Annotated in this window: 40 protein-coding genes and 1 pseudogene; 23 read left to right on the top strand and 18 right to left on the bottom strand. The window is 70.0% G+C overall.

The features are described from left to right. Window positions 1–245, top strand: a pseudogene (locus tag ACK5KK_RS06825) (TrkA family potassium uptake protein); the annotation flags it as partial. 34 nt (window positions 246–279) lie between these two features. Here ACK5KK_RS06825 and ACK5KK_RS06820 read toward each other — a convergent pair. From ACK5KK_RS06820 to proC, 3 genes are all read right to left on the bottom strand, one after another. Beyond that, window positions 280–975, bottom strand: a complete 696-nt coding sequence (locus ACK5KK_RS06820) for a potassium channel family protein (protein ID WP_416889336.1) — start codon at window positions 973–975, stop codon at window positions 280–282. Beyond that, the gene (locus ACK5KK_RS06815; RefSeq protein WP_416889335.1) at window positions 968–2,332 is read right to left on the bottom strand and encodes a TrkH family potassium uptake protein; all 1,365 of its coding nucleotides are present in this window, start codon (window positions 2,330–2,332) and stop codon (window positions 968–970) included. Before ACK5KK_RS06815 ends, ACK5KK_RS06820 begins: the two co-directional genes overlap by 8 nt. Window positions 2,333–2,397: 65 nt before the next feature. After that, entirely contained in the window at window positions 2,398–3,228 is an 831-nt protein-coding gene (proC, locus tag ACK5KK_RS06810; protein WP_416889334.1) for a pyrroline-5-carboxylate reductase, read from the bottom strand. Between the two features lie 141 nt (window positions 3,229–3,369). On the opposite strand from proC, the gene ACK5KK_RS06805 reads away from it, so the two are divergent. Then, complete coding sequence (locus ACK5KK_RS06805; protein ID WP_416889333.1) at window positions 3,370–4,482, top strand: alpha/beta hydrolase; 1,113 nt, start codon at window positions 3,370–3,372, stop codon at window positions 4,480–4,482. Window positions 4,483–4,494: 12 nt separating this feature from the next. Here the strand turns inward: ACK5KK_RS06805 and ACK5KK_RS06800 are convergent, their stop codons facing one another. Further along, the gene (locus tag ACK5KK_RS06800; protein ID WP_416889332.1) at window positions 4,495–5,412 is read right to left on the bottom strand and encodes a DUF808 domain-containing protein; all 918 of its coding nucleotides are present in this window, start codon (window positions 5,410–5,412) and stop codon (window positions 4,495–4,497) included. A gap of 46 nt (window positions 5,413–5,458) precedes the next feature. Then, on the bottom strand, window positions 5,459–5,929 hold the full coding sequence (locus ACK5KK_RS06795) for a nucleoside deaminase (protein ID WP_416889338.1): 471 nt from the start codon (window positions 5,927–5,929) through the stop codon (window positions 5,459–5,461). A 35-nt stretch (window positions 5,930–5,964) separates the two neighbouring features. Between ACK5KK_RS06795 and upp the strand changes: the two genes are divergently transcribed. After that, window positions 5,965–6,597, top strand: coding sequence for a uracil phosphoribosyltransferase (gene upp / locus ACK5KK_RS06790; protein WP_416889331.1), 633 nt, complete (start codon window positions 5,965–5,967; stop codon window positions 6,595–6,597). Window positions 6,598–6,623: 26 nt separating this feature from the next. Here the strand turns inward: upp and ACK5KK_RS06785 are convergent, their stop codons facing one another. After that, window positions 6,624–10,091, bottom strand: a complete 3,468-nt coding sequence (locus ACK5KK_RS06785; RefSeq protein WP_416889330.1) for a TM0106 family RecB-like putative nuclease — start codon at window positions 10,089–10,091, stop codon at window positions 6,624–6,626. A 56-nt stretch (window positions 10,092–10,147) separates the two neighbouring features. On the opposite strand from ACK5KK_RS06785, the gene ACK5KK_RS06780 reads away from it, so the two are divergent. Further along, window positions 10,148–12,220, top strand: a complete 2,073-nt coding sequence (locus tag ACK5KK_RS06780) for an NAD(+) synthase (RefSeq protein ID WP_416889329.1) — start codon at window positions 10,148–10,150, stop codon at window positions 12,218–12,220. 12 nt (window positions 12,221–12,232) lie between these two features. Here the strand turns inward: ACK5KK_RS06780 and ACK5KK_RS06775 are convergent, their stop codons facing one another. After that, window positions 12,233–12,817 carry a hypothetical protein gene (locus ACK5KK_RS06775; protein ID WP_416889328.1) on the bottom strand — a complete coding sequence of 195 codons (585 nt, stop codon included), beginning with the start codon at window positions 12,815–12,817 and terminating at the stop codon, window positions 12,233–12,235. 87 nt (window positions 12,818–12,904) lie between these two features. Between ACK5KK_RS06775 and ACK5KK_RS06770 the strand changes: the two genes are divergently transcribed. Beyond that, complete coding sequence (locus ACK5KK_RS06770; RefSeq protein ID WP_416889327.1) at window positions 12,905–13,465, top strand: nucleoside phosphorylase; 561 nt, start codon at window positions 12,905–12,907, stop codon at window positions 13,463–13,465. Between the two features lie 64 nt (window positions 13,466–13,529). Here ACK5KK_RS06770 and ACK5KK_RS06765 read toward each other — a convergent pair whose 3' ends face one another. Both ACK5KK_RS06765 and ACK5KK_RS06760 read right to left on the bottom strand, forming a co-directional pair. Beyond that, window positions 13,530–13,931, bottom strand: coding sequence for a hypothetical protein (locus tag ACK5KK_RS06765; protein ID WP_416889326.1), 402 nt, complete (start codon window positions 13,929–13,931; stop codon window positions 13,530–13,532). Between the two features lie 135 nt (window positions 13,932–14,066). Then, entirely contained in the window at window positions 14,067–15,173 is a 1,107-nt protein-coding gene (locus ACK5KK_RS06760) for a hypothetical protein (RefSeq protein ID WP_416889325.1), read from the bottom strand. Window positions 15,174–15,262: 89 nt separating this feature from the next. On the opposite strand from ACK5KK_RS06760, the gene ACK5KK_RS06755 reads away from it, so the two are divergent. The 3 genes from ACK5KK_RS06755 to ACK5KK_RS06745 all read left to right on the top strand — a co-directional run bounded on the left by ACK5KK_RS06755 (window position 15,263) and on the right by ACK5KK_RS06745 (window position 18,596). Further along, a complete protein-coding gene (locus tag ACK5KK_RS06755) occupies window positions 15,263–16,747 on the top strand; it encodes a sensor histidine kinase (RefSeq protein ID WP_416889324.1) in 1,485 nt (494 codons plus the stop codon). A 4-nt stretch (window positions 16,748–16,751) separates the two neighbouring features. Further along, window positions 16,752–17,414 (top strand): response regulator transcription factor, encoded by a 663-nt coding sequence (locus ACK5KK_RS06750; protein WP_416889323.1) that lies wholly within the window; start codon window positions 16,752–16,754, stop codon window positions 17,412–17,414. Between the two features lie 120 nt (window positions 17,415–17,534). After that, window positions 17,535–18,596: an alpha/beta hydrolase family esterase gene (locus ACK5KK_RS06745; protein ID WP_416889322.1), complete on the top strand. Its 1,062-nt coding sequence runs from the start codon at window positions 17,535–17,537 to the stop codon at window positions 18,594–18,596. A gap of 76 nt (window positions 18,597–18,672) precedes the next feature. On the opposite strand, the gene ACK5KK_RS06740 is transcribed toward ACK5KK_RS06745, so the two are convergent. Both ACK5KK_RS06740 and ACK5KK_RS06735 read right to left on the bottom strand, forming a co-directional pair. After that, window positions 18,673–21,660 (bottom strand): AAA family ATPase, encoded by a 2,988-nt coding sequence (locus tag ACK5KK_RS06740; protein ID WP_416889321.1) that lies wholly within the window; start codon window positions 21,658–21,660, stop codon window positions 18,673–18,675. Next, window positions 21,657–22,805 carry a metallophosphoesterase family protein gene (locus ACK5KK_RS06735; RefSeq protein WP_416889320.1) on the bottom strand — a complete coding sequence of 383 codons (1,149 nt, stop codon included), beginning with the start codon at window positions 22,803–22,805 and terminating at the stop codon, window positions 21,657–21,659. Before ACK5KK_RS06735 ends, ACK5KK_RS06740 begins: the two co-directional genes overlap by 4 nt. A 170-nt stretch (window positions 22,806–22,975) precedes the next feature. On the opposite strand from ACK5KK_RS06735, the gene ACK5KK_RS06730 reads away from it, so the two are divergent. From ACK5KK_RS06730 to ACK5KK_RS06720, 3 genes are read left to right on the top strand one after another with little or no spacing between them, the layout of a single operon-like run. After that, window positions 22,976–23,401: a hypothetical protein gene (locus ACK5KK_RS06730; protein WP_416889319.1), complete on the top strand. Its 426-nt coding sequence runs from the start codon at window positions 22,976–22,978 to the stop codon at window positions 23,399–23,401. Beyond that, the gene (locus ACK5KK_RS06725; protein ID WP_416889318.1) at window positions 23,398–24,618 is read left to right on the top strand and encodes a sensor histidine kinase; all 1,221 of its coding nucleotides are present in this window, start codon (window positions 23,398–23,400) and stop codon (window positions 24,616–24,618) included. The genes ACK5KK_RS06730 and ACK5KK_RS06725 overlap by 4 nt, the downstream gene beginning before the upstream one ends. Further along, window positions 24,615–25,313 carry a response regulator gene (locus ACK5KK_RS06720; RefSeq protein WP_416889317.1) on the top strand — a complete coding sequence of 233 codons (699 nt, stop codon included), beginning with the start codon at window positions 24,615–24,617 and terminating at the stop codon, window positions 25,311–25,313. The genes ACK5KK_RS06725 and ACK5KK_RS06720 overlap by 4 nt, the downstream gene beginning before the upstream one ends. Before the next feature lie 760 nt (window positions 25,314–26,073). On the opposite strand, the gene ACK5KK_RS06715 is transcribed toward ACK5KK_RS06720, so the two are convergent. Both ACK5KK_RS06715 and ACK5KK_RS06710 read right to left on the bottom strand, forming a co-directional pair. Then, window positions 26,074–26,460 carry a (deoxy)nucleoside triphosphate pyrophosphohydrolase gene (locus ACK5KK_RS06715; protein ID WP_416889316.1) on the bottom strand — a complete coding sequence of 129 codons (387 nt, stop codon included), beginning with the start codon at window positions 26,458–26,460 and terminating at the stop codon, window positions 26,074–26,076. A 14-nt stretch (window positions 26,461–26,474) separates the two neighbouring features. Then, the gene (locus tag ACK5KK_RS06710) at window positions 26,475–26,774 is read right to left on the bottom strand and encodes a GNAT family N-acetyltransferase (protein ID WP_416889315.1); all 300 of its coding nucleotides are present in this window, start codon (window positions 26,772–26,774) and stop codon (window positions 26,475–26,477) included. A gap of 401 nt (window positions 26,775–27,175) precedes the next feature. On the opposite strand from ACK5KK_RS06710, the gene ACK5KK_RS06705 reads away from it, so the two are divergent. From ACK5KK_RS06705 to ACK5KK_RS06690, 4 genes are all read left to right on the top strand, one after another. Next, window positions 27,176–27,871 (top strand): winged helix-turn-helix domain-containing protein, encoded by a 696-nt coding sequence (locus tag ACK5KK_RS06705; protein WP_416889314.1) that lies wholly within the window; start codon window positions 27,176–27,178, stop codon window positions 27,869–27,871. Window positions 27,872–28,034: 163 nt separating this feature from the next. Next, window positions 28,035–28,955 carry a DNA-3-methyladenine glycosylase family protein gene (locus tag ACK5KK_RS06700; RefSeq protein ID WP_416889337.1) on the top strand — a complete coding sequence of 307 codons (921 nt, stop codon included), beginning with the start codon at window positions 28,035–28,037 and terminating at the stop codon, window positions 28,953–28,955. Window positions 28,956–28,993: 38 nt separating this feature from the next. Then, a complete protein-coding gene (locus ACK5KK_RS06695; RefSeq protein WP_416889313.1) occupies window positions 28,994–29,407 on the top strand; it encodes a VOC family protein in 414 nt (137 codons plus the stop codon). A 35-nt stretch (window positions 29,408–29,442) separates the two neighbouring features. Further along, entirely contained in the window at window positions 29,443–29,667 is a 225-nt protein-coding gene (locus ACK5KK_RS06690) for a hypothetical protein (RefSeq protein WP_416889312.1), read from the top strand. Between the two features lie 16 nt (window positions 29,668–29,683). On the opposite strand, the gene ACK5KK_RS06685 is transcribed toward ACK5KK_RS06690, so the two are convergent. From ACK5KK_RS06685 to ACK5KK_RS06670, 4 genes are read right to left on the bottom strand one after another with little or no spacing between them, the layout of a single operon-like run. After that, window positions 29,684–30,439: an ABC transporter ATP-binding protein gene (locus ACK5KK_RS06685; RefSeq protein ID WP_416889311.1), complete on the bottom strand. Its 756-nt coding sequence runs from the start codon at window positions 30,437–30,439 to the stop codon at window positions 29,684–29,686. Beyond that, the gene (locus ACK5KK_RS06680) at window positions 30,436–31,455 is read right to left on the bottom strand and encodes an iron chelate uptake ABC transporter family permease subunit (RefSeq protein ID WP_416889310.1); all 1,020 of its coding nucleotides are present in this window, start codon (window positions 31,453–31,455) and stop codon (window positions 30,436–30,438) included. Before ACK5KK_RS06680 ends, ACK5KK_RS06685 begins: the two co-directional genes overlap by 4 nt. After that, entirely contained in the window at window positions 31,448–32,449 is a 1,002-nt protein-coding gene (locus tag ACK5KK_RS06675) for an ABC transporter permease (RefSeq protein WP_416889309.1), read from the bottom strand. The genes ACK5KK_RS06680 and ACK5KK_RS06675 overlap by 8 nt, the downstream gene beginning before the upstream one ends. 44 nt (window positions 32,450–32,493) lie before the next feature. Continuing rightward, window positions 32,494–33,483, bottom strand: coding sequence for a siderophore ABC transporter substrate-binding protein (locus ACK5KK_RS06670; protein ID WP_416889308.1), 990 nt, complete (start codon window positions 33,481–33,483; stop codon window positions 32,494–32,496). A 183-nt stretch (window positions 33,484–33,666) separates the two neighbouring features. Between ACK5KK_RS06670 and ACK5KK_RS06665 the strand changes: the two genes are divergently transcribed. Genes ACK5KK_RS06665 through ACK5KK_RS06655 form a run of 3 tightly spaced genes read left to right on the top strand, consistent with a single transcriptional unit; the run spans window position 33,667 to window position 36,445 of the window. After that, entirely contained in the window at window positions 33,667–34,911 is a 1,245-nt protein-coding gene (locus tag ACK5KK_RS06665; RefSeq protein ID WP_416889307.1) for a sensor histidine kinase, read from the top strand. Further along, complete coding sequence (locus tag ACK5KK_RS06660; RefSeq protein ID WP_416889306.1) at window positions 34,899–35,576, top strand: response regulator; 678 nt, start codon at window positions 34,899–34,901, stop codon at window positions 35,574–35,576. The genes ACK5KK_RS06665 and ACK5KK_RS06660 overlap by 13 nt, the downstream gene beginning before the upstream one ends. Further along, entirely contained in the window at window positions 35,573–36,445 is an 873-nt protein-coding gene (locus ACK5KK_RS06655) for a hypothetical protein (RefSeq protein ID WP_416889305.1), read from the top strand. The genes ACK5KK_RS06660 and ACK5KK_RS06655 overlap by 4 nt, the downstream gene beginning before the upstream one ends. A 12-nt stretch (window positions 36,446–36,457) precedes the next feature. Here ACK5KK_RS06655 and ACK5KK_RS06650 read toward each other — a convergent pair whose 3' ends face one another. Continuing rightward, window positions 36,458–37,807, bottom strand: coding sequence for a right-handed parallel beta-helix repeat-containing protein (locus ACK5KK_RS06650; RefSeq protein ID WP_416889304.1), 1,350 nt, complete (start codon window positions 37,805–37,807; stop codon window positions 36,458–36,460). Window positions 37,808–38,034: 227 nt separating this feature from the next. Between ACK5KK_RS06650 and ACK5KK_RS06645 the strand changes: the two genes are divergently transcribed. The 5 genes from ACK5KK_RS06645 to ACK5KK_RS06625 form a co-directional block, all read left to right on the top strand. After that, window positions 38,035–38,955 (top strand): 2-dehydropantoate 2-reductase N-terminal domain-containing protein, encoded by a 921-nt coding sequence (locus ACK5KK_RS06645; RefSeq protein WP_416889303.1) that lies wholly within the window; start codon window positions 38,035–38,037, stop codon window positions 38,953–38,955. Then, entirely contained in the window at window positions 38,952–40,322 is a 1,371-nt protein-coding gene (locus ACK5KK_RS06640) for a glycosyltransferase family 2 protein (protein ID WP_416889302.1), read from the top strand. The genes ACK5KK_RS06645 and ACK5KK_RS06640 overlap by 4 nt, the downstream gene beginning before the upstream one ends. A gap of 29 nt (window positions 40,323–40,351) precedes the next feature. Then, window positions 40,352–41,542, top strand: coding sequence for an MFS transporter (locus tag ACK5KK_RS06635; RefSeq protein WP_416889301.1), 1,191 nt, complete (start codon window positions 40,352–40,354; stop codon window positions 41,540–41,542). Window positions 41,543–41,784: 242 nt separating this feature from the next. After that, window positions 41,785–43,464, top strand: a complete 1,680-nt coding sequence (pgi, locus tag ACK5KK_RS06630; protein WP_416889300.1) for a glucose-6-phosphate isomerase — start codon at window positions 41,785–41,787, stop codon at window positions 43,462–43,464. Between the two features lie 174 nt (window positions 43,465–43,638). After that, window positions 43,639–44,516 (top strand): lytic transglycosylase domain-containing protein (locus ACK5KK_RS06625; protein WP_416889299.1); only part of this gene is annotated, 878 nt, incomplete at its 3' end.

The following is a 44,516-nucleotide window of genomic DNA, read 5'->3' as shown; positions in this document are numbered from 1 at the left end:
TGGATTTCATCCGCTTCGACGACGACTTCGTGCTCGCCAAGATGTATCCGCCGAAGTTCATCCGCGGCGTGGGCCTGAACGAATCGGGTGTGCGCACGAAGTACAACGTGACGGTCGTGGGCGTGAAAAGTCCCGGCAAGCCGTTCCGCTACGCCGAGGCCGACACGATCGTCACCAACCACGACCTCATCATCGCCTCGGGCACGAACTCCGATATCGAGCGGTTCGCGGCCCTCGACCGCTGAGCCGGCCGCGGCACCGGGCGGCCGGGCGGGCGCGTCACAGCAGCTGCGCGAACCTCTCCACGCGCGCGGTGGTTCCGAGGATCAGGATGCGGTCACCCTCGTGCAGAACCGTCTCGTTGTCGGCGTTCTGCCACAGCCCCACGCTCGGCTTGAACGCGGCGATCGTGATGCCGTGGTCGCTGCGCAGGCTGGTGTCGCCGAGGCGCTTGCCCCACAGGTGCGACGGCGCGACGATCTTGGCGAGCGAATACCCATGCTCGACCTCGAGGTAGTCCATCGCCGCCCCCCGCACCAGGTGCGCCACCCGGCGCCCCATCTCGCGTTCCGGGTAGATGACGTGATGCACACCGAGCTGCTCCAGGATGAGGCCGTGCTGTTGATTCACCGCCTTGGCCCAGATGACGCGGACCTTCAGCTGCAGCAGGAGCGAGGCGGTGAGGATGGATGCCTGCACGTCGTCGCCAATGGCGATCACGACACGGTCGAACTCGTGCACGGACAGCTGACGGAGCACCTCCTCCCGCGTCGAGTCCGCGCGCACCACCTGCGTGAGCACGCCGTTGAACGACTGCACGAGCTCTTCGTCGCGGTCGATGCCGAGCACTTCGGTGCCGGAGGCCATGAGTTCCTCAGCCAGCGCTGCTCCGAATCGGCCGAGCCCGACGACCACAGCGGAGTCGGCCTCGGCGATGCGCCGGGACGTGTCGGCGAACAACGAGAACTTAACCAATGGCGGGCCTCTCTTTCGGGAATTCGTAGAGGATGCGGCGACGGCGCAGAGCCAGCGCGGAGCCGAGGGTGAGCGGCCCGAGCCGCCCGAGGAACATCAACAGCGCGAGGATCACGTCGGCCGCGGGCGGCAGATCGGGGGTGATGCCGGTGGACAACCCCACGGTGCCGAACGCGGAGACCGCTTCGAACAGCACCCGGTCGAAGTCGAGCCCGGTGATGACCATGAGCGCGATCACAGCGGTTATGATCGCGCCGATCGCCATCAGGACGACCGCGATCGCCTGTCGGTGCACCGCCCGTGAGAGGCGCTTGCCGAAGATGTTGACGGCTCCCTCGCCGCGCAGTTCGGTGAGCAGGATGAACAGCAGCACCGCGAACGTCGTCACCTTGATGCCGCCGGCGGTGCCGGCGGGGCCGCCGCCGATGAACATCAAGACGTCCATGCCGACCCATGTCTCGTCGTGCATCCGGCCGATGTCGACCGAGTTGAATCCGGCGGTGCGTACCTGCACGGCGTGGAAGAAGCCGATAAGCACCCGGCTCCACGGGTCTCGTTCGCCGAGAGTGTCCGGGTTCGACCATTCCAGCGCCGTGATGTACACGGTGCTCAACAGGAGAAGCGTCGCGGTCACCGACAGCACCAGCTTGGTGTTCATGGTCCAGTGCAGCGGACGACGCCATTCGCGCCGCAACTGGATGAGCACCGGGAATCCGAGTCCGCCGATGATGATCGAGGCACAAATCGGCAAGCAGATCCACGGGTCCGCCGCGAAGCGGATGAGGTTGTCGCTGTACAGTGCGAAACCAGCGTTGTTGAACGACGACACCGCGTGGAACAGGCCGTGCCAGGCCGCCTTCCCCGCGTCGTACCCGTATCCGGTGATCAAGCGCACGAACAGCAGCGCGGCAACCGTGAGTTCGACGAGCAGTGAGATCAGCAAGATGCTGCGCACCACGCGGCGCACGTCGTCGAATCCCACCGCGCGACTCTCGGCGGCGGTGTTGAGGCGGGCGCGCACGCTGACACGACGCGCAACGACCAGGCCGATCAGGGTGGCGCACACCATGATGCCCAGGCCCCCGGTCTGGATGAGCAGCATGATGACGACCTGCCCGAACGCACTCCAGTGCGTCTCGGTATCGAGCACCGTCAGCCCGGTGACGCAGACGCTGGAGGTGGCCGTGAACAGCGCATCGATGAACGACGTTCCACGCCCGTCGGCGGTCGAGATGGGGAGCAGAAGCAGCCCCGTGCCGACCGCGATGACGGCCGCGAAACCCGCCACGACCACCTGAGCGGGGTGGGGGCTGAGAATGCGGACACGCCGCGTGTTCACGACGTCACGAGTGGCCACGAATGAGAACACTACGCCGTTGCGGTGACCGCGCAACAGATTCCTTCCGCGGTGTCGCGCCCGGCTCAGCTGCCCTGGGCGAGCTCGCGGGCCCGGGCCAGCGCGGCATCGGCGGCGGCGGCGAACACGGCATCCAGCCCGGCACTGTGCAGCACCGCGATCGCGCGCTCGGTGGTGCCGCGAAGGCTCGTCACCCTGCGACGGAGCTCCGCGGGGTCTTCCCCCGTCGCCTCCAGCAGTGCCGTCGCCCCGATGAAGGTCTGCTCGGCCAGAAGGCGAGCCTGTTCCGTGTCGAAGCCCTGCGCGCGGGCGGCGGCGGTGAACTGCTCGATCAGCAGGAAGACGTAGGCCGGCCCCGACCCGGAGATCGTCGAGAGCGCGTCGATGCGTTCCTCGGGCACCTCGACGACCGCACCACACGTCTCGAACACGTCCCGCACGGCCGCCATCGCGCCCGCATCGGCGCGGGTTCCGGCGGCGATGCCGGTCACGCCCTTGCCGATGAGCGCGGGGGTGTTGGGCATGGAACGCACCACACGCACCCGGTCCGGGAGGATGCTCTCGAACGTGGCGATCGTGACACCGGCTGCGAGACTGACCACGATCGCATCCGGCTCCAGCTCGGCGGCGATCTCGCGCAGCAGATCGGGCACCATCGCCGGCTTCACCCCGATCAACACGATCTCAGCCCCGCGCACCGCGACGCGGTTGCCGTCGCGCGCGTCGGCAATCGCGATCGAGGAGACACCGATCAGTTCGGCCAGCTCCTGGCTCTTCTCCCGGCTGCGATTGGTCACGGTCACGTCAGTGGCACGACCCGAGTGGAGGATGCCGTGCAGCACCGCACCACCCATGGAGCCTGCGCCGAGGATCGCAATGGAGGAGAGAGAAGGCATCCGCTCATCCTACGGCCACGCCGGGTCGCATCGACCTTGGGCGATCGCCGCGCCGCTCCCCGGTTCTGTCCGGGCCGCGGCGTTATCATCGGAACGCGGCATCAGGCCATGTCGCGCCCAGGTACCACGGAGGCACCCCGAATGACCCTCTTCGACGGCATCAGCTCTCGTCGCGTCGATACGGCACGTCTGGGGGTCAGCGTGCTGGAGCGAACCGGCGACTCCCCGGCCACCCCGGCCGAGCGCACGGTCGTGCTCGTGCACGGCAACGTGTCGTCCTCGCTGTTCTGGCAGGAGCTCATGCAGGACCTCCCCGGCGACCTGCGGGTGATCGCGATCGACCTGCGCGGCTTCGGGGGCACCGAGACACGTCCCGTCGACGCGACCCGCGGTGTCCGCGACTTCAGCGACGACCTGCACGCGACGCTCGAGGCCCTCGGGATCGGCGCGGCGCACCTGGTGGGCTGGTCCATGGGCGGCGGCGTCGTGATGCAGTACGCCCTCGACCACCCCGTGCTCTCGCTCACACTGGAATCGCCCGTCTCACCGTACGGATTCGGCGGGACGCGCCGGGACGGTTCCCGTCTCACCGACGATGACGCCGGATGCGGCGGCGGCGGAGCCAACCCCGATTTCGTGCAGCGGCTGCGCGACGGCGACGCGTCGGCGGATGCGCCCACATCCCCCCGCGCCGTGTTCCGCAGCGGCTACGTCGCACCCGGGTACGCCACCGAGAACGAGGACATCTGGGTCGAGTCGATGCTGACGACCGCGACCGTCGACGGCAGTTACCCGGGCGACGGCGACGCCAGCGCGCACTGGCCGGGTTTCGCGGCCGGCACCACCGGGGTGCTCAACACGATGGCGCCCCGCTACTTCAACACGTCGGCGATCGTGGACCTCGACCCGAAGCCGCCGATCCTGTGGGTGCGCGGCACGGTCGACGCGATCGTATCGGATGCGTCGCTGTACGACCTCAATCACCTCGGTAAGCTCGAGGTGATCCCGGGGTGGCCTGGCGACGAGGTCGCCCCCCCTCAGGAGATGGTCACGCAGACCCGTGACGTGTTCAACCTCTACCGGGAACGCGGCGGCCAGGTCACCGAGATTGCGATGGAGGGCGTCGGCCACTCGCCGCACCTGGAGCGGCCCGCCGAGTTCCGGCGAGCGCTGCTGTCGGCGATCGGGTACATCGGGCTCGCGCAGCATCCGGCCCCACCCACCGAGGCCATCATCCTCAGCTCCTCCGACTGAGGCCGTCGCCCTTCAATTGTGGGCGACGGATGCCGGGGACTCGCCCCCCTCGGTGAAGCTCGGGCGACGCCCGAGCATCCGCCCGATCAGGAGCACGATACCGACGACCGCCAGACCCAGCGCGACTCCGGCGACCGCGGACACAAAGGTGTCGCCGAACCACGTGATGACGGGCCCCAGCGGCTCGAGCGCGTGCTCGACACCGTGGATCAGGTCGCCCAGGACCGTGACGCCGACCGTGGCGAGGTTGGCGAGGACGAGGTGTCCGCCGACCCACAGCATCGCCACGGTGCCGACGACGCTGATGACCCGGAAGACGGCGGGCATCGACCGCACGATGCGCGTCCCGGTGCGCCGCACGCTCTGATTCGGGCTCTTCGCCATGCCGAGCCCGATGTCGTCGAGTTTGACCAACAGCGCCACGGCGCCGTAGACCACACCGGTCATCACCAACCCGATGACGGCCAGCACGACGAGCGTCATCCAGATGCCCATGCCCTCGTCGAGGCTCGCGAGTGAGATCAGCATGATCTCGGTGGACAGGATCAGGTCGGTGCGGACGGCGCCGAGCACGAGCTTGCGTTCGTCGCGCGCGCTCTCCTGCTTCTCGTGGCCGAACCCGAACCACTCCAGTACCTTCTCGGCGCCTTCGAAGCACAGATATGCACCACCCGCGATCAGCAGGTAGGGCAGCACCCACGGGGCGAACGCGGTCAGCAGCAGCGCGATCGGGATGATGATGAGGAACTTGTTCGCCAGCGACCCGAGCGCGATCTTGCCGACCACGGGCAGCTCGCGCGCGGGCGTCAGACCCTGCACGTACTGCGGGGTGACCGCGGCGTCGTCGATGACGACGCCGGCCGTCTTGGCCGACGCTTTCAGCGCCGCACTGAGCACGTCGTCAACGACGGCGAGCAATCCGACCGACATGCGATCCTCCCCACATCTGGTCCGAGCTGTCAGCGTACCCGTTCGGTCACGGGCGACGACGCACGTCGAAGAAAGCACGCAGTTGCGCGACGGCATCCGCCTCGGCCACTCCCCCGACGACTTCGGCGCGGTGCGGCAACCGCCGGTCGCGCAGCACGTCGTAGACCGACCCAGCTGCCCCCGCCTTGTCGTCCCAGGCGCCGAACACGACCCGATCCACCCGCGCCTGCAGGATCGCACCCGCGCACATGAGGCACGGCTCCAGTGTCACCACGAGCGTGCAGTGCTCCAGGTTCCACGATCCCCGAGCTCGCGCGGCCGCCCGCAGCGCGAGCACCTCGGCGTGCGCGAACGGATCGGCGTCGACCTCGCGCCGGTTCGCGCCCTCGCCGACGATCCGACCGGCCAGGTCGGTCACGACGGCACCCACGGGGATGTCGCCATGCGCGGCGGCGATGGCAGCCAGTTCCCGTGCACGGGTCATTGCCACCACGTCGGTTTCTCGGGCGGGCAGCATCACGGCACCAGGCTACGCCCCGGTACCCTGTGAGCATGCACGTGCACGTGGCAGATCACCCCCTCATCACCCACAAACTCACCGTCCTGCGCGACCGGTCCACGCCCTCGCCGGTGTTCCGTCAACTCACCGAAGAGCTCATGACCCTGCTGGCCTACGAGGCGACCCGGAACGTCCGCGTCGAGGAGGTCGACGTCACGACCCCGGTCACCACGACGACGGGGCTGAAGATCAGCGAACCGCGCCCGCTCGTCGTCCCGATCCTGCGGGCCGGCCTCGGCATGCTGGAGGGAATGGTCAAGCTATTGCCGACCGCCGAGGTCGGCTTTCTGGGCATGGTCCGCAACGAACAGACCCTGCAACCGACGTCGTACGCCGAACGCCTCCCGGCCGACCTCAGCGACCGGCAGTGCTTCGCGCTGGACCCGATGCTCGCCACCGGCGGCTCGCTGGGCGCGGCCATCGAGTTCCTGTTCGCGCGCGGCGCGCAGGACGTGACGGCGATCTGCATCCTCGCGGCCACCGAAGGGCTCGCGGCGATCGAGCGGCAGGTCGGCGACCGCGCTGTGACACTCGTGATCGGTGCGGTGGACGAAAGCCTCAACGACCAGGGCTACATCGTCCCCGGTCTCGGCGACGCCGGCGACCGCCTGTACGGCACCGTCTGACCTCGTCGGCATCCCCCGCGAGGCGATCACTGCTCCGTCGTCACGAGCCGGGCGAACGCGCTAAGGCGGGCGACCCCGTCCGGCGTGCGGGGCAGGTCATCGAGCAGACCGGGACTGTACACGAGGTACGCCGTGTGCATCGCGCGCGACACCGCGACGTTGATCCGATTCTGCAGCAGCAGGAACTCCAGCCCTCGCGGCGCGTCGCGCCCCGACGACGCCGCGAGCGACACGATCGACACCACCGCCTCCTGGCCCTGGAATCGGTCGACCGTCCCGACCGGAACGTCCGCGAACCCGGCATCCGCGAGCGCTGCCTCGACCAGCACCTGCTGCGCGTTGTACGGCGTGACGACGATGATGTCGGATGGCCGCAGCGGCCGCACCCGATCGCCGTCGCGCCACTGATGGCCGAGCAGCTCGCGCACCAGTTCCACGACCCGGGCCGCCTCCTCGGGGGACTGGGTGGCGTTGCCGGTGTGCGCGACCGGCACCGGGACGAGCCCCGGCGTGACACCGACCAGCACCCGCTCCGCCGTCGACGGGTGGGCGGCCAGGCGCCCCTCGTAGGAGAGGTGCGACACCGCCGCCGCGACCTCTGGACGCATGCGCCGCGTCTGGGCGAGGAAGTAACCGCGGGCGGGGTCGATGACGGCCGCGCCGTCCATGACCCAGCCGAGTGCGGACGCGTCGACGGGTTCGGGGTGGGTTCCTTGGCTCACCTGCGGGAGCTGCTGCGGGTCGCCAAGCAGCAGCAGACGGGCTGCGGCGACCGACACGGCGATCGCGGACGCCAACGAGAACTGTCCGGCTTCATCGATGACCAGGAGGTCGAGTCCGCCCCGCGCGATCCGGCCGGGGTGCGAGAAGTCCCACGCTGTGCCGCCGACCACGAACCCCGACGGTTGCGCGGCGACGAACTCCGCCATGCCGTTCTTGGCGATCGTCGTGAACGGTTCGTCACCGGTGGCAGCGCCCTTCGGGGCCTTCGCGACTTGCGCCGGCGGCACCCCTGCGTCGATGACACGGGCGAGCAGGTTCTCGACCACGGCGTGCGACTGCGCGACGACGCCGACTCGGAACCCCTGCTCGCGCACGAGGCGCGCGATCACATGGGAACCGACATAGGTCTTGCCTGTGCCCGGCGGTCCCTGCACGGCGAGGTAGCTGCGGTCCAGGCGCACCAGCGTCGCCGCGATGTCGGCGGAGTCGTCGCGTCCTGACCGCAGCGGTTCGGCCACCCGCGGTGGCCGGCGCCACAACAGGTCGGTGGCAGGGTCGGCCGGAGAATCGGGGGCGGTCGCGATGACCGCATCGGCCCACTCGTCGATCGCGGCCTGCTGCGCACCCGCCTGCGGCGGCGCCCCCGGCGTCAGCGCGAGCGGCATCGCGGCCCACGTCGCCCCCTGGACGGCGAACTCCGCGACGACGGCGCCGTCGTCGAGTGTGTCGACGACCTTGACGGTGCGCGGCGCGTGAATCGTCCGGGGGTGGGCGTTGAGCGGGAACGGTGCGGGCACCTCGTACAGCGCGAACACCTCGGTGCCCGCCCGCAGCTGGGTTCCCGGGGCCGGGTGGCCGCGCAGCTCGAGGATGCGGCGCGATGCCCGAGCCCCGTCGGGCACGTGCCAGTCGGTACGCACCAGGCTTCGGGCGGGGTCGATCACGACCACATCGCGGGTGTCCTCCCAGATCGACACCGGCTCCCGGAGGCGCAGGTAGTGCGAAGCCCAGAACGTCTTCGCCTCGCGCGGGTAGTAGTCGATCGCCGCGGCGCCCAGCCGGAGCGCCTGCGCGACGGTCTCGTCGGTCGCCTCCGCCGCCAGGTGGTTCAGGGTCTCGGCGCGATGCGACGGCTCGTAGGTCGCCTCCGGCATCTCCGGGTCGAGCGAGGGTCGCAACCCCGCCTCACGCGCCCGCTCTACGAGCCAGTCGCGCAACCGCCGGGTGGAGACGCAGTCGTCGCGGTTGTAGTCGGCGAGGTCACGCAGAATCCCGTCCGCCGCCGCGGTGTCGCCCGCATCACGCAACGCTCGGGCCTCGACGTACTTCACGATCGAGTCGTCGCCGCGCTGCACGTCGCTCGTGCGTACCTGCGCGCCCATGTAGAGCGGTTCGAGCTTCTTGATCGAGTACGAGCGCGACCCCACCCGCAGCGCCCGCCGCACGATCGGGTACAGGTCGACGAACACGCCGTCGGCCAGCATCCGGTCGACATCGGCTTCGCGCACGCCGTAACGGGCCGCCATCGCCAGCAGATGGCTCGGCTCGTACGGCGCGTAGTGGTAGATGTGCATGCCAGGGTGCTCGCGCCGACGCGCCGCCACCAGGTCGAGGAAACGTTCGAGCGCGCCACGTTCCTCGTCGAACGAGTGCGCCCACAGTGCGGAGTACTGGTCACGGGTGTCGACCCAGCCGAACAGGTAGTCGATCCCCCACTGCACGGCAGCCCCTTCCGTGTAGAGCGGGTCGCCTTCGAAATCGAAGAACAGATCGCCGTGGTCCGGCCGCGGCAGCGCGGCGATGGCCGTCGGCAGCACGACCTCGTAGGTCGGCACCGGCGCCACCTCCCCGATCGGTTCGGTGACCCCGCCGGCGGGACTGTCCAGCTGCAACCGCGCCTGCGTGCGCAGGCTGGCGAACGTGTCCGCCGACATCTGCGGCGGCGCCTCGGTCGCGGCGGCCAGGTCGTCGACGGTACGGATGCCGCACGCCCGCAACCGCTGCCGCTGCACCGGGCGCATTCCGGCGACCAGCAACAGGTCGCGGTGCGCGATCACGTCGAGGTCGCACGTGGCGCACCGCCCGCACGCGACCACACGCAGATCCCCTCGCTCATCACCCCACGCCAGCGGCGCCCCGGCCACGCCCGCGGGCAGATCGCGGTCCGCGATGAGCGCGCGCAACCGTGCCCGCCGCAGCCGGTACACCGGGGTCAGATCGCGCAGCAGGTGGGAAGAGACGGTGCCGTCGCCGAGCAGCAGCTCCACCCGGTCGGAGGAGGGGACGCCGAGGCGATCCAGCTGATCGGCATATGCCGCCAGCTGCATGAGCGCGGTCACCCGTGCGTGGCGGGCGAGCTTGGTGTCCTGCACCACCCACCGGTCGTCGACGTCGCGCACGAGGAAGTCGGCGAACCCCACGAACTCGTCCGTCGCGAACGCCGCCTGGTAGATCACCCGCGCATCCGACCGGAGCGCGCGTTGGGTCTGCGCGACCGCGTCGGCCAGCGCGCCGGCATCCGACGAGCGCGTCGCCGGGATCACCACGACACCGTCCGGGTCGACGCGCTGATAGGCGGCCAGCACCCGCTCCTCGTGCTGGATGCCGAGCCGTCCGGCCCGCTCCAGGGTGAGGTCCTCGGGGTCGGGCACCTCGGCGACGCGGCCGAGCTTCGCGTCGATCGCACGCATCCAGGCGTACTCGCACTCCGCGGCCGCCTTGAGGTCGCTGGCGCTCCAGACGAGCCGGCCTTCGTCTTCGATGTATCGCATGCTGCCCTTCCCGCAACGACGATAGCCCCGGGTGCGGACAGTGCCAGACTGGTGACATGAGTGTGCCCTTCGAGAACGCCTACCGGCACGGCTTCGCGCGCATCGCCGCCTGCACGATTCCGGTCTCGATCGCCGACCCGCACGCGAACGCCGCCACGGTGGTCGAGACGGCTCGCGAATGCCACGACGAGGGCGTCGCCGTCGCGGTGTTCCCCGAACTGTGCCTGACCGGCTACGCCATCGACGACCTGGTCATGCAGGACGCGGTCCTCGACGCGACCGTCGCGGCCATCGAGCACCTCGCGGCGGCCTCCGCCGACCTGCTGCCGGTGATCGTCGTCGGCGCACCGCTGCGCCACCGCAACCGGCTGTACAACTGCGCCGTGGTCATCCACCGCGGCGCCGTGCTGGGCGTGGCGCCGAAGTCGTTCCTGCCGACCTACCGCGAGTTCTACGAGCGGCGCTGGTACGCGGCGGGCGAGGCCGACGACGGCGAACCGATCCGGGTGGGAGCGTTCCGCGTTCCGTTCGGCAACGGCCTGCTGTTCGCCGCGCGCGACGTGCCGGGCCTCGTCGTGCACGCGGAGGTCTGCGAAGACCTCTGGATCCCGATCCCGCCGTCGTCACGGGCGGCGCTGGCGGGGGCGACCGTGCTGCTGAACCTCTCCGGCAGCCCCATCACGATCGCGCGCGCCGTCGACCGCCGCGACCTCGTCAAGGCCCAGTCGCTGCGCGGACTCGCCGCATACGCCTACGCCGCCTCCGGGGAGGGCGAATCGAGCACCGACCTGTCCTGGGACGGGCAGACGATGATCTACGAGACCGGCAACCTGCTGGCCGAGACCGAGCGCTTCCCTCACGGTTCCCGGCGCAGCGTCGCCGACGTCGACCTGGACCGGATCCGCCAGAACCGGCTCCGTCAGGGAACGTTCGACGACTCGCGTCTGGCCGAGACCCGCCGCGGGGCGACCACGATCGAGTTCGACCTGGCGCCGCCCACCGGCGACATCGGTCTGCGACGGCAGGTGGACCGGTTCCCGTTCGTCCCCGATGACCCGGCGCGCCTCGATCAGGACTGCTACGAGGCCTTCAACATCCAGGTGGCGGGACTGGCGCAGCGGATGCGGTCGATCGGTGACCCGAAGCCGGTCATCGGTCTGTCCGGCGGCCTGGACTCCACGCACGCCCTGCTCGTGGTCGCCAGCGCGATGGACCGGATGGGCCGTCCGCGCAGCGACATCCTCACCTACACCATGCCGGGGTTCGCCACGAGCGACCACACCAAGTCGAACGCGCTCGCGCTGGCGGCCGCTGTCGGGGCCTCGATGGAGACGATCGACATCCGCCCGACGGCCACGAGCATCCTGGAGGGAATCGGCCACCCGTTCGCGAACGGGGAGGCGGTGTACGACGTCACGTTCGAGAACGTGCAAGCCGGGGTGCGCACCGACTACCTGTTCCGGCTCGCGAACGACCGCGGCGGGATCGTCATCGGCACCTCCGACATGTCCGAGCTCGCCCTCGGGTGGGCCACGTACGGCGTGGGCGACCACATGAGCCACTACGCCGTGAACGCAGGCGTGCCCAAGACCCTGATTCAGCACCTGATCCGCTGGGTCATCGCCCACAGCGGCGACACCGAGTCCGGCACCAGGCTGGACGCGCAGGCCAAGACCGTGCTGCAATCGGTGCTCGACACCGAGATCAGTCCCGAGCTGGTGCCCGCCGGCCAAGACGGCAAAGCGCAGTCCACCGAGGACACGATCGGCCCCTACGCCCTCCACGACTTCGCGCTCGCGCACATCCTGCGCCACGGCGCGCGGCCCTCGAAGATCGCCTTCCTCGCCCAGCACGCCTGGGCTGACCCCCGCGCCGGCCAATGGCCACCCGGGTTCCCCGAGGCCGACCGGTTCGGGTACGACCTCGCCGAGATCACGCGCTGGCTGCAGGTGTTCCTGAAGCGGTTCTTCGGGTTCGCGCAGTTCAAGCGTTCGGCGATCCCCAATGGCCCGAAGGTGGCTGCGGCCGGTTCGCTGTCGCCGCGCGGCGACTGGCGCGCGCCCTCCGACGGCAACCCGGCTGCCTGGCTCGCCGAACTCCGCGCGGCCCTGCCCGACCTCGTGGACTGAGCCGCGCCGCGATCAGGCGGCGGGTGGGATGCCGAGGGCGATACTGATCAGCCATCCGTCGCGGGAGGCATCCGTCAGCGAGTACTGCTGTTTGCGATCCGGGATCCAGCCCTTGTTCCGCCCCGAGTCCAGGCGTACGTTCTCGGCGGCGACCCGCGCCGAGCGACCGTCGGCCTCGAGCACCGCCTGCACGCGCGTCCAGTGCTGCACGAGATCGGCGGTGTCGTTCAGGTCGAGCAGGTGGGAGTGGCGTTTCATCTGCCGCAGATCGGCCTCGTCGGGATCGCTGTCGCGCAGGTCGATCCCGACGCGGAGCTGCGGGTCGCAGATGGCGACCACGGTGGCGGCCCGGAAGCTCGCGGTGATGATCGCGATCGGCAGTTCCTGTCCGTTCCGCGAGGCGATCAACCGGGTGTGATAACCGAAACCGCGCGGGTCTTCGCGGTCGACCTGCACCTCGTGCGGTTCGCAGCCGAGCCGCTCACCGATGAGCTCCTTCGCGATGAGGCGGCGCCGGTCGTGCACCGAGGTGCCCGGATCCCAGCCCAGCCGAGCCCGCACCCCGTCCGGACTATCCAGCAACTCCGTCTTCAACATGATGCACCTCCGGATCGATCTTGTCCCCATCATGGCCCACGCGGCACAGTGTCGCAGCGGGGTCGGCGCTCCTGCGAGGATGGAACGGTGAAGCTTCTCGTCGCCGCGCTGGACTCCGAATTGGTCGCGTTCCCCGATCCGCTCCCCGGATTCGATCGCCTCGTGACGGGGCCGGGCAAGCTGCAGGCCGCCTACGCGTTGACGCGCGCGCTGGAGACCGGCAGATACGACGAGATCGTCGTGGTGGGCACGGCCGGCTCCGTCGACGCGTCGCTGCCGCGCGCCGTCCACGAGGTGTCCGAGGCCCTGCAGCACGACGTGACCGACATCGACGGCGTCGTGGGGCAGCATATCTCCCTCCCGGCGCGCGTGCACACGAGCATCCCGGGCGGCGTGACGATCGCCACCGGCGACAGCTTCGTCGATGATGCCGCCGTCACCGCCCGCATCCGCTCTCTCGGGGCGGTGCTCGTCGACATGGAGACCTACGTCTACATCTGGGTGGCCCGCCAGCGGGGCGTTCCGGTGCGCGTGCTCAAGGCCGTCTCCGACGACGCCGAGGATGACGCGATCACCGACTGGCGGGCCGCCGTGACCGCGTGCAGCGGGCAACTGCGGGAGCGGATGCGCGAGCTCTACGGCGTGTGACCAGGGCTCGGTCGCCGGGCGGATCGCCCGCGGAGACCTGCGACGTGGGGCCGGGCACCGGGGGTCACGCGGAGGGCGCGGAGACGATCGTCGGCGGTGTCACCGGGTCGTCATGAACCGAGTCGTCGTCGGCGTTGTCGTCATCGGTGGCGTCGTCGTACTCGTCGTCGTCGGAGTTCCCGGGGGCGACCGTGTCGACGGAGTCGGCCGGCTCGGCGGGGGTGATCGCGGTCAGCTGGGCGGGTGTGGCAGCGGTGACCAGCTCGACCGCCGATCCCGTCACGCGCAACTGCACGGTCGGCTGCTCCAGGACATCGCCCTGGGGCCCGGAGATGGCACCGCCCGGGAGCACCTGATCGTCGGCGGTGCGCAGGTCCATGGCGGCGGCCGCGGCGGCGGCACCGCCGGCGACGATGCCGAGTCCGATCGCGCCGGTGACGGAATAGGCGATCCACGTGCGACTCATGTCTTCTCCTCGGTGCGGCATGCGCGGCACAGTCACCGCGTTGTCTCCAGCATGACCGACCGGGCTAAAACGATCCAAAGCCAAGGATGAGAGACCTCTTATCCCCGCCGCACCCGCTGCCCCACCGGCCCCACCTCAGCGGCGACCCGGGTCAGCGGCGAACGGCTCCGCGCCATCCACCAGCGCGCGCGCGTGCGCGATCAGCCCCTGCTGGCGTACCGCGTCGTCGGCGGAGACGGCATGCCCCAGCAGGTGCGCGGCGGTCAGCTCCGCGACCTGCGGCTGGCTCCCCCACCGCGCCCACGCCGCGCGGACGAGCGCGCGGGCACGTTCCGCCGCTGCGGGACGCGTCGTCAGAGCCTCGCTCGCGACGAGATGGCCGACGAATGCCGCCGAGTCATCGGCGCCGTCGCCCACCCCAGCGGTATCGATGTCGATCAGGCCGGTGACATCCCCGCCGCCGAGGAACAGCTGCCCGAGGTGAAGATCACCGTGGATCGTCTCCGCCTGCCGCCCGGGCCCGGCCTGCGCGATCGCCTCGGCCGTCGCCGTCACGGTCGCCGCCAGGTCGGGCCGCGCACGACGGAGCAGGTCGGCGTACCAGGCCGCCCGCGCACGCAGCGACGTGCGCGCCGGATCGGCGAGCGGAGCACCGCTGAGTCTCGCGCGCAGGCGGTCGACGGCATCCAGCACCTCTTCCGGATCCGCTCCGGACTCGATCGCCGGCGTCCCGGATGCCGGGTCGAGCACGAGCAGCCCGTCCCGTGACCACCCCCGCACCGCCGGCACCGGCAGACCGTGGTCCCGCAGCCGCGCGTGGACGGTCACGAGGTGTTCCACCCGGTGGGGGCGCACGACCTTGACCCAGACGGTGCCGCCGTCGACCGGCACGCGCAGCACGGCGCGGCGGCCGGGACGGTAGCCGACGAGCTGCGGCGAGCCCACACCGCGGATGCCGAGTCTGCCCAGCAGAATCGCGGTCGCGTGACCGAACGCCGCTGGCGCCAGTGCGGGCAGGTGCGGGTCGGCGGGATGCAGCCACAGCCGCCCCTCGCCGACGGCCACCCACCCGGTTTCGGCGGGGACCGGTAGCCCCGATGTGTCGGCGTAGACGATCGTCTCGTCCGGGAGCCGGAACCCCGTGACGGTGCCCGCGCCGAGCGGTTCCTGGCTCAGTCGCCGCAGTGCCCCGGCATCCACCTCGAACGCGTCGGCGACGAGCACGGCGGGGGTGTCGGGCATCCTTCGATTTCAGCACGCCGGCGGCCCGGACGGGATGAGAGCTCTCTTAGTCTCGGGCGGGAGCCGCCGCTCGCGGAGATACTGGAGGGATGCACCCCCCACAGCCGCGTAGGTGGCGGTGGCATTCCCCCACCGTCCGTACCCGCATCGTCGCCGCGATCACCGCGGTCGCCGCGTTGGCGCTGATCGCGGTCGGCGTGTCGGCGTACTTCGTGGAACGCGCGCGTGTGCTGGACAGCATCGACGACCGCCTGGAGGCCAATCTGGCCTCGGCGCGTCACATCGTCGCTGCCGGCGACGGGGACAGCGGGACGTGGCCGGGGGCGGATGCCGCGCTGGAGGCCGTGGTGCAGCGGATGAGCCCGGACGACCACACCGGAGCGCTCGGCATCATCGACGGACGTGCGGTGTTGGTACCCGGTGTCCCGCTCGACGTCGACCTGCGTTCGTCGCCCGGTTTCGCGAGTTTCGCGGCGGATGCCGTCGTCGGCGGCGAACCGGTGATCGGGACGTATTCGGACGGGGAGCTGATCTGGCGGTACCTCGCTGCGCCGATCGCGGTGGCGGGGGGCGCCGACGCGGTGCCGGTCGTGTTCGCCATGGCCTACGACGTGCGCAGCGAGCTCGCCGAGATCAACGATGCCGCCCGCGCCTACCTCATCTCGGCCGCCATCGCTCTGGTGGTGATCGCCGCCGTCGCGGGGGTGGTCTCGACGCGGCTGCTGCGCCCGCTGCGCGAGATGCGCAAGACGGCGCAGCGGGTCACCGCGCGATCGCTGTCCGAACGTCTGCCGGTCACCGGCCGCGACGACGTGTCCGACCTGGCGGCCACGATGAACGCGATGCTCGACCGACTCGACGCGGCGCTTGACTCACAGCGCCGTCTGCTCAGCGATGTCGGACACGAGTTGAAGACGCCGTTGACGATCGTGCACGGCCATCTGGAGGTGATGGATGCCGATGACCCGGCGGACGTCGAGGAGTCGCGCGCCCTGGCGATCGACGAACTGGATCGCATGAGCAAGCTGGTGAGCGAGCTCGCCGCCGCGGCGGCCCTGCACGGCAGCGCGCCGATTACGCGGCGGGAGGTGGATGCCGGCGACCTGGTGCGCAGCGTCATCCGGAAAGCGGAGGGAATCGTCGGCGCCGAGGTCACGCCGCGCGCGGTCGCCGACGTGGTCTCGTCGATCGATCCGGAACGCCTCACGCAGGCGATGCTGCAACTGGTGCAGAACGCGGTCACTCACGGCGGCGGACGGGTCGACATCGGGAGCACCGTCGAGGGCGAGTCGCTCGTGCTGACGGTGCGCGACCACGGCGCCGGGGTTCCCGATTCGGAGAAGGAGCGGGTGTTCGAGCGATTCCATCGCGGTGACCCGGACACGAGCGGCAGCGGGCTCGGGCTGAACATCGTGCAGATGATCGCCCGGGCTCACGGCGGGGAGGCGATCGTGCGTGATGTCCCCGGGGGTGGTGCGGCGTTCGAGTTGCGCCTTGCGCACGCCGTGGTGCCGGCAGCGGGCTGGCAGGCGGATGCCGTCGACGCGGTCGCCGTGACGGCGGGGAGGGGGTGAGACGATGGCGTCGATTCTGATCGCCGAGGATGAAGCACGCATCTCGCGATTCATCGAGAAGGGCCTGCGGGCGGCCGGGTTCGCGACGCAGGTGACCGGGAACGGTTCCGAAGCGCTGGCGTTGGCGCAGACCGATGAGTTCGATCTGCTGCTGCTGGACGTGAACCTCCCCGGCATGGACGGCTTCGCGGTGCTCGAGGCGCTGCGGGGCACCGGCTCGCGCCTGCCGATCATCATTCTGACCGCCCGTGTCGAGGTGCAGGACACGGTCGCCGGGCTGGAGGGCGGTGCCGACGACTATCTGGGCAAGCCGTTCCGTTTCGACGAGCTGCTCGCCCGTATCCGGCTGCGGATGCGGCGCGACGAGGCCGGGACCGAGTCGACGGTGCTGCAGCACGGCCCGCTGTCGCTGGACATCCGCACCCGGCAGGCGCGGGTGGGCGACCACGCCGTGGAACTGTCGGCGCGAGAGTTCGCGCTGGCCGAGGAGTTCATCCGCAACGCCGGTCAGGTGCTGAGCCGGGAGCAGCTTCTCAGCCGTGTCTGGGGGTACGACTTCGACCCGGGGTCCAACGTCGCCGACGTGTACGTCGGCTACCTGCGCCACAAACTCGGATCGAACCTCATCGAGACCGTCCGCGGCGTCGGCTACCGACTGTCGGGCTGAGCGGAGATCGCGACCGGATCCGCCGCCGCCGGGCCGTCCAGGCACACCGGAGGCGAGCCGGTAGCCTGGCTTAGGCGCGACCACGGCGGTCGCGCGTCACCTGTGATCGAAGGAGTTCACATGTCCCGACCCCACACGCCGCGACGAGCGCTGCGCACCGGTTTCACCGTGGCCGCCGCGATGGCTTTGGCCCTCGTAGGCGCGGTTGTCTCAGCACCGTCCGCAGCGGAAGCCACGCCGATGCGCCCCAGCGATCGCGGTTGCGTAAGGACTCTCCCCGTCGGAACCTCCACGATGGCGGTCTCGTTCGGGAGCCAGTCCTACGACGTGATCGTGCACGTCCCGAAAGCACCGAAACGCAAGAGTCTGCCGCTGGTCGTCGACCTCCACGGTTCCAACGCCAACGGGGGGATGCAGGCCCAGATCTCCGACCTCGCCGCCATCGCGGACAAAGAGCGCTTCATCACCGTGAACCCGACCGGTGCCATCGCGTTCGAACACACCTTGCCGGGCGGCAACTGGGCCTGGAACGTCCCCGGTGTGCCGCTGACCTCCGGGACCTACCCGCCGGAGGGATCGCGCGATGACGTCGCCTTCCTTCGTGCCGTCGTGGAGCAGGTCGACGCCGCAGGCTGTGTCAACGACCGCAGGGTCTACGCCACCGGGTTCTCCGGCGGCGGGCGGATGGCCTCGGCGCTGGCGTGCGAGGCATCCGATGTCTTCGCGGCCATCGCACCGGTGGCCGGTCTGCGTGCCGGAACCCCGAACGTCGAAGACCTCACCGGCCCGGTGCCCGGCAGCTGCGACCCCGAATACCCGGTCGCGGTGGCGACGTTCCACGGCGACGCCGATTTCGTCAACCCCTACCTGGGCAATGAGGATCCGCGGTGGGGATACACCGTCATGACCGCGGCCGAAGAGTGGGCCGACCTCAACGGGTGCCGGGTCGGCCCCCGGCAGTCGCAATACAGCGATGAGGTCACCGCGCTGGCCTGGAAGGGGTGCGACAAACGCGCCGATGTCGTCCTGTACGAGGTCGCCGGCGGTGGCCACACCTGGCCGGGGACCTCGGTGGACCTGAGCTTCCTCGGCTACACCACGCAGGAGATCTCCGCGTCACAGGCGATGTGGGACTTCTTCTCCGCCCACCCGCGCATCGGCGCGCTCCCTCGGAACCACTGAGCGTTCTGCTCCGCACGGCCGTCGGGACTCGGTCCCGGCGGCCGTGCCGCGTCGGGGCCCGGCTGGCAACCCCGGCTCATGCCGCGCCGCCGTGGGCGACGACCTCCTGAGTGATGCTGCTGGCGCCGCCGGCGACGGTGGAAACGGACACCGGGGCCGGGATCTGCTCCTTCATCGACTCGACGTGGCTGATCACCCCGACCGTGCGACCGCCGGCACGCAGTTCGTCGAGGGTGCGCATCGCGAGGTCGAGGGTCTCGGGATCGAGCGACCCGAACCCTTCGTCGATGAAGAGGGTGTCGAGGCGGATGCCGCCGGCACGCGACGTGACCACCTCGGCCAGCCCGAGAGCGAGCGCGAGCGAGGCGAGGAAGGTCTCACCCCCGGACAGGGACTGCGGGGGCCGGCGGCGGCCGGTATGGGCGTCGAGCACCTCGATGCCCAGGCCCGATGCCGCACCGCGCGCAGCGAGCGCGTCGGAGTGGTGCAGCGAATAGCGCCCGGCGGACATGTCCGACAGGCGCAGATTGGCCGCCGCGACGATCTCTTCGAGTTCGGCGGCGAGAACGAACGTCTCCAGGTCCATCTTCTTGGTGTTCGGCGGGCGGCCGGCGACCGTGTCGGCGAGGCGGATGACCGCCGCCGCCTCCTGCCCGACGCCGTCGGCGGCCCCGGCCGCGTCATCGATGCGCTGAACCAGGGTGCGCAGAGCGGCCGCGGTGTGCTCGGCGGAGTGCTGCGCGGACACCGCGGTCTCACGCGCCGTCTCGGCCGCCGTGCGCGCATCCGCCGCCGCGGCGACGTCCACCCGGTCGGCATCGAACCCGGTGACCGCGAGTTCCAGTTCGAGCAACCGCGCCTTGGCCGCCGCCAGATGCTCGGCGTGGGCGGAGACCCGCTCCCGCAACCGGGCACGTTCGTCCTCCTCGAGGAGCGCGGCGACGACGGCCGCTGCGTCGGCGAAGGCCGACGGCTGCAGGCGGGTGGCGAGGTCGTCCTCGGCGAGGTCGAGAGCACGCTGCGACTCGGCCTCGCGGTCGGCCGCGGCGGTGAGCCGCCGGGCGAGGTCGCGCATCGCCGTGGACTGGGCGACGCGTTCGGCCACGGTGGCGTGCTCGCCGCGCGCCTCGTCGACGGCGGCTCGGGCGGCGGACACCGTCGCGGCCAGCGCTGCCCGCTCTTCCCGGGCCGCGGCGAGGATCTCAGCGCGCTTCTCGTCCTCCGCCGCCGCGCGGGAGGCGAGCTCGTCCACCTCGGCGAGGTGCCGCTCCAGGTCGGCCGCGCGAGCGGTCGCTGCCTGCGCGGTACCGAGATCGGCGTCTAGGCGGGCGCGATCGCGGTCGAGCTCCTCGACCGACGCCCCACCGGACGCGGCGGCGGCATCGGCGGCATCGTCTCGGGCGGTGCGCGCCGCCGCGGCGGCGTCCTTCTCCCGCGACGCTGCAACGTCACGGGCGCGCTCCGCGTCGGCGAGGTCGTCGTCGGTGACGGGATCGGGGTGCGCGGCGGCGGGGCGAGGGTGCGCCGTCGCGCCGCACACGGCGCACGGTTCTCCCGCGACGAGCGAGGTCGCGAGCTCGCCGGCATATCCGGCCAGTCGCCGCTGCAACAGCGTCGTGACCGCAGTCGATGCCGCGACCGCCGCAGCGACCGCGTCGGTGTGCCGGGCCTGCGCCGTCTCGGCCGCGGCAGCCAGCGCACTCGCCCGTTCGGACGCGCCCCGCTGCGCGGACAGTCGCTCCCGTTCGGCGCGGAGGGCGTCGCAGGGTGCGGCCGCGGCGAGGGCCTGCTGACGCTCGGCGTCGAGTCGTTCGCGCTGCTGCGGGAACGCGGCGCGCTGCTCGGCAGCGCTCGCGCGTTGCGCCTCGATCTCCGCGATCGCGGTCTCCTGCCGGGCGAGGTGCGCTTCGCGCGCGGGAAGCGCCGCCTCTCGGGCGAGGACAGCCTCCCACACGGCGATCTGGCCGGCGAGGCGCTCGTCGACCTCGACGGGATCGGCACCGGCCTCAGCGGCATCCCACTGGAGACGCAACGTCTGCGCGGCCCGCACGGCACTCGCGCGGTCGGACTCGGCGCGAGCCGCCGTCTCGACCGGGGCGCGGAGCACCTCGGCGGCGTCGGCGGCGGCAGCCCGCGACCGGTCGGCGTCGATCCGGTCGGTCTGGGCGCTCAGGTCGGCGAGCGCGGCGCGGTGACGCTCGAGGTCGGTGAGCGTCTGCGCCTGCGCGAGCGCCGTCTGGTGCCCGGCGATTGCCCGGCTCGCCGTCTCGGCGGCGCGCCGGGCCTCGTCCGTCGCTGTCTCGGCGCGGTACGCGGCGCGACGTTCGGCCCGTTCGATGGCGTGTCGTCGTTCGGTGAGGTCCTCGCCCGGCTCGTCGTCGCCGCCGAGGGCCGCTGCCGCCATGGCGTGTTCGGCTTCGTCGAACAGCGTGCGCACGCGCTCACCGGCGCGGTCGACCGCGCGCGCGGCATCGCGCTTGCGCGCCTCGAACTCGTCGCGGTAGCGCTCGAACCGGCGCGTTCCGAAGAGGGTGCGAAGCAGCGCCTGCCGTTCGACGTTGCTGGCGAGCAGAAACCGCGAGAACTTGTTCTGCGCCAGCAGGATCACCTGCTGGAACTGCTGCGCGTTGACGCCGAGGATGCCGTCGAGCAGCTCGCCCGCCTCGCGGGCCCGCGCCGCCCGCCCCACCCACTGGCCGTCGACGAACTCGGCAACCTCGACGTGCGCGGGTTCGACGGTGGTACCGCCGCCGCGCTTGGCGGGCCGCTCGTAATCGGGCGACCGCGTCACCCGCCACCGACTGTCACCGACCGTGAACTCCACGCGCACCTCGGTCGGGTCCTCGAGCCCGCAGTGATCGCTGCGCAACCGCCGCTCCCCGCCGTCGTACCGGGGCACGGAGCCGTACAGCGCGAAGCTCACGCCGTCGAGGATGCTGGATTTCCCCGCTCCCGTGCGCCCCGCGATCAGGAAGACCCCGTCGGCGTCGAATGCGTCGAAGTCGACCAGCTGTCGCTCACGGAACGGTCCGAACCCGGTGAGTTCGAGTCGGTGCAGCTTCACGCCAGCGCCTCGGCGCGCACGTGTTGTTCGAGCACCTCGTCCAGCAGCACGCCTTCGCGGGCGTCGGCGCCTTCGCCGTCGCGCACGTGCCGCAGGAACGCGTCGATCACGTCCCGGTCGGTGCGCGCGTCGCGCACACGTGCGGCATAGGTTCCGCCCGCGGTCCGGGTTGCAACGGCAGGCGTGTGTGCCACGGTCGCGCAGTGCGCAAACCGGTCCTGCAGGCGGCGCAACGGGTCGCGCTGCGGCAGGGCGTCGGTATACCGTGCGTTGACCCACGCGTCTTCGTCCGCATCGAACGCCGCGTCGGTGAGCAGGTCGTCCAGCGGCGCGGTCAGCGTGACGAGCCGCCGGGGCACCGGCAGGTCGAGCCACGTTGCTCCGGCGAACCCGTCGGCATCGAGATCCACCAGCCACGCTCCGCGCGGCTTGGCCGCCTCACCGAAGCTGTAGTGCAGCGGCGCGCCCGCGTAGCGCACGTTCTCGGCCAGCGTCTGGCGGCCGTGGATGTGGCCGAGCGCCGCGTAGTCGACGCCGTCGAACGTCGACAGCGGCACGACGTCGAGTCCGCCCTGCTGGATGTCGCGTTCGAGGTGCGGTGTGGCCGCGACCCCGGCGGCGAAGCAGTGGGCGACGGCGATCGAGCGCCCGCCGCGCCGGGCGAGATCGGCGCGCACGCGGTCCATCGCGTGGCCCAGCGCGGCCGCCTGCGTACGGACGTCTGCCCAGCGGTGGCGAACCAGCGCGGGCTCCAGATACGGGATGCCGTAGATCTGCACCGGCCCGTCGGCGTCGCTCACAGTGATCGGTGTGCCGATGCCGTCCGGGTCGGTGACGACGTGGACGCCGTCGCGCAGCAGACCGGCCTGGAACCCGAGCCGTGCGGCGGAGTCGTGGTTGCCGCTGGTGACCACGACAGTCGGCCCCGTGTCGGCGAGGCCGCGCAGTGTGTCGCTGAGCAACGTGTACCCCGCTGCCGACGGGGTCGACGAGTCGAAGATGTCGCCGGCGACGATGACGACATCGACCTCATGCTCGCGCACCTGCGCGGTGAGGGCGTGCAGCACCCCCCGCAGCGCATCGAGCGTGGCGTAGCCGTGGAAGGTACGGCCGATGTGCCAGTCGGAGGTGTGCAGAATGCGCATGCAGAACACGCTAGGTGGGACCTCCGACATCGCCCTCGCACCGCTGCGGCGAGTGCCGGATCGCGCTCTCGCGGCCCCTCAGGTCCGCGCGCGTCGGTACCATCGACGATGTAGGGCGAATACCGTCATCGGATGACGACGGCACCGCCGTGCAGGGGAACCCTGGGAGCATGGCATCTGAATCGAAAGTCACCGCCGAGACCTATCGTGCGGCAGTCGCCCAGGCCGAGACCGTTCCCGTTCACGGGCTGACACCCGACGGCTCGCTGGGGCGGCTCGTCGCCACCGGCCACATCGTCACCGCACAGGCCGCGATCATCACGGTGGACATGCTGCCGTTCCCGCTGGTCCTGGACATATCCCACCTTCGCGACCGGTGCGACGGGGGGCGCAAGCTCGACGATGGCACCGTCGTGGTCGACGTCGTCACGGTCCACGTCGCTCGGCAGCCCTCGACCGACCTCGGGCTGGGCTCCGCCCTCGCGCTCGAAATAGCAGACCCCGTACTCCCGGTGCCGTCGGAGCTGACGTACGCGGGTCGGCCGATGTGGTGCTGGGTCTTTCCCATGATGCATGCCTGTAGACCCCGCCCATGATCCGCTGGACCGTCACACTCGTCGCGTGCATCGCCGGTCTCGGTCTCGAGTACGCGGTGCGGGGAGCAGAACCCGCTGCGCTACGGTGGGGCGGATCGGTGCCGGCGGCGGTGTTCGCCGGCGTCGCGGCCATCGGGCTGGCGACAGCGGCCCTGAGCTGGCTGCATCCGTGGGTCGGGTTCGCGGCCACCTGCGCCGTCTCACTGCTCATCGGGTGGGCGACACCCGGGTGGGAGCCGTTCGCGGGCATTCTGATCGCCCTGTTCATCCTGGCGCGCTGCCTTGACGCCCGGTCTGCCTGGATCGCGCTGCCGGTGGCGGCCGTGCCCTTGTCGCTGAACGCGTGGAACGCCGCGGGCTGGTACGGCGAGCTGACACCCGTGTCCTTTCTCGTCCCTTTGGCCATCTGGTGGCTGCTGGCCGCGGCCGTGTGGGCTGCGGGGCGGTGGGCACACCGCTATCTACACAGGGTCGAAGTCCTCGAGCTGTCGCTCGACGAGATCGAAGCGCGAGCCCGAGAGACCGAGCGACACGCGATCGCGCGTGATCTGCACGACATCGTCGCGCACGCCGTGTCGGCGATCACACTCCAGGCCGCCGGCGCGAAGGCTCTCGCCAACGCCGAGCGGCCCGCGCCGGGCAGCCGTGCCGCGCGTGTGGCTGCGGCGCTCGCAACGATCGAGGACACCGGCGCGCAGGCCGTCCGCGAACTCCATCGACTCGTCCGCACGATGCGCGGCGCGGAGGTGGCCCGCGGCGGTGACCCCGAACGACTCAACGGACTGTCCGACATCGAGCCGCTGCTCGAACGCACGCGCGGTGGCGGGGTCGGTGTCACACTCACGCAGTACGGCTCGCCGCGTCCGCTCGACCCGAGCGTGGATGTGGCGGCCTATCGGTGCGTGCAGGAGTCGCTGACCAACGCGATGAAACACGCCGGCCCCGGCAGCACGGTCGCCATCGAGGTCACCTGGCGGGCGGAGAACCTCACGATCGACATTCTGAGCGGTCCGACGCCGTCGTCGCGTGACCACGACGCGCCTCCGGGCAGCCGCTTGGGACTCATCGGACTGTCGGAACGCATGCGGGCACTGGGCGGCGACCTGACCGTTGCAGTTCAATCGGACGGATTCCGCACCACCGCCACCCTCCCCGCGCCCCGCAACAGCGCGACCCGTGGCACACCGTCCGCCAGACCGGTCGCGAGCCAGTCATGACGGCCTCCGCAGCGACGGTGCGCGTACTCATCGTCGACGACCACGAGATCGTCCGCAACGGTCTGCACATGCTGCTCGATGCCGCCGACGGCATGGAGGTGGTCAGCCACGCTGCGAACGGTCGACAAGCGATCCACGAGGCCGAGATGGCCCGTCCCGATGTCATCCTCATGGACCTCCGGATGCCGGAGGTGGATGGTGTCGCCGCCACCGCCGCCATCACCCGCCATCATGACGAGATCGCAGTCCTGGCGCTCACGACCTTCGACGACGCGTCACTCGTCTACGACGCGCTGCGCGCCGGCGCAAGCGGCTACCTTCTGAAGCAGTCCGCCGCCTCCGAACTGATCGCGGCGATCCGACACGTCCATTCCGGCGGGGCCTGGCTCGACCCCCTCGTCGCCGCGAAAGTGGTCAACGTGCTGCGCGGACAGTTCACTCAGGCCGGCGACGGCGTCAACGTCATCACCTCGGTGCTGACGCCGCGTGAACAGCACGTCCTTTTTCTCGTCGCACAGGGAATGTCCAACAGCGAGATCAGCGAAGCCCTCGTGATCTCGGAGGCGACCGTGAAAACGCATGTCGCGCGCACCCTGATGAAGACCGGTTCGCGGGACCGCGCCGCGGTGGTCGCGCTGGCGTGGAAGAGCGGGTTCGTCCATGCCGAGCAGGACGCCCCGCGCGGCGACGGGTGACATCCCGCACGGGGTGGGGCCGGGTCGCTCTCCCAGCCCCACCCCGGCTCTGCGAACCCCCGCGCCGCAGAGTACGTGTGCCCTTCCCGGTCAGGGGATGACGTAGCAGAACCCCTCGCCGGGGAAGCACGGGATCGGATCAAAGATCGGCGGGCGCGGAGTCGGCGGACCCGGCTGAGGCGGGCGCGGAGTCGGCGGACCCGGCTGAGGCGGGCGTGGGTCCAGCTCAGGCGGACACCCGTTGCTCAGTGGGCAGATGTACCGTGTCGGCTCGCTCTGTGCGGCAGGCGCCGCCTGCGCGTACGCGGCCGGGGCGGTGAGGGCTCCCGCCGCCACGGCACACGCCACGACGGCACCGCGCAGCGCCCACGTCCTCCGTGAGCGCCGAGCGGGTCTGGGCGGCGCAGCGTGCGGGGCCGTGACTTCGATTGTCTCGATCATCATCGTTCCTTTCTGCCGACGCCGGATCATCGACGCGACCCCCTCAGATTGGCCCGTGCCGGAGTGCGTGTCGTCCGCCCGCAACGGTAACTACACTCGCCGGCATACCGCGCAGGGACTGCGCGTCGGCGGGCGACTCCGTGGCGCCGGTGCGCTGACTGCGCACCGCGGTGCCGCGCGGACTGAACTGTGGAAGGGACGGCATACGTTCAGCGGATGACGGCACGCGCACGTACGTGGGTCATCGTCACCTCCCGGGATCGGCTCACGGAGGCATGACCGCGTGTCGCGACGCCGCCGACGCGGCGCGCGGTCGCGCTCAGCGCGCGGGGTCGAGGATCGCGACCGTCGCGAGGTCGGCGGGCGCCCAGGACAGGTCACGCAACCGCGCAACCGGCACCCACCGCACCTCGGCGTGCTCGAGCGCACGCCGCTCACCGTCGATCAGGGCGCAACGGTACGTCGTCAGCTCGATCTCCACGTGCGGTGCGGCGTTGACGCTCGTCGTCAGTGAGGCACCCACCGACACCCGGCATCCGAGTTCCTCGCCGATCTCGCGCACGAGGGCCTGCTGCGGTGTCTCGCCCGCTTCGACCTTGCCGCCGGGGAATTCCCACAGGCCCGCGAAGGTGCCGTCGCCGCGGCGAGCACACAGGACGCGCCCGTCCCGCTCGATGACGGCACCGACGACGGGGACGCGATGCACGGCGACCGGGCTGCTCAGCCGGCGCGTCGCTCGGCGAGGATGCCGGCGCGGTCGGGATTCTCGGCGAACCAGTCCGCGACGTACCAGCACACCGGGCTGACGCGGCGGTCGCCCGCACGTTCCAGTTCGGTCACCGCGCGCGCCACCAGTTCCCCGGCGTAGCCGTGGCCACGAAAGGGGGGCACGGTGTAGGCGCGCGTGAGGGCGACGGTGCGCCCGTCGTCCCGGTAGTCGAGCACGCTCACGAGATCGTCTCCGCGCCGCAGTGCGTAGCGCGAGGCATCGGGTTCGTGAGCGAAAATCAAATCGCTCATCCCCCCACCGTACGCCCGCGCGGCGCCACCATGGGCACTCCCCCTTCAGATGCTCCGAGGTGAGTGGGGCGGGCTCCGATCCACGGAGAGCGACCGAAGTTTGACACACTCGGACATCGTTCGTCATAATCGACGGCATGACTGACTTCGCACGCACTCTGTCCGCCCGGGAGGCGAACGGAACAGCGGGATGCATGATGCCCGCGCGCGTCGTCATGTGTTGCCGAATGTGTCGCTGACGCGAGATCCCGCTGGGTCACCCCGTTTCTGAACACGGCAGCGACCCCCGAGGCGACGGAGCGCACCACACCCCGTCACCTCGCACCCGGCCGCAACGGCCACCGGCAAGACCCCTCCGAACCCGTGGTTCACCCCCGGGTTCCACCCCGAAGGACATCCTGATGTCGACCACCGCCCTCCTTTCCCGTCCCGCTCCCCGCCACCTCCGACCCGTCGAAGACGTCGCCGCCACCGCGCATCCGGCGACCCCGTCGGGGTCCGCACCACGCGGCTTCGCCCTCTACGTCGGCATCGACGAAGCCAAGGCTGCCGTCGACGGGGTCAGCCTGTCGACCCTCGTCACGGCGCTGCGCGCCACCCTCGCCGAACTGGCCCCGCACGCCCAGTCGTACGCCACCGTCGCGCTCGCTCCGAGCGGAGCGGGTGGACGCGACGTCGACCTGGTGCGGCTCGCCCTGCACGAGCCGAGCGCAGTGGCCGCCACCAAGCAGGACGAGCCCGAGATCGACCACGTGCCCGGCGGTGTGACGATCGACATCTCCCGTCGGCGCGTACACATCGAAGGCGCGGCCGCGCCGCTGACCTTCAAGGAGTTCGAGTTGCTGCAGGACCTCGTGCTGCGCGAAGGCCGCACCATCGCGCGAACCGAACTGGTCTCGTCCCTGTGGAACAGCGCAACCGAGGATGATGTGCCCGGCGAGCGCACGATCGACGTGCATGTCCGTCGCCTGCGCAGCAAGCTCGGCCGCTACGAAGACATCGTGCGCACCGTGCGCGGCGTCGGCTACCGGTTCGACCGCCACGCCGATGTCGTCATCCGCTACGGCCACGGCGCTCCCTCCCCCGACCGCGTCTGACCCGCACCCTGCCGGGATTGCGCGAACTGCTGCCCCGGAGCGGCCCACACCGCAGAATGCGCACCCTCGACAGCCGTGGCGCCGGACGGGGTCGGGAGTGGGTCGTAGAGTGGGCCGCGTGAGACGGGGAACGCGGACGCCGACAGCCGAGCACCGCTCGGGGCTGGCCGCGGTGGCGCCGGTCGGCGAGACCGAGTTCCGTCCGCGCACTCCGATCGACGTGCGGCGCGCGGTGCGCCCGCAGCAGCACGGGCCGGGCGACCCGTCGCAGACCGAGGCCGCCGGCGTGATCTGGCGCGTGTCCCGCACCCCGGCGGGCCTGGCCACCCTCGCGCTGCGCATCGAACCCGCCCGCACCCGCGCCGCCGCGTGGGGGCCGGGCGCCGAGTGGGCGCTCGACCAGCTCCCCCGCCTCTGCGGCGCGGACGACGACCCCGCCGGCTTCGACGCGGCCGGTCATCCTCTCGTCGCCGAACTGCACCGCCGGCACCCGGACGTTCGCCTGGGCCGCACCGACCTCGTGTTCGACGCGTTCGCCTCCGCCGTGTTCGAACAGAAGATCACCGGCCTGCAGGCCTTCCACGCCTGGCGGTGCGTGCTGACGTGGTTCGGCGAGCGTGCCCCCGGCCCCACCCCACGGCCGATGTTCGCCCCACCCGCGCAGTGGCAGCTGGTGCCGAGCTGGGGCTGGCACCGGGCTGGGCTGGAGCCCCCGCAGTCCCGGACGATCGTGGCAGCCGCACGCCGTCGCCCCGCGCTCGAGCGCGCCGCCGGGCACGCTCCAGACGGCGACGGGCGCGACCGCGTGTTCACGAGTATGCCGGGCGTCGGTGTGTGGACCAGCGCCGAAACCCGCATTCGCGCGTTCGGCGACCCCGACGCAGTGAGCTTCGGCGACGCACACGTCGCGCACGAGGTGGGGTATGCCCTCACCGGATCACGGACCGACGACGACGGGATGCGCGAACTGCTCGCGCCGTGGTCCGGTCACCGTCAGCGGGTCATCCGGCTGCTGGCGCTCAGCGGTGTCCGCGAGCCCCGCCGCGCCCCTCGGCTGCACCCTGAGGACCACCGGCATCGCTGACCGTTGCGGATGTCGGGCAGCAGCGACACACTTCAGGAATGAACCTCAATCCCTATCTCTCCTTCCGGGGCACAGCCCGCGCCGCCCTCGAGTTCTACCACGCCGCGCTCGGCGGCACCCTGGCGATTGACGACTTCACGGCTTTCCCCGACATGGGGATCGATCCGAGCGAAACACACCTGGTCATGCACGGCCAACTCACCACGGCGGAGGGCCTGGTGCTCATGGCCGCCGACACACCGAGTTCCATGCCCTACGCCGCGCCCGCGGGCATCTCCGTCTCGCTCAACGGCGACGACGAGGCACGCCTGCAAGCCGCTTGGGACAGCCTCACGGACGGCGGCACCGTCGTCATGCCCTTCGAGGTGCCACCGTGGGGCGGTCGGTTCGGCATGTTCACCGACCGGTTCGGCATCGATTGGATGCTCGCGGTGAACGCGCCGCCGCAGTGACACCGGCACAGGTCGCGCCCCGTACTGTGGAGGACATGCACGCACGGAACACCGGATGGCCACGAGGACGCATCGGTTGGGTGATCGGCAGCGTGGCACTGCTGGGCCTTGGCGTTCTGTTCGGCCTGATCATGCAGAACGTGTGGCTCGGTCTCACCGTCGCGGTGATCATCTCGATCGGATGGCTCATCGCTTACGAGTCGTGGCGCGGCCGCACCCCCGGGCTCGACGACCCGTTCGACGACGGCGCCCGGCTGTGACCCACCCCGTCACCACTCAGTAGTACACCGCGAGCGGCCCGCGCGGGCCGTCGATGACCTGCACCGGGGTGTCGAAGAGCGCCGACAGCACGTCATCACGCATGATCTCCTCGGGCGGGCCGAACGCCGCAACCTGGCCCTCCTTGACGGCGCAGATGCGGTCGGCGTAGTGCGCGGCGAAGTTGATGTCGTGCAAGACCACGACGACGGTGCGGCCGAACTCGCGCGCGACTCCGCGCAGGTGACGCATCATCTGGGCCGCATGCTGCATGTCGAGGTTGTTCAGCGGCTCGTCGAGGAGGATGTAGTCGGTGTCCTGCGCGAGCACCATCGCGACATAGGCGCGCTGGCGTTGACCTCCGGAGAGCTCATCCAGATAGCGCGCCTCCAGCAGGCGCAACCCCAAAAAATCGATCGCCCGGTCCACGATCGCGTCGTCGACGACGGTCAGGCGCCCGTGGGAGTGCGGATATCGGCCGAAACCGACCAGCTGTCGCACGGTGAGCCGCGTGACGAAATGGTTCTCCTGCCGCAGAATCGCCACCACCTTTGCGAGATCGCGAGGTCGGGTCGCCGACACATCGTGACCGCCCACCGAGATCGACCCGGCATCCGCCTCCAGCAGGCGACCGATCATGGTCAGCAGCGTCGACTTCCCGGCGCCGTTGGGACCCACCATCGCGGTGACGCCGCCGACGGGCAGTTTCAGATCCACCGGCCCGATCGATACCTCGGCGTCGTAGCGTTTCTCCACGGCGGACAGCTCGATCACAATCGTCCCTTTCGCAACAGGTAGACCAGGAAGAACACGCCACCGACGATCTCGACGATGATACCGACGGCGCCCCGTGCCGAGAACACGTGCTTCATGACGACGTAAGCGCCAGCAAGGATGACGAAGCCGACCAACCATGCCATCGGGAACAACCTGCGGTGGGCATATGTGTCGGCGAGCTGGTAGGTGATCATCGCGACGAGAAAGCCGAGAAAGGTCATCGGTCCGATGAGCGAGGTCGACACCGCCATCAGTACCGAGACCAGCAGCAGTGCGAGCATCGTCTCACGCTGCTGTTCCGAGCCGAGACTCACCGCGACGGGGCGGCCCAACGCCAACACATCGAGGCGCCGCCCGCTCCACCACAGTCCGAGACCGGCCAGAAGCGCCAGCGGCGCCGCCAGGCCGAGATGGGTGACGTCGGCGTTCGCGATACTGCCGATCAGCCGCGCCGTCAGCAGGTCGAACTCGGTCGGCGTGAGCAGCCGCTGCAGAAACGTGGAGAACGCTGCCAGCGCACCACCCAGGATGATGCCGACCAGCAGCATGATCTGCATGTTCGCCAGCCGACCGGACAGGAGCCAGCCGTATAGCGCCGCGGCGAAGGCGACCATCGTCGCCACCTGCAGCACGTATGCCCCGGCACCATACAGCGCGAGGCCGCCGGCGGCTCCGAAGAAGAAGATCGCTGCCGTGGAGATCGCAGTGTAGAGCGATTCGAACCCCATGATCGACGGCGTGACGATACGGTTCCCGGCGACGGTCTGGAACGCGACGGTGGCGGCACCCTGGCAGAAGGCGACGACCGCGATGACGGCAAGATTCCCCACCCGCAGGTCCACGATCCGCCAGAAACCTCCGCTGCCCACCGGCATCGGGTTGTCCCACAGCAGCACCGCCGCCGCAAGGAGGATCGCTGTCGCCGCCAGCGCACCGATGACCGCGCCGTAGCGGCGGGCCGCGGCAGCGGTCGCGAACACGCTTGAGCGCCTGCCGGTCACGAGGTCAGGCACGACGACGCTGCCGGAGGAGCAGGGCGGTGAACACGACGGATCCGACCATGGCGAGGATGAGGGAGACCGGCACCTCGAAGGGCGCGTTGATGGTGCGGGCGACGATGTCGCACGCGGTGATCAGTGCCACCCCTCCCAGCGCCACCCATGGCAGATTGGAGCGGAGGTCGTCGCCGCGAATCAGCGACACCACGTTGGGCACGACCAACCCCAGGAAGGGCAGGTTTCCGACCACGACGGTCACCGTTCCCGCCGCCAGCGCGATCAAACCGGTTCCCCACAGCACCACCCGCCGGTAGTCGAGACCGACGTTCGTCGCGATGTCCTGCCCTAGGCCTGCAATCGTGAACCGGTCGGCGGTGAGGAACAGGGCGACCACGACACCCAGTACGATCCAGATCGGCTCGTACTGCCCGCGCAACACCGAGGTGAACGACCCGGTGAACCAGATCGCCATGCTCTGCAACAGATTCGTCGACAGCGCAAGGTAGGTGGACACCGCCCCGACGACCGCGCCGAGCATCAGGCCCACGATCGGGACGATGATCGACGAGGTGAGCATGATGCGGCGGAGGATCGCGAAGAAGAACATCGTGCCGAGAAAGGCCATGCCGACCGCTCCCAGCATCCGCACCAACAGCGGCGCCTCGGGGAAGAGCACCATGACCAACAGCAACCCGAGACCGGCCCACTCGGTGGTACCGGTCGTCGTCGGTTCCACGAAGCGGTTCTGTGTCAGCATCTGCATCACGAGGCCGCACATCGCGATCGCTGCCCCGGCCAGCACCAGTGTCACGGTGCGGGGCACACGCGTGATCCAGAACATCTGCGCACCATCGGGCTGGTTCCAGATGTCGTAGACCCCGATCAGAAGCGATGCCGCCAGCAGCACGGCGACGGCGAGCGCGCCCGCCCACAACGGCCACGTGAACAGCCGCTGCTGTCCACGTGACCTCGTCGCTGTCCCGGTTGCCACCGGCTGTCTTCCCCTCATTGTCGTCGCAGGTTCGCCTCCGACCGGTCCTTCCGCGGACGGGATCAGCCCTCGAGGGCCTCGGCGAAGGAGACGAGGAACTCCGTGTAGGTCTGAATGCCCTCGTTGAGGTAGGTGTCCTGCGGCATGTAGATCACCTGCCCCTCTGCGACGGCGGTGACGTTCTGCAGCGCTTCGGAGCCGGCGATCAGATCGCTGGCCGGGACGTACTCCTCGTCGGTGTTCGCGGCGACGGCCGCATCCCGATCCATCACGAGGATCCAGTCGGGGTTCGAGTCCGCGATCGCTTCCACCGAGATGTCATCGCCCTGGTGATTGCTCGATCCATCCGAGGCCAGCGACGGCGTCAGGTCAAGCATTTCGAACACCGGCCCTAGCGTACGGCCGGTGACCGGGGCCGCGTAGTTGATGTCGCCACCCGAAGTGATCACGGCCATCACGGTATCCGAGTCGTCGTAGGCGGCCTGAGCCCGCACGATCTGCTCCTCGAAGTCCGCAACCAGCCGTGCGGCAGCCTCTTGTTGGTCGAAGATCTCTCCCAGCGCCGTCGTCTGACGAATGAGCTCCTCGGCGAACGGTTCGCCCTCACGTGGGTCGAGTTCCACGATTGTGGCGTCGGGTACGAGGGTCTGAAAGTCGCTGTAGAACTGCGCGAACCGCTGACCGTTGACGATGAGGTCAGGGTCTGCCGCAACGACCGACTCAAGATCGGGTTCTCCGTGGGTACCCAGGTTGATGACATCGGGGTTGGCCGCATAGGACAGCGCAGGAGAGAAGATGTCCAAGGGGGCCGCGACGATCTCGACCCCCCAGTCGTCGAGGGTCTGAATGGTGCGGTTGTCGGTGGCCACGACCCGAGCCGGCGGTACCGTCACCGTCTGCTCGCCATGGTTGTCGTTGACGACGACGTGTCGCTCGGCCGGCGTCGTCGCCGCATCGCCCGATGCGGCGGTCGTGGTACTGCAGCCGGCCAGAGTCGCGATGGTCGCGGCAGTGAGCGCGGCGACAGACGGGCGAAGCAGGCGCGGGGACATGAAGGCTCCATTTCTTCAGTGGACGGGAAGTAGGTTAGGCAAACCTCACTTGCGGTCGACGCTATCAGGGTAGCCTCACCTAAGTAAAGCCACCATCCTCTGCGCGGGGCAGGGGGTTATCCCGAACGCAGATGTCCGGGTGTCTCGGGTGCGCCCCGCCGGGCACCGCCCTAGCGTGGAGGCATGACTACCGCCGCACCCCCACGACCACGGGTCCTCACCCACGCGGCCGCTCTGGCGCAGCTGGCCGCCATGGGCGTGTTCGGGGTGACCGCCTTCACGATCCTGATCAGCGTGCTCGCCACCGGCGTCGGCCTGCTCATCATCGCCGTCGGTATCCCCTTCCTGTCCCTGTTCGCCTACGGGCTGTTCGGCGTCGCCTGGATCGAATACGAGCGCGTCGAGGGACTGTACCGCCTGGGCCTGCCGCAGCTGCAACCGCGCCGCCGGGAGCGCCCCGGGTTCGGCGGCTGGCTGCGGATGACGTGGAGCCAGGCCACCGACGGCGCCACCTGGCGAGGGGCGCTGAGCTCGGCGCTGGCCACTCTGCTGGGGTTGGCGGCGATGAGCGCGATCGGCACGCTCATGGCGAGCGTTGTCATCGCGTTCGCGCCCCTGTCCGGCGTCGAAGAAGTCCGCGTCGTCGGCGGCCTCGCGGTGCCCGCAGCGTGGGCGACCGCGGTGGGGATCAGCGGGGCACTCCTCTCGCTCGCCGTCTGCGCGGGCATCGTGCTGCTGCACGCCGCCGCTACCCGGGACATCCTCACCCCGTCCCGCGCCGCCGCGCTCGCCGCACAGGCGCGCGCCGCGACGGAGCAGCGCGCCGGCGCGGTGCGCGCCAGCGAGGTCGAGCGCACCCGCATCGAACGCGACCTGCACGACGGCGTCCAGCCGCGCCTGGTCTCGGTGGCCATGACCCTGGGCATGGCGCAGGAGAAGCTGCAGACCGACCCGGCCACCGCGAAGGACCTGATCGACGAAGCGCACACCTCGACGAAGGCCGCCATCACCGACCTGCGTCAGCTCGCTCGCGGCATTCACGCGTCCGTCCTCGACGACCGTGGGCTGGATGCCGCGCTCTCGGCCCTCGCCGCCCGTTCCCCTGTCCCGGTGCAACTGGACACACGCATCGACACCCGCTGCTCGCGCACGGCCGAAGCCGCCGTCTACTTCGCCGTGGCGGAGTCGCTGACCAACGCGGCCAAACACTCCCGGGGCAGCCAGGCACGCGTCGCGGTGCGATGCCGGCCGGACCAGACCCTGTGGGCGCGCATCGAAGACGACGGCATCGGCGGGGCACGCATTCTCCCCGGCGGCGGACTGGACGGCATCACCCAGCGCATCCTCGCCGCCGGGGGAACCGCCCGGCTGGAAAGCCCCGCCGGCGGCCCGACCGCTCTGGAGGTGAGTGTGCCGTGCGCATCCTGATCTGCGAAGACTCCACACTGTTGCGCGAGGGACTGGTGCGGCTGCTCGAAGACGCCGGCCACGAGGTGATCGCCGCCCTCTCCGACGCGAGCGGTCTGTCCGACACCGCCGCCCGGACCACGCCGGAGCTGTGCATCCTGGACGTGCGCCTGCCGCCGACCTTCACCGACGAGGGCATCCGCGCCGCACTCGCCCTGCGCACGCACTCACCGGACCTTCCGGTCCTCGTTCTCAGTCAGTACGTCGAGGAGCGGTACGCGAGCGAGCTGATCAGCGCGCACAGCGCGGCGCTGGGCTATCTGCTGAAGGATCGCGTCGCCGATGTGCGCGACTTCCTCGACTCCGTGAACCGGATCGGGGCCGGCGCCACCGTGCTCGACCCCGAGGTCGTCGCGCAGCTGCTCACGCGGCGGGCGCGGGACGAACGGATGGCGCGGCTCACGGACCGCGAACGGGCGGTGCTCGCCCTCATCGCCGAGGGCAAGAGCAACCAAGCGATCGCCGCGGCCCTGTTCGTCAGCGAAGCCAGCATCGAAAAACACATCACGTCGTTGTTCCAGAAGCTCGACCTCGAGCAGGACGAACACGGCAACCGCCGCGTCCTCGCCGCGCTCGTCCACCTCGAACACGGTGACCAGACGTTCTTGAACGGAGCCTTCTCGTGAGTATCACCGCACCGCCCCCGCCGCAGCCGCCCACCCCGGCACCGGCTTCCACCACCCCGCCCGCGCGCCGGCAGTCCGCCCGTGTCACCGCAACGGTCTTCACTGTCGTCGGCGCCCTCATCCTCGGCGGGACGGTCGTCACCGGCACGATCTCGGCCCTGCGGACGGCCTCCGCATCGTCGTCGGAGGTCACCCTGACGGCACGTTCGGCCGGGGTAGCACTCGTGAACACCGACAACTCGGCCGGCACTCTCGTGGTGCGCTTCGACGACTCGGCCACCGAGGCTTCGCTCGAGGTGATCGGGAGCACCGCAACCGACTGGCGGCTGACGCGCGACGGCGACACACTCGACGTTCGGGTGGAGCGCGAATGGTGGCCGGGCGGGAGCCTGTGGTCGCTCTGGCACGACGGCGGCGACAGCGCCGTGCTGACACTGCCGGGAGAGCTCGCAGGTGTCGACGCGCGACTCGGCCTCAGCGCCGGGACGGTCCGCGCGGACGGCACGTTCGGCCGGCTGCAGGTGAACATGAGTGCCGGCGACGCGGAACTGTCCGGCTCGGCTCGTGAGTTGGCGCTCGATGTCAGCGCCGGCGATATCGACTTCAACCTGGACGGCGTCGACCGCATGACGGTCGGCGTCAGCGCGGGGGGCGTCTCCGGCGCCGTCACCGGCAACCCCCCGGCTTCGGTGGACATCGCGGTGAGTGCCGGCTCGGTCGATATGACCCTGCCCGACGGCGCCTACGCGGTGGCCTCGGATGTATCCGCCGGGTCGTTCCAGAATCGGTTGACCTCCGTCGCCGGCTCGACGTCCCAGGTCACGGTCGGCGTGTCGGCCGGCGATGTGACCCTCCGTTCGGCCGGTTGACCCGGCCGAACCTCAAGTCGCGACGCGGAAGTGCGCCGTGCGCCGCTCCTCACGGAGAACGGAAGCAGCAGAGGCGACCGCGAACAACGCCACGATCAGTAGGTACACCGACCAGATGAGGCTCAGTCGCGACATGCTCCACTGTCCGCCGTTCTCCGTGACCGTGTCGGAAGCGGACAGCAGCGCATGCTGGGAGGCGAGGCGATTGTCGGTGATGAGGTTGTCGGTGAACTGCGTGGTCGCGGTGTCGCTCGGATCGATCCGCACACCGACGCGATTGTCGCGCACCGTGTTGTTCTCGAACCGGGTGCCCGGAGAATCCGCCGTCACGAGCCCGTCACCGGTGTTGTCGTAGACGGTGTTGTTGCTGATCAGATTGCCAGTGGAACGCTCGTCCATCATGATGCCGTTCTCGCCGTTGTCGTGTGAGATCGAATTGCGGACGACACTGTCGGTGACGTGGTCGGAGAAAATGATGCCGTGCGCGCGGTTGCCGTAGGCCTCGACCCCGTCGACGACGAGCCCCGTGCTGTACGTGTGCGGGTCGAGTCCGTACAGCGCGTTGTTGCGGAACACGCTGTCGAGGTACTGCACGCCGACCGCCGCATTGGTGTACGCGCCGATGAACGACTCCTCGAACACCGAGTCCTGCACGGTGCCGGTGGTGCCGTGGGACCACGACACCCCGTAACTGGAGTTCCAGTCCCAGCCGAGGGCACTGAAGGTGGTGTCGGTCGCATTCATCGTCGCGTCGTGGGACGCCACGATGAACGGCCGGTACGCCTCGGGCTCCGCGCCGACATCGCGCGTGGTGATCGTGACCCCTTCGAACTCGAGCTCCCCGCCGCGGGTGCCGAGGAACACACTGTTCATGTGCGCCAGGTACAGGGTGTCGACGTCGGGCGCGGCGACAGCGAACTGGGTCTGCGGGCCGAGCGTGATGGCTGCGCGTGCGACGTACGAGCCGCCCCCCTCGTCGGTGAGCCAGTCGCCGTCGTCGACCATCGCCGCCAGCTGCGGAATCGTGGTCGCGGTGCCCGGGATCTCTTTCACCTCGGTGCCGCCTGCCAGCAGGGTGATCGAGTCGCGCTCGACCCGGATGCAGTGAATCGCGGGGTCCGGTTCGGGGAGATCGCGCGCGAGCGAGTTGGGCGGGCGCCCCGTCTGCACCAGCGCCACCGGGTCGTACGCATCGTTGAAGGGCTCACGCTCGACGTGAGCGAACGGCGTGATCTTGTCGGAGCGGATGGCGAAGGCCATCGACGCCACCGCGGCGACCATCCCCAGCGTCAACGCGAAGATGATCACCCGCGCCACGATCCGTCGGCCGATGTAGCGCGGCGTCGTCGAATCTGCTGACATGTACGACCCCCTGAAGTGATTCGCCTCCATCCTGACAGCCGCAACCGGAGCGCCCGGCCCACCGCCGCAACCTGTGGATAACTTCCGCGGCACCGTTGCCGGGAGGGTACCGTGGCGCGTGCGCCGAACGTGGGGTTCGGCGCAGACATACCGTCGCTGCTCAGCGCCTTGCCGCACCACGCGGTGGATCGCTGACGCAGCGCCATGCGATACCAGGGGGGTAGCACATGTCGACCATTCATGTCGTGGGCGCAGGGGTTGTCGGATCGGCAACGGGAAAGGGCCTTGCCACACACGGACACGACGTCACGTTCGTCGACACGAACGAGACCGCCCGCAGCCGCGTCCGCGCACAGGGTTTCGCCGCCTGTGCGCCGCAGGACCAATCGCTGGACGGCGTCGATGCGGTCTTCGTCGCCGTGACGGCGCTCACCGGTGACCACGGGGTGGATCTGACCCACCTCATGAACGCCACAGAGAGCCTCGGACAGAAGCTTCGCCGCACCGAGTCCCATCCGCTGTTCGTGTACCGCTGCACGATGCCTCCCGGCACCATGCGGGACACGATCATTCCGCGGCTGGAGCAGGTGTCGCAGCGGTCGGTCGAGCGCGACTTCGGCGTTGTGTACAACCCCGAGTACCTACGCGCAGCGACCGCGGAAGAGGACTTCCTCAACCCGCGACTGGTCACACTGTCGACCGTTGACAAGCACAACCAGAGCCACAAGTTCGCCAACCACCTGCTGTCGGACCTGCCGGCACGGCAGATGTGGCTGCCGCTGGAAGTGGCCGAGTTCCACAAGTATGTCAACAACGTCGGCAACGCCGTGACGATCTCGTTCTTCAATCTGATGCGGCGCATCGGCGAGAACACGGGCCTGGACGGCAGCAGCATCGACCGCGCCTTCGAGGCGACCGTCGCCTCCGCGGAGTTCCGCTGGAACTCTCGGTACGGCACCCGCGACCTCGGGGCCTACGGCGGCGCGTGCCTTCCGAAGGACACCCTCGCGCTGACCCACTACGCCGACCAGATCGGCATCGACACCCACATCCTGCGCGCGGTCATGGACTTCAACGAGGGATACCGCACGGAGCGGCCCTCGGTCGAGGATCTCGAGCAGCACGCGGCACAGGACATCCCCGCATGACGACCGAGGACATCCTGCCCTGGTTCCTCCTGATCTGCTTCCTCATCCCGCTCGTCGAGGTGATCATGATGGCCGTCGGCGCACTCTGGGCGACGATCGGCTACCGGCGGGCACCGCGGAAGTTCACGGAGCTGATCATCCAGGTCACCACGGTCGGCAAGGAACCCGAGCTGGTGCAGCGCACCGTCGACACGATCCGCGGGTACAAACTGAAGATGCCGTACCAGATCTGGGTCGCGATCGAACCGGGTCACTTCGTGGACTATGAGAACGTCGACCGGGTCATCGTCGTGCCCGACGACTTCGAGTGCCTGCCCATCGACAAGGCGCGCGCGCTGGAGTTCACGCGGCGACTGCGGGAGGAACTCGGGCTGTCCCGCCCCGACGTGAAGATCATCCTCGTCGACGACGACACCTTGCCGTCGCGCCGCTACGTCAACCTGGCCTACACCGGCGACTACGACCTGTGTCAGGGCGTCACCGTCCCCAATCGCTGGTACGCGATCGGTGGTTGGCGCCACTTCCTCCTCAGCCACCTCGACGACATCCGCACCAGAAACTGTCTCGTGTACTGCTCATGCACTCAGGGCATGCTGCAAAAGCCGCTGTTCGTGCACGGGGAAGGACTGTGCATCACCGGGCACGCCGAGAAGATCGTGACCTGGAACCGTCGCATCGTCGCCAGCGATGACCTGGTGTTCGGCACCAACGCCGCGCACCGCGCCCTGAGCTGGGGCTACTTCCACGCCGCGATCCAGTTGGTCTCGCCCTGGTCGTTCCGTGAGAACCTCAACCAGCGGTGGCGCTGGACGTGGGGCAACTTCGACGCCATCGCGAGCCGTGACATCATGCCGCGGGGCGCCGCGATCTTCAAGGCCGCCAAATACGCGATGGGCCTGATCTCAGTGACCGCTTCGACGACCGGGCTCATTCTTCTCCTCACCGGGCAGATCAAAGTGCCGCACCAAGCGCACACGGTGTTCTTGATCTCGTTGTCGCTATGGTTCTTCTCCTACGGCATCTCAGGGTGGATCAACGCGGGCGGCCAGCCCAATCGCGAGCAGGCCGCGAACCGGGAGGCGTGGGGGTGGTTCTCTCGGCGGGTGCTGTGGCCGCTGAGCGGCCACAGCACCGCACGCGTCGCCTCGGTACGATTCTGGGGCAGCCGCGTGATGCAGGGTCTGGCCGCCACGATCCTCACCCCGATGACGGCGCTCACGCCGATCTTCGTCATCATCTACAGCGTCGTGCGCGGCCGGCCGAAGAAGTTCATCATGATCAAGAAGGCGAACGACGTGATGAGACTCTCCGCCGACAACGTCCACGTGGAGGAGGCAGCTCTGGGAGCGGTGGCGTCCCGGGACTGAGCTGCCCGGCTCGGCGCTAGCGTGGACGGGTGCACGTGTTCACCGGTCATCTTCCCGGCAGCCGCGCGTACCGCCACGTGCTCACCGGCCTGTTCTTCGCCGGTGTCGCCACCTTCGCCCAGTTGTACTCGATGCAGGCGGTGCTGCCGTCGGTCGCGGCGGACTTCGACGTCACCCCCGCGACGGCGTCGCTGACGGTCTCGGCCACGACACTCGGGGTGGCCGCCTCGGTGATCGGCTGGTCGTCGGCAGCCGATCGCATCGGACGCGTGCCGGCGATGACGGTCGGCATCGCCGCCGCAACCCTCTGCGCGCTCATCGCCCCCGCGGCTCCGACGCTCGAGCTGTTGCTCGTGGTCCGTGCGGGAGAGGGCGTCGCGCTCGGGGCGGTGCCGGCGATCGCGCTCGCCTACCTCGCCGAGGAAGTCGATGCCGGTCACACCGCCGCCGCCGCCGGAAGCTACATCGCCGGCACGACCGTGGGCGGACTGGCCGGCAGGGTGATCGCCGGGCCGTTCGGCGACCTCGGCCAGTGGCGGTGGGGCGTGTTCACGGTCGCCGCGGTGTGCGTGGTCTGCGCAGTCCTGTTCCTGCGTTTCACCCCCGCCTCGCGCGGATTCGCGCCGTCGGCGGCGCGCAGCGGCCCGAGCCTTGCCGCCAGGCTCGCCGGCAATCTCGCCGACCGCCGCCAGCTCGCGCTGTACGCGCAGGCCTTGCTGCTCATGGGCGGTTTCGTCGCCGTGTACAACTACCTCGGCTTCCGGCTCTCCGAACCCCCGTTCGCGCTCCCCCTGTGGGTCGTGTCGTTCCTGTTCCTCGCCTACCTCGCCGGCACGATCACCTCCCCGTGGGCCGGGGCCCTCGCCTCCCGCTACGGGCGGCTCCCCGTTCTCCTCGCCGCCCTCGCGGTGATGGCCGGCGGTCTCGCACTGACCCTGGCCGGCGCGCTGTGGGCGGTGATCGCGGGGCTGCTGGTCATGACGGCCGGGTTCTTCGCGGCCCACGCCATCGCGTCGGGCTGGGCCCCCGCGGCCAGCCGTCCCGAGGCGCGCGCCCAGGCCGCATCCCTCTACTACCTCGCGTACTACGGCGGATCCAGCCTGTTCGGGTGGGCGCTGGGGTTCACCTTCGCAGGTTTCGGATGGTCGGGCATGGTCGGCGGTGTCCTGCTGATGATCGCTCTCGCGGCCGTGATCGCCGCGATGTGGCTGCGGCGGTGACCGGCCGCGGCACCGGCGCTTCCTGATAGCAGGCTTGGCATCGGCTGTGGGTCCCCGTCAGGCACTGGCCGGGAGGGGAGCAAGCTCCTAAACTGCGTGTCACTGCAGTTCCCCCAACTGCGATAAACGCAGAGCCCCCGTTCTGTGTTCCCCCTCGGCAAGAGGGAAGGGCCGGTCGGCCGGTTTCCCCGACCGGCCCTCTTCACGTGCGGGGCGGGGCCCGTCGGACTACCGTGGTCACCGTGACCACCCCCATCGATGCCACTGCCACCCCCGCCTGGGCGGAGCTCACCGAGCTTCGCGACGGATTCACCCCCGACCTCCGCTCCTGGTTCGACGCCGACCCCGGCCGCGTCGCCCGGTTCACGGTTGATGCCGCCGACCTCCGCGTCGACCTGTCGAAGAACCTCATCACCGACGAGATCGTCGCCGCGCTGGTGCGGCTGGCCGAACAGACCGGCGTCGCCGAACGCTATCGGGCGATGCTCGCAGGCGTGCACATCAACACCACCGAAGACCGCGCGGTGCTCCACACGACGCTGCGACGGCCCGCCGGCGCCACCCCCGCGCTCGTCATCGACGGCCAGCACGTCGACGACGATGTGCAGGGCGTGCTCGACGCGATGAGCGCGTTCGCGGAGCGGGTCCGCTCCGGGCAGTGGCGCGGCGTCACCGGCAAGAAGGTGACCGACGTCGTCAATATCGGTATCGGCGGGTCCGACCTCGGCCCGGTGATGATCTCCGAAGCACTCGAGCCGTATGCGGATGCCGGCATCCGCGCCCACTTCATCTCCAACATCGATCCATTCGATCTGGCGCACAAGACGAAGGACCTCGACCCGGAGACCACGCTCGTCATCGTCGCGTCGAAGACCTTCACAACGCTGGAGACCTTGACCAACGCGCGGCTGGCGCGCGACTGGCTGTGGGCGGGACTGACCGCGACGGGCGCGATCGACGGGTCCGCGCCGCAGCAGGCGGATGCGGTAGCTCACCACTTCGTGGCGGTGTCGACGGCGCTCGACAAAGTGGCGGCGTTCGGGATCGACACCGCGAACGCCTTCGGCTTCTGGGACTGGGTCGGCGGCCGGTACTCCGTCGACTCGGCGATCGGGTTGTCGCTGGTGCTCACGCTCGGCCCCGACGCGTTCCGGGAGCTGCTCGCCGGTTTCCACGCCGTCGACGAGCACATGGCGAGCACACCGTTGGCCCGGAACGTCCCGGTGCTGATGGCGTTGCTCAACATCTGGTACACGAACTTCCTGGGCGCACAATCGCACGCCGTCCTCCCCTATGCGCAGCAGCTCCACCGGTTCGCTGCGTACCTGCAGCAGCTCACGATGGAATCCAACGGCAAGAGTGTGCGCTGGGACGGATCCCCCGTCACCAGCGACACCGGCGAGGTCTTCTGGGGCGAACCGGGGACGAACGGCCAGCATGCGTTCTACCAGCTGATTCACCAGGGCACCCGGCTCATCCCCGCCGACTTCATCGCGTTCGTGAACCCGGCGTATCCGCTCACCGACGACGGTCGCGACGTGCACGGCCTGTTCCTGGCGAACTTCCTGGCGCAGACCAAGGCGCTCGCGTTCGGGAAGACGTCCGCCGAGGTGGCGGCCGAGGGGACCACCGGGCCGCTCGTGGCAGCCCGCACTTTTCCGGGCAACCGGCCCACAACGTCGATCTTCGCCAGCGAGCTCACCCCGCGCACGCTGGGCGAACTGGTCGCGCTGTACGAGCACATCACGTTCGTCCAGGGGGCGATCTGGGGCATCAACTCGTTCGACCAGTGGGGCGTCGAGCTGGGCAAGCAGCTCGCGCTGCAGATCGCGCCGGCGATCGACGGCGACCCGGCTGCGATCGACGCACAGGACGCCTCGACACAGGCCCTGCTCGCCTATTACCGCACGCACCGCCGGTAGTCGCATCCGTCCTCGCCCCCGGACGGTCATGAGGGGCACAGGCTTCTCGCACGCCGCGTTCAGGTCGCACCGGTGAACCGCACAGGGTGACGGCGCACCGTGGAGGTATCACGTCCCCCCGAACCGACGTGCCCTCGACGCTAACCCGCGCGCCGACCGAGAGGACCTCCTCCCATGCCCGCATCCACTCTCATCCCCCGCACCCCGCTGCGCCGTGAGCGGCGTCGGCCGCGCCCCCTTCACCGGCTCGGCGTCGCCCTCGCCGTCGGCGTCGCACTCGCCGGAAGCGCCGGACCCGCCTACGCGGCCACGGCGGCAAACCTCGCGACCCAGGCGCCTACGTTCGATGCTGCCGCGTCGGACACCGTCGTGGCGCTCGACACCGCCGCGCAGGTGCTCGCCCGCGCACAGGTCGCGCAGACGGAGGCAGCGCTGTCCGGGCTCGACCTCGGTGACGCGGCGAGCACGATCGACACGAGCGACGTGCGCGCCGGGATGAAGGACCTTTCCGAGATCGACCTGGTCCCGACGGTCGCGATTCCGGAGAAGACCGAGGACCTCATCGTCGCGACCGCGCTCGTGCGCGTCTCGACCGCGCAGTTGGAAGACGACCTCGCCGGCGCGCGAGCCGCCGAGCAGGCCCGGCTGGCCGCCGAGGAGGCCAAACGCGCGGCCGCGGCGAAGAAGAAGGCGGAGGAGGAAGCGCTGCGCAAGGCCGAGGAGGAGGCGCATCGCGCCGCCGAGCAGGCTCAGCAGGAGCAGGCGCAGCAAGAGCAATCGGCGTCGGGGACATCGGGAACGACCGCCGCGGTGGGCGGCAACAGTGCGGGAGGGGCGCAGGCGGCGGCGCAATCGTTGGCGGCGTCGGACTACGGCTGGGGCGCCGACCAGTTCTCGTGCCTGGTCTCGCTGTGGAACCGTGAGTCCGGCTGGAACTACCAGGCCTACAACGCCGCCAGCGGCGCCACCGGCATCCCCCAGGCGCTCCCCGGCAGCAAGATGGCCTCCGCAGGCGCCGACTGGCAGACCAACGCGACGACGCAGATCGTGTG

Origin of the sequence: Microbacterium sp., from assembly GCF_047972865.1 — a bacterium.
Taxonomy (GTDB): Bacteria; Actinomycetota; Actinomycetes; order Actinomycetales; family Microbacteriaceae; genus Microbacterium.
This window is presented reverse-complemented; position numbering and strand designations above follow the sequence as displayed.

Bases quoted from the DNA above. Each gene is read 5' to 3' on its own strand.
- ACK5KK_RS06675 (WP_416889309.1), bottom strand. From the start codon at position 32,449: ATGAGGGGAAGACAGCCGGTGGCAACCGGGACAGCGACGAGGTCACGT.
- ACK5KK_RS06705 (WP_416889314.1), top strand. From the start codon at position 27,176: ATGTCGACCACCGCCCTCCTTTCCCGTCCCGCTCCCCGCCACCTCCGA.
- ACK5KK_RS06665 (WP_416889307.1), top strand. From the start codon at position 33,667: ATGACTACCGCCGCACCCCCACGACCACGGGTCCTCACCCACGCGGCC.
- ACK5KK_RS06720 (WP_416889317.1), top strand. From the start codon at position 24,615: ATGACGGCCTCCGCAGCGACGGTGCGCGTACTCATCGTCGACGACCAC.
- ACK5KK_RS06800 (WP_416889332.1), bottom strand. From the start codon at position 5,412: ATGTCGGTCGGATTGCTCGCCGTCGTTGACGACGTGCTCAGTGCGGCG.
- ACK5KK_RS06695 (WP_416889313.1), top strand. From the start codon at position 28,994: ATGAACCTCAATCCCTATCTCTCCTTCCGGGGCACAGCCCGCGCCGCC.
- ACK5KK_RS06670 (WP_416889308.1), bottom strand. From the start codon at position 33,483: ATGTCCCCGCGCCTGCTTCGCCCGTCTGTCGCCGCGCTCACTGCCGCG.
- ACK5KK_RS06780 (WP_416889329.1), top strand. From the start codon at position 10,148: ATGAGTGTGCCCTTCGAGAACGCCTACCGGCACGGCTTCGCGCGCATC.
- ACK5KK_RS06645 (WP_416889303.1), top strand. From the start codon at position 38,035: ATGTCGACCATTCATGTCGTGGGCGCAGGGGTTGTCGGATCGGCAACG.
- ACK5KK_RS06745 (WP_416889322.1), top strand. From the start codon at position 17,535: ATGTCCCGACCCCACACGCCGCGACGAGCGCTGCGCACCGGTTTCACC.
- ACK5KK_RS06735 (WP_416889320.1), bottom strand. From the start codon at position 22,805: ATGCGCATTCTGCACACCTCCGACTGGCACATCGGCCGTACCTTCCAC.
- ACK5KK_RS06650 (WP_416889304.1), bottom strand. From the start codon at position 37,807: ATGTCAGCAGATTCGACGACGCCGCGCTACATCGGCCGACGGATCGTG.
- upp (WP_416889331.1), top strand. From the start codon at position 5,965: ATGCACGTGCACGTGGCAGATCACCCCCTCATCACCCACAAACTCACC.
- ACK5KK_RS06785 (WP_416889330.1), bottom strand. From the start codon at position 10,091: ATGCGATACATCGAAGACGAAGGCCGGCTCGTCTGGAGCGCCAGCGAC.
- ACK5KK_RS06765 (WP_416889326.1), bottom strand. From the start codon at position 13,931: ATGAGTCGCACGTGGATCGCCTATTCCGTCACCGGCGCGATCGGACTC.
- ACK5KK_RS06640 (WP_416889302.1), top strand. From the start codon at position 38,952: ATGACGACCGAGGACATCCTGCCCTGGTTCCTCCTGATCTGCTTCCTC.
- ACK5KK_RS06750 (WP_416889323.1), top strand. From the start codon at position 16,752: ATGGCGTCGATTCTGATCGCCGAGGATGAAGCACGCATCTCGCGATTC.
- ACK5KK_RS06730 (WP_416889319.1), top strand. From the start codon at position 22,976: ATGGCATCTGAATCGAAAGTCACCGCCGAGACCTATCGTGCGGCAGTC.
- ACK5KK_RS06755 (WP_416889324.1), top strand. From the start codon at position 15,263: ATGCACCCCCCACAGCCGCGTAGGTGGCGGTGGCATTCCCCCACCGTC.
- ACK5KK_RS06710 (WP_416889315.1), bottom strand. From the start codon at position 26,774: ATGAGCGATTTGATTTTCGCTCACGAACCCGATGCCTCGCGCTACGCA.
- ACK5KK_RS06795 (WP_416889338.1), bottom strand. From the start codon at position 5,929: ATGCTGCCCGCCCGAGAAACCGACGTGGTGGCAATGACCCGTGCACGG.
- ACK5KK_RS06725 (WP_416889318.1), top strand. From the start codon at position 23,398: ATGATCCGCTGGACCGTCACACTCGTCGCGTGCATCGCCGGTCTCGGT.
- ACK5KK_RS06775 (WP_416889328.1), bottom strand. From the start codon at position 12,817: ATGTTGAAGACGGAGTTGCTGGATAGTCCGGACGGGGTGCGGGCTCGG.
- ACK5KK_RS06805 (WP_416889333.1), top strand. From the start codon at position 3,370: ATGACCCTCTTCGACGGCATCAGCTCTCGTCGCGTCGATACGGCACGT.
- ACK5KK_RS06760 (WP_416889325.1), bottom strand. From the start codon at position 15,173: ATGCCCGACACCCCCGCCGTGCTCGTCGCCGACGCGTTCGAGGTGGAT.
- proC (WP_416889334.1), bottom strand. From the start codon at position 3,228: ATGCCTTCTCTCTCCTCCATTGCGATCCTCGGCGCAGGCTCCATGGGT.
- ACK5KK_RS06690 (WP_416889312.1), top strand. From the start codon at position 29,443: ATGCACGCACGGAACACCGGATGGCCACGAGGACGCATCGGTTGGGTG.